The organism is Spirosoma knui (genome assembly GCF_054780635.1).
Genome location: NZ_BAAGVY010000012.1, coordinates 1 through 57,671 on the forward strand (window position 1 = coordinate 1; position 57,671 = coordinate 57,671).

Genomic DNA, 57,671 nt, shown 5'->3' on the forward strand with positions numbered 1-57,671 from the left:
TCGACTTGCATGTATTAGGCCTGCCGCTAGCGTTCATCCTGAGCCAGGATCAAACTCTCCATCGTAAATATTAGTGTGATAAGATAAATCTCATCACTGTCTTGTTCAACCGACACCCGAAGGTGTAAGGCTGAGTCTTTCTGTGCTGACCGTTTGTCAAAGAACTTCGCGCCTGGCCCGTTGGCCGAAGCGTTGTATCAATCTACCCTATGATTTAGTCACAAGTTAAGAACTCGGCTTGAAGGCCTGGCCCACTTTCCTGTCTATTCAGGGGATTGATTTGCTGATTGCAACAAATTGATAACGCCATATTTGGGGCCCGTAGTTCATCCAAAGCGCTTTTTTTTTGCAACTTTTTCTTAACCTACTGACCATCAGCAAATAACCTCCAGGCGGAGCGTTTCGCTCACTTTGGTAGCCTTAGGTTATCAGAGGAGCAACATCCACTCGGTAAGTGGAGTTCCGATTAACTGACTATTTTCCTGCTTTTTTACAGGTTAGGTCAGCCGATATTCATCACAATGAAGTTAACTTATAGACAATCAGTAGATTTCTTTGTTTAGAATAGTTGTGACGCTAAGTAAATCCATTGTTCAGTCGCTATTGAACGAAGAGAGTATGACAGATTGCGTTTTAATTGATACGAGGTGTACGGTTTAGTGGTCACAGCGGAAAACAAAATCAGTAAAGTCAGTTTGATTCTATAATTTTACAATTCTATAAAATCAATAGATTTAAAAGTTTATCAACTGACCTTCCAACATGTGATGAATGTAACCAACAAGCATGTAACACTTAAACGCAATTTTGGTCAGGCTACCTTATTGGTAGTTGAAGATACAGACGACCAATGGGTACTTATCAATAAAGCTGTGCAGCAATGTTTGCCGGAGGTGAAGGTTTCCCGAACGGCTACCGCTGAGCAGACAATATCATTGCTTGAAAAGTGGTATCGTGATGACTTTGAAGTGCCTAAACTTATCCTGCTGGATTTATACTTACCGCAGCGGACTGACGGCTGGGAACTGCTCTTGCAACTTAAAGAACTAGGCCCACCTTTCAATCAAATTCCAATTGTGATGTTTAGTTCGTCAGCTTCGTCTACCGACATCACGGATGCCTATCAACTGGGCATTTCGTCTTTTCTGATAAAACCCATCGATTTTTCGGGCTGGCTTACCTGTTTTTCGCAGATCCGAACGTATTGGTGGGAGACGGTTACGCTTCCATCAGCCAGCCGTAGTCTACTTTAAACACATACTGTTCTCAGCCGCAAGCCATGATGAAACCAACGAAACTATTACAGTCCTGCCGAAGCAAACGGATCAATAACAGAGAAGCCTGGTAAAGAAAGTTTGATTTCAGCAGATCACTTAACGGATGCAAAGACTGACGCCAAAGGTGATGGTGGCGATCAGGCTAACGTACGAGGGGGTGATTCTACGGTTGGGGGCGCTGACCTTTCCCTGGACGATTTATCTGAGGGAGTTGACGAGGGATGATGAATCTAACGTAGTGATCAGGTGAATTATACCGGCCATTACGCTAGATTTTGTTTGGTTTGCTTACTAGTGGATGGGTTTGTCAATAGTTTCCCCAATCACCGTCACCATCCAGATCAGCGCCGGACAATGGCCAGATAAACGTTAAAGAAGCTGATAAAACGTAGTGGTACGTCTGTCAGGCAAGACGGAGCGAATGGCTACACAATTCGTCCGGCCCAGTACGTAGTTGGCAAGATAGTCCTTACGGGGTTGACCCGATTAAGCTATTTTGTTGGCCTGTCGATCGACGCTAAATGCCGTTTTTTGAATTGTGAAGGATTTTCGTTCGTAGCCTTCCTGAAAATTCGATTGAAATACGACAGGCTGTCAAACCCGCTGCTGAAACAGGCTTCGGTTACAGTCCGGTCGAGCAGGAGCTGTTTTTTGGCCTGACTGATTCGGTATTGGTTTACAAAATCAGTAAACGTCAGCCGGGTCATACGTTTGATATATCGGCAGAAAGCCGCTTTCGTCAGATTGGTTAAGTCAGCCACTTCGTCCAGATCGATACGTCGCGCGTAGTTCTCTTCCACAAACTGATAAATACGTCGGATTCGTTGCTGTTCGCTGCGGTTGTAGGCGTGTTCAACCGGCCGGGCATTGAGGAGTACACACTCATCGGTTGTAGCCAGGTCCTGGAAAATAGCTAGCAGGCTGAGCAGTTGCCGAAAAGGGGGTTGTTTCAGAAGCTGCGTCAACTGCACACCGATTCGCTGCTTTGTCTCTCCGTTGAACGAAATACCCCGTCGTGCCCGCTCGAATAATCCGGCTATGTCCGCCAGTTCGGGCATGCCCCCCAGGTCATTTTTGAGGAACTGCTCGCTCAACTGCACGACGACCTCGTGGTACTCCGCTTTAACGCCGTAGTCGAAATTAAGGTGAGGTACGTTGGGACCAATAAACACCAGGTCACTTCCCTCGTACGTAGAGATGTGTTCGCCGACATGACGGGTTCCGCTTACTCCTTCGATATATACGAGTTCGTATTCGGGGTGATAATGCCAGTAGAATAAGTCGTTCAGGTGCGGAGTCAGTAAGATCCGAAACGAACTATTGGTGTCGGGCTGAATCGATTCAAGCTTACTCTTCATTGGCAGCTATTGTTTACTATTCCTATAAGTGTGCGCGAAAGGCGGCTAGTGTGCTTATTTATCTAAGGTTGATTTATTTCCGGACAAACTAATTACTAAAGAGCAATATAGTTCAAATTTCAGTCATTATAGGCGGGGCGAAGCATACCTTCAAAACTGTAATTTTACTATAACTACTATAACAAAATCAACAGCACGTAATGGAAACCCAAATCCCAACCCTGCCAGAACAGTCTGTCACCATGATTCCAGACAATGCGCATAAAGACATTCCCGGTAATCCGTCTACCCCGACCAGTAGTCATCTCAAGCTCAACGACCGCTCGAACGGCAAGCCGCTGCGGGTACTGTCGGAAGAAGATTGGCAGTTCTGGATTGACAACGGGTACGTAATCGTTAAGCAGGCGGTTCCGCGCGAGCAGGCCGAAAGGCTGGCGGCTGTTTTGTGGGAGTTTGACCAGAAAAATTCGAACGATCCAACAACCTGGTACGCTCCACCACGGGCCGAAATGAAAATGAAGGAGCTGACTAACAGCGGTATGGTCGAGATTTATAATCATCCGCTGATGTGGGCAAACCGTCAATACCCGCGCGTCTATGAAGCGTTCGTTGACGTTTGGGGGACCGAAAAACTCTGGGTAACCATCGACCGCGCTAATCTGAACTTCCCTGTTCGGCCTGGTTTTGAGTTCAAAGGCTTCATCCACTGGGATTACGACCCAGAAACCAAACCCCAGAACGTACAGGGCGTACTGGCTCTGGCCGACCAGACCGACGAAAATATGGGAGGCTTTCAGTGCGTACCTGAACTCTACCGTACGTATGATACGTGGAAATTGACGCAGGCCGAGGATCGGAATCATTTTAAGCCCGACGTTACTGGTTTCGAACTCGTGAAGGTAAAGCTCGAAGCAGGGGATCTGTTGATCTTTAACAGTACGCTGGCCCACGGTATCCGGCCCAACTTATCGACCGATAAAGTACGTATTGCCCAATATATTTCCATGATGCCCGCTCAGGAGGACAACGAAGCCCTTCGGCAATGGCGAATCACCTCCTGGCGCGACCGGCAGGCTCCCGAAGGATACGCGTTCCCTGGAGACCCACGCGGTTGGGAGAAAACAAAATATCCAGTCGCTGAGCTATCTCCATTAGGCAAGAAACTACTTGGACTCGACCCGTGGTAAACGGTTTAGGTTTTTAACTAATGATCAGTTCCAACATGGCATTTTGATGCCATAATTGGGTATGGTTTAGTTAACTGCAAGCCAGTGTTTACTGACGCTCAGCCCCGCCGTGGCGGGGCTGAGCGTCAGCTTTTGTACGAATAACCTGTTTAATCAAATTTCACAATTCGTCGGCTGACTTAAACCGATATAGATACGGTGCTTTATGAGGTGTGCCCGATCGCCGTTCAGCCAGGCGCTCCAGTTGATCAGAAGCCATCACTTTTTTGTAAAAATTACGGGCATCCAGCGAACCGCCCAGTATCGTTTCGTGCAGCCGCTGCAATTCGGGTATGGTAAATGGCTCTGGTAACAGATGGCTGATCGGCTGGTCGCTCAGTTGCTTGCGCAGTGCGGTTAACGCTACGTTGATAATGTGATTGTGATCGAACAGTAACGGTGGTATATCGTCCAGAATCCACCAGCGACACTCCTCCGTAAGCATATCAGGTGTTGGCATTACCTTTGAATAATCGACGAGGGCATAATAGCCGATAGAAATGGTTCGCTCGGACCATTGAATGCCGCCCAAGGGCAACCCGGTCCGGCGCCAGGTATCATCCTGGTCGTAGCGATTTGCTTCCCCAAAAACATGAAACTGGTGCAGATACAATTTATCTAAGCCGGTCCGCTCCCGAACGACCCGCTCAGCGGCTGTATCGACGGACTCAGTTTTATAAATAAACCCACCGGGCAAACTCCACTCGTTTGTTCCCTTCCAGCGCAGCAGCAGAACTTTCAACTGGCTTTCGTGAAAGCCAAAAATCACCCCGTCAATTGACAGGTAGTGAATGCATTGTTCTGATACCTGCTGAAAATAGCGAACTCCCGGATGATTATAATCGATCATAAAATCTTACAAGTATCGCTTTATGTATTTTTAACGTAATGAATCTTTACGTAGTTTTGACGTAAAGATAGTATTTACAAAATGTAAGACCTGATTTAGCCTATCTACTCACTGTCTTTCTTGTCTATGCACTTGATTACCCGATCTCTTTTTACGTTAAGCTTAGCAACTCTGCCTCTCACTGGTTTTTGCGCCAAGGCTGATACGCTCGACGTACCCAGTGCTGCGATGAATCGCAAAATGCGCGCGGCTATTGTCTTACCCGAGTCCTACAGCAAAAGCAAACCCGCTTATCCAGTGCTGTATCTGTTGCACGGTGGCGGTGGACAGTTCAGTGACTGGCTTAAGCAAACGCCCGACAAGATGCTGGTTCATAAACTGGCCGACCAGTATAACCTCATCGTTGTCATGCCCGAGGGAGATCGGCTGAGCGGGTATCTGGATAGCCCAGTACAAAAAGACAACCTTTTCGAGACGTATCTTACGAAAGAGGTCATCGAGAAAATCGACAATACGTACCGCACTATCCGCGACCGCAAAGGGCGCGTAATTACGGGACTCTCGATGGGCGGCCATGGGGCATTGTACCTGGCTACTCGACACCCCGATCTGTATTGCGCGGCTGGCAGCATGAGCGGAGCGGTCGATCTGAATGCGGCTAACTGGCGGATTCCTCCCGAGTTTGCCAAACAGATTGAGCCGGGCTTCACCCGTATCCTAGGCCCGATGGGTGCAACGCCGGATCTGTACGCAGCCAATTCGGTGGTGAATATGGTCGACAAGATTAAAGCCAGCGGCCTCCCGCTGATTTTCGATTGTGGGGTAGACGATTTCCTGATCGAACCGAATCGGGAACTGCACCGTCGGTTGGTGTACAGTAAAGTAGCGCATGATTATACTGAACATCCCGGTGGCCACACCTGGGAGTACTGGCAGAATTCGCTGCCCTATCACCTGTTGTTTTTCCAGAAAGTGTTGAAAGCGAACGGTTCTATTTCCCAGTAAATGATGATTAAATTTTCGATTAACCAATCTCTTCTGGCACTTGCCTGTCTGCTATCATTCAATACGCTGGCGGCAAAGGTCGATACGTTGGATGTGCCGAGTACGGTGATGAAAAAGACGATGCGCGCAGCCGTTGTTTTACCCGAATCGTACGCAAAAGGCAAAACGGCTTATCCAGTGCTGTATCTGCTCCACGGCGGCTATGGTCACTTTAACGACTGGATCACGAAAACGCCCGATAAATCATTGTTGCACCGTCTGGCCGATCAATATAATATCATCATCGCCATGCCGGAAGGCGAAGTTTTCAGCTATTACCTGGACAGCCCGGTTGCCAAAGGCAGCCAGTTCGAGAGCTATCTGACCAGGGACGTTGTTGAGAAAATTGATAAGACGTATCGTACGATACGCGACAAAAAAGGCCGTGTCATCACGGGTCTTTCGATGGGCGGTTACGGTGCGCTGTACCTGGCCACTCGCCATCCCGACCTGTACTGCGCGGCTGGCAGCATGAGCGGAGCGCTTAATCCGGACATGAACACGTGGAAACTCCCGCCAGACGCGGCTAAAAACATAAAAGCGGAGTTTGAAAAGATTCTGGGAGCCTTCGACCAATCGCCCGATGGATGGGCAGCGTACTCCGTCGTTGGTATGGCCGATAAGATGAAGGCAAATGGCCTCAAGCTCGTGATTGACTGCGGAGTAGATGATTTCCTAATTGAGCCCAACCGGGAGCTGCACCGCAGGTTAGTATTCAACCAGATGCCACATGACTACTCGGAACGGCCCGGCGGGCATTCGTGGGAGTACTGGCAGAATTCCCTGCCGAATCATGTTTTATTTTTTAGCAACGTATTGAAAGCGAACGGAGCCATCGCCCAATAAAAATAATGGTTAAAACGCCCCTACAAACGGTACTCGTTTTCCTCAGTTGTCTTCTGTCGCTGAATACGTTCGCGGCCAAAGTCGATACGTTGGACGTACCCAGCGCCAGCATGAACCGCACCTTGCGGGCCGCAGTGGTGCTCCCCGAAACGTATCGCAAAGCGAAAAAACAAGTTTATCCTGTTCTGTACCTGCTGCACGGTGGAACGGGCAGTTTTCGCGACTGGCTTACGAAAGTGCCCGACAAAACACTTCTGCACCGGATGGCGGATCAGTATAATCTGATTATTGTTACGCCCGATGGCGACCCGACCAGCTATTATTTCGACAGCCCCCTGGTTAAAACCAGCCAGTTCGAGACGTTTATCGCAAAAGAATTAATCGACAAAATCGACAATACGTACCGTACGGTTCGGGATAAGAAAGGGCGAATCATTGCGGGATTGTCGATGGGTGGGCACGGCGCTATGTTTATTTCGTCGCGGCACCCCGAGCTCTACGCGGCTGCCGGGAGCATGAGTGGCGTCATGAACATCAATACCGCTACGTGGAAGGTGCCTGCTGACTTTGCCAAGTCCCGCGCCGAGAATTTCACGAAGTTGCTGGGCCCGGCCAAAGAAGGGGACGCGCCTTACCCAGGCTACACGATGGTGACGCTGGCCGACAAGCTTAAAGCAAACGGCCTCCCGCTGATCTTCGATATTGGCGTAGACGATTTTCTCATCAACGGCAACCGCGACTTACACCGCCAGTTGATGGACAACAAGACCCCGCACGATTATACGGAACGGCCGGGAGCCCACACCTGGGAGTACTGGGAAAACGCCCTGCCTTACCAAATGCTGTTTTTTAGCAAGATTCTGAAAGCGAATCAAGTGGCTGTTCCTTTTAATTAACAATTGAATAGGCAACTCCTTAACCGATGAAAAAAGCAAGTTTGTCAATAAGTCTGGCGGCAATTGGGCTCGTTGGCTTTATGGCGTTCGCGCCCTTAACCGCCGAACTCGATACGGTAAACGTTACCGGAGGACTGGTTTCGGGAGTCGTTAACAAAGACGGTGATGTGCGGAGCTTTAAAGGCATTCCCTTTGCGGCTCCGCCGGTTGGTGACCTGCGTTGGAAAGCCCCTCAACCGGTCAAACCCTGGTCAGGCGTTCGTGCATGTGATCAGTACGGCGCGAGTCCGATGCAGAACTCACCGAATCCGTTTGGCCCCTGGAGTGCAGAATTTCTAATTCCTAAAGAGCCTATCAGCGAGGATTGCCTGTACCTGAATGTATGGACCGGGTCACGCCTGACCGGCGCTAAGTCCGCCAAGCAACGCCTGCCGGTACTCGTCTGGATTTACGGCGGGGGATTCAACAGCGGAGGCACCGGCTGCGCCATTTACGACGGCGAGGCAACGGCGAAGAAAGGCGTCATTTTTGTCAGCGCGAACTACCGGGTCGGACCGTTTGGGTTCCTGTCCCATCCCGAACTGACGAAAGAGTCGGGGCACAACGCGTCGGGCAATTATGGCCTGCTGGATCAGATTGCGGCCTTGCAGTGGGTGAAACAAAACATTGCGCAGTTCGGCGGTGACCCGAACAACGTAACAATCGCTGGTCAGTCGGCCGGGTCGATGAGCGTTAATGCGTTGGTGGCGTCTCCCCTCGCCAAAAACCTGTTCAACAAAGCCATTGCCGAAAGTGGAGCCGGTTTTTCAAGGCGCTACGCATCGCTGCAACAGGCTGAGGAAATTGGCCTTAAAGCCATGCAAACGTTAGGAGCCGCATCGCTGGCGGAGCTACGTAGCAAACCCGCCGACGAAATCCTGAAGAAAGTGCAGGGGCGCGGGCCAGTTATTGATGGTTACGTTTTACCGCAACCCATCGCCGATATTTTTGCGGCTGGCAAGCAAAACGACGTAACGCTGCTTACCGGCTGGAATCAGGACGAAGGTATGGCCTTCGGTAAGCCCAAATCTGCCGACGAATTTCGGAAGCAGCTCGAACAGCAGTACGGAGCCGACGCGCAGCAACTGCTGCAATACTACCCCGCCAGTACGGATGCGGAAGCGGCCCAGTCGCAGAACTACCTGTCGCGCGATATGACCTTCGGCGCTCAGAACTATACCTGGGCCAATGTCGCCAGCAAACAAAGCAAACCTGTATACGTCTATCGGTTTACGCGCAAATTGCCAGCCACCGGTCAGTACGCCACCTATGGCGCTTTCCACACTGGCGAAGTAGCGTACGCGTATGACAATCTGAAGTTTATCGACCATACCCTCCGGCCACTCGACCCCACTGATACGAAACTGGCCCACCAGATATCGACGTACTGGGCAAACTTCATAAAGACCGGCAATCCGAACGGCAACAGCTTAGTCAAGTGGCCAGCTTATTCAACGAAAGACAAACAGGTTATGGTGCTGGGCGATAAGGTTCAGGCTCAGCCACTAGTCGACGCCCCTTCGCTGGATCTTCTGGTCAGTATACTGAGCAAGCCGCAGGCAACTCGCACCAATTAATTCGTAGTCGAGCCTAACAATCCATTTGCAATAAATCAAACTACATGAAAATTAAACCCATTCTATTGTCCCTTGCCGTGCTTACGCTGCCAGTATTGGCCGTAGGCCAAACCGCCAAAGTTGCGTCAACGCCAGTTGCAGCGGGTAAGGATATTGCCGTTGTTCCGACCGAATCGGGTAAAGTGCGCGGTTACGTCCACAATGGTACGTATACGTTCAAGGGCATTCCGTACGCGAAAGCCGATCGGTTCATGGCCCCCACGAAGCCTAATTCCTGGACGGGCGTGCGCAGTTCAATGACGTATGGCCCCGTTTGCCCAATGGACCCCACCACGACGGTCTACGACGAGATCGAGTTCCCGTTTCAACATAACTGGGGCTATACGAACGAAAATTGCCTGAGCCTGAATGTGTGGTCTCCCCAAGTAACAGCAGCTAAGAAACGGCCCGTTATGGTCTGGTTTCACGGGGGCGGTTTCACCGCCGGTTCTTCGGTTGAGTTGCCTTCTTACGATGGCGAAAACCTGGCCAAGAAAGGTGACGTTGTGGTCGTTACCATCAATCACCGCCTGAACATACTGGGATTCCTGGATTTGTCGGCTTACGGCGAGAAGTACAAGAATTCGGCCAACGCGGGCCTGATGGATTTGGTAGCCTCGCTGGAATGGGTGAAGCAGAACATTGCGCAGTTTGGTGGCGACCCCAGCAACGTAACGATTTTCGGGCAGTCGGGTGGTGGCGGCAAAGTGACCAGCCTGATGAATGCACCTTCGGCCAAAGGTCTGTTCCACAAAGCTATTATTCAAAGCGGAAGCTACGTAACGAACTTTACCGAAAAGGAATTGTCCCAAAAAATTGGCACCGCCCTGCTTGACGAATTAAAATTGCAGCCCAATCAGGTTGATTCGCTCCAGTCGATCTCGTACGAACGGCTGAACGCGGCTGGCAAAAAAGCATTACGTAAAGTAGGCGAGAGTTTGAAAGCCGAAAATCGCCCTGCGTTCGGCTTAGGCTGGGGCCCTGTCCACGATGGCAGCTTTCTCCCCTATCAACCTTCAGAAGCCGCGGCAATGGCCCTTTCGAAAAGCATTCCGCTGCTGGTCGGCTCGACGAAAACCGAGTTTGGTCCGTTCAACCCGACGAACCGCGTCGCGGATATGGATGCAGCCAAAGCCAGTATGCAAAAACGGATTGGTGACAAAACAGATGCGTATCTGGCCGCGGTGAAAAAAGCGTATCCCGAGACTACCCAACCGTCTGATTACGTAAACATTGACATTAATTTCCGGGCGGGCGCTATTCAGCAGGCTAGTGAGAAAGCCGTTGCGGGAGCCGCCCCGGTATATATGTACCTGTTCACCTGGAATTCGCCGGTAAACGATGGCATTTATAAGTCGATGCACTGCATGGAACTGCCATTTGTGTTCGACAACATCAGCCGCTGTGAGGAAATGACGGGGGGCGGAAAAGATGCGCACACCCTCGCTGATAAGATGAGCCGGGCCTGGATTGCCTTCGCGCATACCGGCAACCCAAACCACAAAAGTTTACCGACCTGGCCTGCTTACACGGCCCAGAACGGAGCCAATATGATTTTCGATAATACCTGCCAGGTAAGAAATCACCACGACAAGGAGTTGCTCGAGATTGTAACCGGCAAGCCCATCATAGCTGCGGCCAAATAAGTTTAACTTCCCACACTTCCCCGCCAACGGTTAGCTGAACTATATCAGATCAGCCAATCGTTGGCGGAGAAATTTTGGCAGTAAATCAGTTTCGAGAGTCACTTTAGTAGTAGGTTGCAAGAATTTCAACACTGTACTAGTCAATTTGCCTGGCAACCGATTCTTTTCATGAAAAAGATAACTCGATTTCCGCTTCGACAAACCGTTATTTTCCTGGCGGCTCTTGGACTAACCACCTGGGTGGGTCTTACCAGCTTCATGGAAGACCCGATCAGCAAGCGAATCAAAAAGCTGGCTCCCGAGAAAGCCGCCGAAATGGCGAAGGCCGTCGAAGCCCTGGTTAAACCGCAACTCGCCGAAGGACTTACCCTGAATCTATGGGGTGTCGATTCGCTGGTGTCCGATCCGATTGGAATTGACATCGACGATCTTGGCCGTCTGTATTATACCCGTACGAATCGCCAGAAAAATTCGGAGTTCGACATCCGCGGCCATCAGGACTGGGAAATTGAATCGAACCGGCTCCAGACCGTTGAAGATAAACGGGCGTTTCTGCACCGGGTGCTTTCACCCGCCAACAGCAAGAAAAACGAGTGGCTCAAAGATGTAAACGGCGATGGTTCGCACGACTGGCGCGACATGACCGTGGAAAAGGAGCAGGTCTTCCGGCTGGAAGATACCAACGGCGATGGCGTAGCCGACTTGTCTAAACTCGCCGTCGAAGACTTCAACGACGAAACGACCGACGTAATGGGCGGTGTTCTGTCCGACGGAAATGATCTATACGTCACTGTTGCACCGGACCTCTGGCGGTTACGCGACAAAAACGGCGACGGCATTGCCGACGAGAAAAAATCACTTTCGCACGGCTACGGCGTTCACATCGGCTTTAGCGGACACGGCCTTTCGGGCGTAGAGATGGGACCTGACGGACGTATCTACTGGCAGATTGGCGACATTGGGTTTAACGGAAAAGGCCCCGACGGCAAGAAATGGGAGCACCCAAACAGCGGGGTTATTGTCCGGTCAAACCCCGACGGCAGCGATTTTGAGGTATTTGCTTACGGAGTTCGTAACACTCACGAATTTGTCTTTGACGAGTACGGCAACCTGATCAGTGAGGACAACGACGGCGACCATCCCGGCGAGAAAGAGCGGCTCGTGTACATCATCAACGGCTCGGATACGGGCTGGCGCAGCAACTGGCAGTATGGCAAATACCGCGACCCGCTCAACAATACGTACAAGGTCTGGATGGACGAGCAGATGTTCAAGCCGCGCTTCGAAGGGCAGGCGGCTTATTTCCTGCCTCCGCTGGCTAACTTCGTCAGCGGTCCGGCTGGTATGCTGTATAATCCTGGTACGGCCCTGAGTCCAAAATATAAAAATACCTTTTTCATTGCTGAATTCGTAGGTAATCCGGCGCAGTCGGGTGTTCATGCCTTTACGCTGAAGCCAAAGGGCGCTTCGTTTCAGCTCGATAAGTCCAAGAAGATTTTGGGTGGAGTACTGGCAACCGGTCTGGATTTCGGCCCGGATGGATCTATGTACGTGGCGGACTGGATCAACGGCTGGGATACGAAAGATTACGGTCGCGTCTGGAAGCTCGACGATAAGGACGGCGCGAACTGGGCTGAACGGGCGTTGACCAAGAAATTGCTCGGGCAAAGTTTCGCGAAAACGCCGGTCAGTGACTTGAGCAGCTACCTCAAAAATGCCGACATGCGAGTCCGGCAAAAAGCGCAGTTCGAGTTGGTAAAACGGGGCGAAGCCGGTGCCGTAGCTTTTGGCCAGATGGTTCAACAAACCGATAACCAATTGGCTCGCGTTCACAGCATCTGGGGCTTGAGTCAACTGGCTCGCAAAGATGCGAAATACGCCCAGCGCCTGATGCCGCTGCTCAAGGACAGTGATCCTGAAATCAGAGCTCAGGCGGCTCGTTGGTTAGGCGACATCCGCTACGCAGCGGCTGGATCGGCCCTGGTACCAATGCTGAAGGACGAGAACATTCGGACTCGTTTCTTTGCCGCCGAAGCACTCGGACGTATCGCCTACGCGCCAGCCATTCAGCCGTTGGTGGCTCTGCTTGAAGCCAATAAAGACGAAGATACGTACATCCGGCAGGCTGGCAGTATCGCCCTGTCCCGTATCGGAAAAGCGGAACCGATCGTTGCATTAGCTAATCACCCATCGCGGGCGGTACGTATTGCGGCTGTCGTAGCGCTGCGCCGGATGAGCAACCCCGGCATTGCTACGTTCCTGAAAGACAGTGATGAGTTTATTGTTACCGAAGCCGCTCGCGGCATCAATGATGACCTCTCGATTCCACAGGCCTTACCGGCGCTGGGCAAGGCGCTGGTCGGTACTAAATTCACGAACGAACCGCTCATTCGGCGGGCCATCAACGCGAACCTACGCGTAGGAACGCCCGAAGCGATGCAGAACCTGATCCAGTACGCCGAAGGTACTGGCAACCCGGCCGCCTTACGGGCGGAAGCGATGGACGCGTTGAGCACCTGGGCGAAACCGTCTGTGCTTGACCGGGTCGACGGTCGGTATCGGGGTCCGGTAACGCGTGACCCAGCGGTGGTGAAAACGAAATCGGCGGGCTTATACACGACACTGGCTACAAACTCCGAAGTTTCGATTCGGCGGAGTGCGATCCGGGCCATTAGTAAGATGTCTATAGCGACGGCCAGTCCGGTACTCTTGGATCGGCTCAAAACTGATAAGGATGCTGAGATCCGGGTAGAAGCGTTACGTGCATTGGCCGCCCTGAACGATAAGCAGATCGGGAAAGCCATCGAAACCGCCCTTGCCGACGACGACAAACGGGTTCGGGTAGCTGCACTGGATCTAATCGGTAAAACCAGTATGCCTAAAGCGCAGATGGTCGCTCAGTTATCAGACGTCTTGAAAACCCATTCAACCGAAGAAAAACAAGCTGCTCTGCTCACCCTAGGTAAACTCCCAATTGCGGATACCAAACCCGTTTTTGATCAGCTTCTCGCCGACTTGTCGGCCAATAAAGTACCCACAACCATTAGTCTGGAGCTGGAGGAAGCCATTGCCGAAACGCATTCTGCTGCGCTGATCAACCAGCACAAGGCAATTCTGGCGAAGCAGTCGCCCGATGCGGTGCTGGCTTCGTACCAGGCCGCACTATTTGGGGGCGAGGCCGATAAAGGACGGCGCATTTTCTTCCGCCATCAGACGGCGCAGTGTATTCGTTGCCACTCTTACGATGATCTGGGTGGTAATGCCGGGCCCCGGCTCAATGGTGTAGCCAACCGCCTGACGCGTGAACAGCTGCTCGAAGCGGTAGTCAATCCAAGTGCCCGACTGGCCCCGGGATTCGGAACGGCAACGATTGAACTGAAAGATGGCAAGACGCTCAGCGGCATTGTTCAGAAAGAGACCGATTCGGAACTGGTGCTGAAAAGCGGAGACGAGCCGGACACCAAAATACGGAAGGATCAGATCGCCAAAACGACCTACGCGCCGTCGAGTATGCCCGACATGAAGTATCTGCTCACTAAACGCGAAATTCGCGATGTGGTCAGTTTCTTGTCCACGCTGAAATCCGACTAAATAACTTACCATTCAAGTCGTCCTGCGTTATTTCAATCGCGGGACGACTTTTTTTATTACCCACCCTTCTCTGATTCGATGCTTTCTTTCTTTGGTTTTGCCACCATTGCCCTGTTTCTCATCCTGATCATTACCAAGCGGCTATCCGTCATTACGGCGCTGGTACTGGTACCGTTAGCAATGGGATTGCTGGCGGGATTCAATCCAAAGGAGTTGGGCGAAATGATTCTGGCCGGGCTTAAGCAAGTCGCCCCGACGGGCATCCTGCTCATGTTTGCCGTTCTGTATTTCGCGACGATGCTTGACGCCGGTTTGTTCGACCCGGTTATTGGTGCCATCCTCCGGTACGTAAAGGGCGATCCGTTGAAGGTTATTCTCGGTACGGCCATCCTGACAATGGTCGTCCACCTCGACGGCGACGGGACCGCTACGTTTATGATTGTCATGTCGGCCTTTCTGCCGATTTACCGGCAACTGAATATCAATAAGCTTATTCTGCCGGGTATCGTAGCGCTGAGCGTTGGTCCCCTGCATCTGGTACCCTGGTCGGGTACTTCCGCCCGGGCCATATCGACGCTTAAAACGGATGCGACTCAGCTCTTTAACCCAAATATCCTGGCTATTCTGGCGGGCATTGGCTGGGTGCTGGCTGTAGCATACTGGTTCGGACTAAAGGAACGAAAACGGCTAGGCGTAGCCGATTTACGCTACGTACATGACGAAAGCTTAACCGATGAGCAGCGTCAGCTCCGGCAGCCTAAACTTTTCTGGATCAATGCAATCCTGACGGTGGCACTCATCATAACGCTTATGAAAGGCTGGTTTCCGGCCCCTGCCCTGTTTGTGGTGGCAGCTGCGGTGGCGCTGGTGATCAATTACCCGAAACTGCCCGATCAGCAAAAAGTGCTACGGAGCCACGGGAACAACATCTTCATGGTGTCGAGCATGATCTTCGCAGCAGGTGTGTTTTCGGGTATCCTGACGGGTTCCAAGATGATTGATGCCATGGCTACGTCGCTGGTATCGCTAATTCCGGAACAGCACGCATCCTGGCTACCCACCCTCACGGCCCTGACCAGTATGCCCGCCAGTCTGCTGTTTACGCCCGATGCGTATTACTTCGGCGTGGTTCCCATTCTCAGCAATACGGCCACCCAATTCGGCATCGATCCCCTGGAGATTGGCCGGGCGGCTTTGCTGGGCCAGATGACGGTTGGCTTTCCGGTTAGTCCCTTGACGGCATCGACCTTTCTGCTGGTTGGACTGGCCGAGGTCGACCTGGGTGATCACCAGCGATTTATTCTGAAATGGGCGTTTGGCACAACGGTCATTATGACCCTAACCGCCCTGTTAACGGGTTCAATCAGCATTTAGTCGAGCTTAGAATAGAGCGACTCGTTTGCTTATTCTCTCATTTTCTTTTCTTGTTTGATGAAATCAACAATTCGCATCGGCTGTGGGGCCGGATTCTCCGGTGATCGGCTCGAACCCGCCGTGATTCTGGTAAAAGAGGGCCAGTTGGATTACCTCGTACTCGAATGTCTGGCCGAACGAACCATTGCCCTTGCTCAGAAGCGCAGGCGTCAGGATTCAGCGCTGGGCTACGACCCGCTGTTGGAACGACGCATCGAAAGCCTGTTGCCCCATTTGCTGGCCCAAAAGGTCAGATTGATTACGAACATGGGAGCCGCCAACCCCTTAGCAGCGGCTGAGAAAATCCGTGAGATCGCAACCCGATTAAACCTATCCGCAACCATCGCCGTCGTTACGGGCGACGACATATTCGATCAGCTCTTGGGCAACGAACTGGCATTGGAAACGGGTAAACCGCTGAGCGAATCAGGGTCTTTACTATCCGCAAATGCCTATCTCGGAACGGACGCGATTCTGCCAGCGCTGGCTACGGGGGCGGATATTATCATCACGGGGCGGGTGGCCGACCCTTCGCTGTTTGTGGCCCCGCTTGTTCATGAATTTGGCTGGTCGCTGGATGACGCAAACCTGATTGGACAGGGTACGGTCATCGGGCACTTGCTGGAGTGCGCCGGTCAGTTGACGGGCGGTTATTTTGCCGACCCCGGCCGGGCCGAAAAAGACGTACCGGATATGGCCTACCTAGGTCATCCATTTGCCGATGTTTCTGCCGATGGCACGGCCCTGTTCGGCAAAGTGGCGGGTACGGGCGGTATGCTGAACGTAGCAACGGCGAAAGAACAACTGTTGTACGAAGTCATGGACCCCGGTCGTTACGTTACGCCCGATGTGATCGCCAACTTCACGCAGGTTCGGCTGGAACAAACTGGCCCGGATCAGGTTAGAGCCACCGGGGGGCTCGGCCAGACACGGCCTGATACGTTAAAAGTTAGCGTAGGTTACGACGCTGGTTACATTGGCGAAGGCGAAATTTCGTATGCCGGGCCCAATGCCCTCGGACGCGCCAAACTCGCGGGAGCCATCATTCAGGAGCGGCTGCGGGACCGCTTTGCTGACCTTCGGGTCGATTACATTGGCAGCACATCAGTCCACAGAACCGCGTTGGGAACTTATCCCGATCCGTACGAAATCAGGCTGCGCGTTGCGGGAAGAGCCGCCACCGCGAAACAGGCCGCTTTAGTAGGCGAAGAGGTAGAAGCCCTGTATACAAACGGACCGGCCGGGGGCGGTGGTGCCCGAAAATACATTCACGACGTAGTGGGCATTGTCTCAACGCTCATCGACCGAACGCAGATCAAGACCAACGTAACCGTCTTTCAGGCATGAAACTAAAACTGTATGAGCTCGCTCACAGCCGGGCGGGCGACAAAGGCAATACATTAACGCTCTCGCTGATTCCGTACAAAGCGGAAGATTACCAACGGCTCCGCGCGGTCGTAACCGCCGAGGCCGTAAAGAACCATTTAACGGGTATCGTAGCCGGAACGATTACCCGGTACGAATTGCCTGACCTGCCCGCTTTACAGTTCGTGTGTGAGCAGGCGCTACTGGGTGGGGTTACTACGTCTCTGGCTATGGATACACACGGCAAAACGCTGAGCTACGCCTTACTGGCAATGGACATCGACGTCTAGTAGCTCCGGAAACGCTCGTAGTGGGTAATGAACGGGTACGTTTAAACGTACCCGTCTGTTTACAGCACCTGCTCTTTTTGATACAAGCCGACGAGCGTATCGACGGCATAATCAATTTCGTCGGGTGTGTTATACTTACCGAACGAAAACCGTACGTAGCCCCGCTCCTGGTCCAGGCCCGGCAAGGCCGTCAGTACGTGCGAACCGATATTCGAGCCGCTCGAACAGGCCGAACCACCCGAAGCGGATATGCGGGCAATATCGAGATTGAACAGCAGCATATCACTCAACTCTGAAGCCGGTAAGCTAACGTTCAGCACTGTGTACAGACTAGCGTCCAGGTCCGCCGAATCGCCGTTGAACTGAACCTCCGGCAGTTTGGCCCGAAGCTGGTCGATCATCCGGCGTTTTAACGTAGTGATATGCTGACGATGCGCGTCCATATCCCGATAGGCAATCTCCAGCGCTTTGGCCAGGCCAACAATACCATATACGTTTTCGGTGCCCCCGCGCATGTTACGTTCCTGCGCGCCACCGTACATGAACGGATGAATCTTGGCCCGTTCGGCATTCACATACAGAAATCCGACCCCCTTAGGCCCGTGAAACTTGTGGCCCGCCCCAACAATAAAATCAACGGGAAGTTGCTGTAGATCATGCCGGAAGTGTCCCATCGTCTGCACCGTATCGGAATGGAAAATCGCGTCGTGAGCGCGGCAGATCTCCCCTACCCGGTTCAAGTCTAAAAGATTACCGATTTCGTTATTCCCGTGCATCAATGAAACCAGCGAACGGGGCGACCTTTGCAGCAACTCGTCAAGCTGCGCCAGATCGATACGTCCATTTGCGTCAACGTCAACCAAACTCAACTGGACGCGTCCCTGCTTCTGCACATGTTCCAGCGTATGCAGCACGGCATGGTGTTCTAACGGCGACGTAATGGCGTGGATGAGGCCGTAGGTCTCGATGCTGCTCCGAATGGCTGTGTTATCGGCTTCGGTTCCGCCCGACGTAAAGAAGATTTCGGCGGGCGAGGTATTCAGCAGAGAAGCAACCGTTTTGCGCGCTTTCTCGATGGCCGCCCGCACCGCCCGACCGTGGCTATGAATCGACGATGGATTGCCAAACTGCTCAGTCATAAGGGGCAGCATAGCGTCCAGAACTTCAGGATCGAGCCGGGTTGTAGCGGCATTATCGAGGTAAACGGGAGCAACAGATTTCATTGTCAGCGTATTGGATTGGCCTTGTTAGCCCTGGCAAAGGTACGGCGAAGTCTTTTTCTACCCAACTCTTGATCTGCCAGGTCTAATTTATAGCAAACACTATCCAAACCTGAGACGTTCTCTTAGCACCACCAACCGTACACCAATGAACCTACCACAAGCCGCAGGCCTTATATACGCCGAACTTTCCGCCTGGATTCACACGGCCATCCGATACATACCCAAAATAGCCATTGCCATACTGATTCTGGTCGTGTTTACCTTTCTTTCCCGATGGGTCAGCCGATGGTTGATACGTGGATTCGACCGATTTAGTAACAATTACTCGCTCATCAATCTGTCGGGAGCGGTGGCTCGGGTGGCCGTTATGGCCATTGGCCTGTTTGTAGCCTTGGGCGTACTGGGTTTAGACAAAACCGTTACTTCGTTACTGGCGGGTGCTGGTGTTATTGCCTTAGCGGTTGGCTTCGCCTTTCAGGATCTGACCACAAATTTTATATCCGGCACCATGATCGCCATCGCCCGACCTGTGCAGGTTGGCGACGTTGTGGAAACGAATGGATATACCGGTAAGGTACTTGACATTAAGCTGCGGTCTATTCTGCTCGACAACTTTCAGGGCCAGACTATTGAAATTCCGAGTAAAGACGTATTTCAGAAGCCCATTATGAATTATTCGCGCACCGGTCAACGGCGGCTCGAACTGGCATACGGCATTTCATACCTCGACGATTTGGCGAAAGCGCAGCAGGTGGCTCGCGCGGCTATTATGGACTTGCCCTTTGTGCGTACCGACAAACCCGTTGAGATGTATTACCGCAGTTTCACGATCGATAATGTTCAGGGGTTTATCTTGTTCTGGATCGATCAGTCGAAGGCAGATACCTCACTGGCGATGAGCGAAGCTATTAAAGCCCTGAAAACAGCGTTCGACCAACATAGTATTCTCATGATGTTTCCTCCGCATACGTTCGATTTGAAGAAGCGAAGGTTTGAGGGGTCCGACAATTCATAACGGGTTATCTATACGCTCTTGATTAAGACCGCGTAAGATCAGTTATTATCGTCGTAATCGACCTGATTTTTATCTGAACATTCCGTTATTCAGACAAGTTAGCCCCTCATTACTCCAGCTCCTCAAACTATGCTCAATCGCTTTACTCTGGTATCCGTCTGTCTACTTCCGCTTACTGGTATGGCACAAACGTACCACGACGAAGTACGTCATCGAGCTGTATTTTGGTCGGAGGTTAACCTGGTGTACAAAACGGCGGGTAGGTGGAGTTTCCAGCTTGATAGCCAGTACCGGCGGCAGGCTGAGGATAACAACGGACGGGATCTAAATCTATTTCGTTACCCATTGCTACAGGTCTTTCGTCCCTGGATTAGCTATCAGGTTTCCAAGCCGGTCCGCTTGTCGCTATCGCCGATTGGTCTGTGGTGGAATTGGGGGCGTGTCAGCGAATACCAGCCCGTCACCTTCTTCCAGGAAGTTCGGATCATTCCACAGCTACAAATCACCAGTAAGTTAGGCGATGGCGAACTCATTAAGCGCATCCGCACGGAACTGCGCTGGTCGTCCGCAACAGATACGCTGGCGAATGCCTACGTGTTTTTATCTGATGGTGAACCGCAGGAGGTGCTGGCCGACCGCTTCAACGTTCGGCTCCGAACCATGGCCCGCTGGATCAATCCTATATTCCGCCAGCAAACCAATTCATCTTCCTGGTATACGCACTTCAGCGTTGAACCAATGGCAGTGCTGTCGAAATCGGGCGTCCGTTTCGATCAGAACCGAACGTACATAGGCTTAGGCCGAAAACTTCGCGACAACATACGGATAGAACTAGGCTATCTCAACCAATTTTCGGTCCAGCACAGCCCTGCAACGTCGCTACGTACCTTCCGATTGAATCATGCGATTCAGATTTATCTTTATCTGGAAAATAACCGCGATTCGAAAGCAGGCTCTGATTCGGGACCCGAATAACACGAACTTCATGCCGTACTAACCAGCTTTCAACATGTCCTCATATCGTTGTTAACAAAAAAGCTCCTTGTCGACAAGGAGCTTTTTTGTTAAGTTATGTCTGAAATTTAGCCTAATCGCTGCCTTCCAGTTTTACTACTTTGTTATACAGGCCCAAAATCAGAATGGGAGCTGCCCATTGGCCTATTAAAAGCGCTTCGTGCCGTTTGCCTTGCGCAAAGCAGATGGCTGCTGTTGCGAGCGAGCCTAAACCACCCCACAAAAACAGATCGGATGGCAGTTTAGCGGTTTGCTGTTCAATTGCCTCGGCAACTGGCCCCTCATCATGCGTCGGATTCAAATTTTTCTTAGCCATAACGTTGGTCAATAAATGATTAATGAACAATGAAACAACTTAAAACCCGAAACAATGTTTACCGAGCCGAATTGGGCAATTAGCGAATGGCAAACTTATTGGTTTGGCTGGGGCGTTGTGCGCAAATAAGGCTTCACGAACGTAACGCCTTTCGGGAATTTAGATTCCAGTTGGTCGTTCGGTACGGCGGGCGTCACAATCACATCGTCACCCTGCTGCCAGTCGGCGGGCGTAGCTACCTGGTAATCGGCTGTAAGCTGAAGCGAGTCGATCACCCGAAGTAACTCATTGAAGTTACGTCCCGTTGACGCCGGATAGGTCAGTGTCAGCTTGATTTTCTTGTCGGGGCCGATCACGAATACCGAGCGAACGGTTGATTTCTCACTGGCGTTGGGATGAATCATATCATACAACGTAGCAACGGTACGGTCGGCATCGGCAATGATTGGGAAGTTCACTTCCGAACCCGTTACGTCCTTAATATCAGGGGTCCAGCGGTTATGCGAATCAAGATCATCGACCGACACCGCAATAACCTTTACGTTCCGTTTGCCAAACTCATCCTTCAGCAAAGCCGTTCTGCCTAACTCGGTGGTGCAGACAGGCGTGAAATCAGCCGGGTGCGAGAATAACATTCCCCAGGAAGTACCCAGCCATTCGTGAAACCGGATGTGGCCCTGCGTGGTATCAGCCTCAAAATCAGGGGCGATGTCTCCTAAGCGAAGTGACATAAGTTTACGCGTTTTAGTTATTTAATTCTATCTAGTTAATGTAGTAAACAAAAAATGGAAAAACCGGCGATGGCCGGCTTCCTTAACAAACGTATAGAAGAGTAAACAAAGTTTCAAATCAATTTATCTTCCACCGCCATGCGTACCAGTTCAGCCGCGTTACGTACCTGCAACCGTCGCATCATATTTGCCCGATGGTTGTCGACAGTTCGGACACTAAGTTGAAGCTTCTCCGCAATTTCCCGGCTGCTCATACCATCGACCAGGAACTGAAGAATCTCCTTTTCCTTGTTAGACAGCTTGGACTGCCGTTCGGTACGTCCGTGTTTATCGCCCCGTTTCAATTGCTGCATATAGCCGCTCAGGATAATGGAAGCGACCGGCGAGCTGTAGTACTTTTCTCCGGAAGCAATAGTCCGGATTGCCTTAATCATTTCATCCGATGAGGAGTCCTTCAGAATGTAGCCATAAGCACCCGCTTCAACGGACTTAAGAATATAATCTTCGTTGTTATGCATAGACAACATCAGCACGCGAACGTTTTTGTACAATCGGCTCACAATCTGAGTAGTTTGTATACCCGACATGCCCGGCAGCGAAATGTCCATCAAAATCAGATCCGGCCGATCGGCATCCGATGGCATAGCTTTTAGTTTATCAAGGGCTTCCTCGCCGTCATTGGCTTCGTCAACAATGTCCAGACCATCGGCCTGTTCCAGCAACAGCCGGATACCGTCCCGAACGATCGAATGATCGTCCACAAGCATTATTTTAGTAGGTGTCATAATGAGCGGGGTACGTTTGGTAAGGGATGCTAACCTGCACTCTGGTCCCCTTTCCTAATGTAGAATAAATTTTAAATTTACCATTGAGCAGTTTAGCGCGCTCCTGCATGTTGTGAATGCCCTGCGAAGAGGTATGGACCTGGCCATCTTGTTTCCCGCCTGTTTCTTCGTATCTGCTGAGGGTACCAGCATCCGAAGCAGGCGTATCTGTCGACTCGTTACGTGGGATGCGAAACCCACGCCCATCATCGGTAACGATCAGATGAAGCGCATTGGTTCGCTCAACCAGCTCAATATGGATATGAGAAGGATTTGCGTGTCGAACCGCGTTGCTGACAGCCTCTTGGGTCACCCGATAAAGCATAATTTCTATGTTCTTATCCAGTCGGGGCGTGTCAGACGTCAGGTTGGTTTCAAACGTAACGTCAACCTTCTCGTTACGATCGTGCTCAGCCAGCATTTTTATGGCAGGTACTACGCCAAAATCGCTTAAAACGCTCGGCATTAAGTTATTTGAAATCGTTCGGGTTTCCTGAATGGTCTGGGTAATGAGCGTTTTGAGGGTCTTGAGGGTTTTTGTCTGCGTTGCGCTGCCAACTTGTCCTGTCCCGTTCGCTTTTGCCAGATTAGCTTCTAGCCCTTCAATCTGCAGTTTTATCGCAGTAAGCATCTGCCCCAACCCATCATGCAGCTCCCGCGACAAACGTTTACGTTCTTCTTCCTGCCCGGCAATCAGGTAAGAGGTGCGCAGCTTTTGCTCATCAATCTGCTGCTGATACTGCTGTTTGGTTGCTTCGAACAACTTTTGCCGTGTTTCCCGCAGCGATTTGTTTGCGCTCAACAGTTTCTTATTCGCGGCTGTTGTCCGGCTTTCCGCTTCTACCAGTTGCGCAATGGTCTGTTTCAATTTCTTGGCGGCTGGCTGGAAAATCAATAGGCCAATCCCCACCAATACCAGAATAATGACCAGATATAGGTAGAACTCTATCGTTTGCAGGAGGTTGATTTTTGCCCTGAGTTCGGTGGTGTACTCGCGCACAATCGCGTCTATTTCCTCCAGAAAGGGCTTCTCGTTTCGTAACAGCAGCTGCAAACTAGCCTGGACATCGGGCTGTTTTACTTCTTCGTAGTGCTGCAAACGCATGAGCCGGCGGGCGGCCTGCCGAAACGCTTCGAACTCGGGCCGAATGCCTTTATAGAGCTGCAAAACCGTGTCGGAATTCGATATATAGATATTCCGATCATACACTTTCCCTTCCTTACCCTGCAGGTGGTAGCGCTCGAAGAGCGGAAAAACCTGCCGTAGTTCGCCGATATTTTCTTCGAACTTGGCCTGTTCGTTCACGTCCATCAGTTGCAGTGCTTGCTTCACAATCTGCTGGCTCTGATGGCGTTGAAGGGCCGTAACCCGAATAATCCATAACTCATCCTGGAAAGTGCGGAGCCGCCACTGGGTAAGAACCTGGCCTGCTGTCAGCAGAGCCGTTAAGATAATAAGCAATGTCATGTACAGTCGAGTGAACCGTACGGGAATTGCAAAGCCGTCTTCTGTGTTATCGTTAAACGTATCGGACACCGTCAAGCGTGGTCGAAACAAATTGGTTTAGTAAAAGTAATCTTTTTTGTAATTTTACCCTTGTTTCTCCCTTATAAGTACCAACGCCATGGCCCGTTTACTGATTGTCTTGCTGCTTGTCTCACTCATTGCTCCGGCATTTAAGTCGGCCACTCCCCTAGCCAGCACCACTGGGCCGGCTAACGTACCGGCTACGGCCGAACCCGTTAAACTCTCGTGGGAGGTTCTGCGCGACGTAACGTTCAAGAAGAAATGGTATGCCGAAGAATCAGTCTACATGCTTTATCCAACGTTTGGGCAGGGCATCCAGAAGTTAAATGGTAAAGCGGTTGAATTGACGGGCTACGTACTGCCTGTTGACCTGGAGTCAAATCTGTACGTGCTATCGGCCTTCCCATACAGCGCGTGTTTCTTCTGCGGGGGTGCCGGTCCGGAATCGGTGGTGTCGCTCAAATTCAAAAAACCAGGGAAGAAATTCAAAACCGATGAGCGCCGTACGTTCCGGGGAACGCTCAAGCTCAACGCCGACAATATCTATGAGCTGAACTACATTATAGCTGATGCTGAGATGGTTGAGCAATAATTAGCGAACTTATTTATAAAAAAGCCCAAGTGATTTAACAACCATACTTGGGCTTTTTTATGCAAAAGCGGCTTATCGAGTCCACTTAGTTTACACCTTCTATCTGAACGATTTTTCATTCACTACCTGTCTTACTTCTTCTCTATGGGGACTTTAGTAAAAGTTACCACCGTTGTCCTACTCATAGCCTCGTTACTGGGCTGCACGACCAAAGAAACCTCTAATGAACCGCAATTTGTTGTTAACAGCGACATCGAGAAAACCCCGGGACAGGAATGGGTATTTAATTATCACAACGGAGATAACCGCAACCCGAATGGTTACCTCTTTGAACATTCAACTGAAGCCGCCACTTCAGGCACACACTCCTTGAAGCTCAGTTGTAAAACCATCCGGGACTCATCGGCCAGTTGTTTCGTTTACCAAAGTTTCGCGTCTACCCAGATCCCCGCCAGTAGTACCATTACGTTGAAAGCAAAGATCAGAACCGTTAACCTGAAAGGCAGAGGGGTTTCGATTACATTGCGGGGCGACAAAATTGTTAATGGGAAAGGCAATCCCGTCTTCTATACCAGTACTGATGGTGTAGTTACCATCAATGGCACTACAGATTTCAAAGAATATTTTGCTAGCCGAGATGGTTACGGCGGTAACACCGACTATTTGGCGGTGATTCTAGCTTACTTACCGGGCACAACAGGTACTGTGTATTTCGACGATGTTACCGTCACCTACGAAGTCCCCAAACCGGTTCAGTAACCGCAAGCATGATTTCGATTTATATTGAAACGTAATAACCCGTTCGCTGGCCAGTGAACGGGTTATTACGTTTCAACAACTAGGTGAAGATAGGTCAGACAGAAATTTTAGAGTATGCGACGCTATGGATTACTGTCCGAGAATGCTTGTTACTGTAATTCTTCATTGTGTGTTTAGACAACGTCTAAAAGAGGCCACGCAATTCGGCTTACTTTATAGATAACGCGGATTCTGTTCGCTTTACATTTAGTAAACGAAACACCCAGTCAGCAACCACCGGTTAGGTATCGAGTAATGCCAAATATCTCCCTAGAAAGTTACCTTCTCATTAATTGTCAGCAAGTTTTACCAATTACCTGTTCTATTCAGGCCGCCGTTGATCCGTTTTATTTCCAGTCCAAGATTATACTGATTGGCTATCTTATTCAACTCTTGGCTGTCTCAGCATTACGAAGATGTGTATGCAAACGGCATTAATGATTTCTTCCATTTGCTTTAATTGACTCTTTGGGGCCTCAGTCGAGCCGGTGAGTATTGGGCAATTTGTTTGCGTTCCCGCTTACCTTTGCGCTTTCTTTAGCTTATGCGCAGAGTGTTGTTTTGGCTATTACTGGCTGGTCTGGCGTTTGGCCTGGTTATAGTGGTGTCGCTTTGGCTTGGCCCACTAACCATGCGGGGCATCCGGGATCGGGCGCACGGGCTTGGCATTCACGTTAATGGCCACGTTAACAACCGTTCGGGCAAGCCGCTTTGGGTCATCTCCAGTTCGAATAACCACCTGTACGCCTATATACTTCGCCCTGGCTACCGCAGTCCCGACAGTCTGGATGCGGACGCGGTAAAGTCTATGGACGGCTCGCCGATCAATGGAGACACAACCTGGCACAAAGTGGTTGACGGCGGAGTGGCCGACGTAATACAATTGCCGGGCGGCCTTAGTCTGAGTTGTTTACTGTGTTATACGGTTCATGAACAGGAGTTTCATCAGCTTATTTATAAGCCTGATCAAGCTTGGGGTGAATAGGTTAGATATGATGCCAGCGTAGACAAAAAGGGGAATATTTAGGTTAGGTAAGCGCCCTTTTGATTACAATTATCACAAAAACGGTTACATTAAAATCCGCTCGTGGAATGAATTACGTATATTGGGTATGCTATATACATATACTCTTGTGCGTCGACGCCGACGGATTAACTGGCTTAATTTGATTACCTGGTCTACCGTGCTACTGATTGCAGCTTTACTGGCCTGTAGCTTGATACAGCTCATTTTTTAAGCATTAGTAAAACGAGCTGGTTGACCGATTGCCTAGTGATAAGTATGTACCGCTGCCCACAATACCCCGCACATGGGGTAACTGGTGATCGAAAAGTGCGATAGACGTATCGGTTACACTGTCAATGAGTAGCTCGTAAACAACTCCGCCCCGGCCGACAGATAAATGTGATCCGCTTCGACAGTGGTCACCTGTTCGATAATCTCGGCCCCTGATCGTTTGGTCAAGGTCGTCCTGGCTCGGTATGTTGATCCTACCAGCACCTGCCAGGAAGGGTAAGCGTCACGTTTTGGTATTGAACTTCTTGGTCAAATCGGTGCCCAGTTTACGTTTGATTTGAAGCATAACGGGAAGATTGGCGAGTTTAATACGTTATGGAATTGCAGTAGGTAAGGCTTCAGAATTGGATGCTGTAAATCGATAGTCTCCAGTCCAGGTGAATGTCTCGGGCGTTTGCAATAAAGGGGTTGTAAAGCGGAATCTCAGGTGTTGCGGCTGTATCTGCACACCAGTCGGTACGTTTGGAATCTGCCACGCGTCGAGATACGTGGTGCGGCCGGTAATTGTAAAATAGGTCGAGCCACTTTTCCACGCACCTGTATCTACCCATACATCAACCCGAACGTTGTCTTCCGGATCGAGCATTGGCCAGGCGGCAGCAATCAACACGTTATTACCTGTCTCGGAAATTCTGCCACGTATGACAGGTTCCTTCCATTTGTCGGCAGCAATTCCTATACCCCGTTGCGCCCGTATCCAATACCAATTGCCCCAGTTGCGGCCGTCAAACTCGCTTACACGGTGCAGACCCTTGACAATGTATTCGTACTGGCCGAGGTTCGTTTTATAGCCACCCTGGCCGCCCTGCACACCCGGAAACTGTATGGCCCCATTTGCGTGCGTCGTTGGTCCTCTCTGCAAATACTCTCCATGCCAGAGAAAATTCACATCAAACATGAGGGAGCGAAAGACGGCACCCATCTCCAGCGATTGTGGATTCAACGGCCGCGAATCACCCTGACCAGGCGCGTTGGCCTCCTCTGTATTGGTACGGTACCAGTCGCCATAGTGAACGCCTGCGAAGTCAGCACTACGATCGTTACGACGAAGGGCGTACTTTTGACCGTTCATCCAATAGCGGTTAGCCTCCTCCGACGCGACATCCTCATACAGCCAGCTTGTCCAGAAGTCGTACTCATTATTACCATGGAAAGTCTGATCGTTCCCGTAGATCTTGACCGTCTGCCCAAACAACGTAACGGTGCTATTGTCGGTACGTAGCACCCGACGACCGTTCGAATAGATGTACTTACCAGCTGCATCCTTCTGATAGATGGTACCCGTGCCGATCGTACTTCTCCAGTAATGATCACCGGCCGCAACCCCGCCCCCGTTTGCTTTGAGCGCCTGAGCAAGTGGGCCATTAACATCGATTGGATCAGTAGTGCTATTTTTCTTCCACCAAAAATTAGGGGCATAAAGTGGGTGTTCCGTGAAATGGTACTTATCAATTTGTCTTCCTTTATCCGCATAGCCATAATACCAGGGAGCTGTGACAATTTTGGGCCCGTAGGTGTATACCTTCGAGCCCTGACAGACTTCTTGAATCCCTAAATACAGATAACCTACAAACACACGAAGCGCACTCTCTCCCATAGGATGCTCCCAATAGTGCGCAGATTCCTCATCGATCGTAACGTATTTAGGATTCTTGCCTCCACACTGCTGTTTGATCACAGCACCCATCCACCGACCCATAAGCCGGGCGGCTGCTTCGTCAGTGACTGGAATCAGCCGGTTTACGTATTGTGTAATCTGGGCTTTGCGCGGGTCTGAGTTAGGCAGGGCATTATAATTCGCCTTTAAGTAATCCGGCATCTGCCCCGGATCACCAGGCATCAGGATGAAACCCATCAGCTGCTCGGCCGGTAGCTTCAGATCAATCGCGTTCTCCTCAAGGCCGGTGTCTGTATAATTTCGCTGCGGGATGGCCACGCGAAAACCGTGACCCATAAAATCGTCGTCCCAGTCCGAACGCTGACGAAACCGAGGCCCCCAGTACAACCATTCGGTTGTGTTCAGCGAGAAGCGAGGAAAGCGCTTCCAGCTAACGACAGCCTTCGCTGTCTGTGGGCTAAAGGAATAATCGTTCCCCTCCGGGCGTAGCTTGGTTTGATACGTCTGAGCGGTTACGATCTGGCTCAGCAAAAGCAGAAAGATCAGAATACGTTTCATCTTATTTATCAGTCAGAACTGGTTCCGGTTCGTTATTAACCAGATTTCCTTCGTCATCGGTTTCGGCTGGTGTTTATGGCCAGTTTGGGCTGAATTGGCACAGTTACCAGATCGCCACTGGATTTTCACCCTCCATTGATCACGTCAGGCGCTGGCTCAACGACATCAGGAGTGGGTTTGACAGATTCTGTCGCCGACTGTTTAATTGGTCATGTCTGTCTGCTTGCGGTAGCGGATTTTATAGTTAATGTCCTCTGCAGATGAATTGCAGTCCAGAATATCCTTCTCGTCACTCGTCTTCTCCAGCCTCTACGCTTTCAGACTTGCATACATCATATCTTCTGGCAAGGAACTATCCGGCTAAATTTCGTTTGGGAAGGCAGGCCATTGCGGTGAAAGCTTGGATAGAGCGGTCGAATGAACCCGATCGCGTGCGTAGCGCCATAATTACAGAAAGGAAGCGTGTGCACCTTAAGTATCTCCCCCCTCGCCAGAATGACAGCTAAAATTAATGCTTAAGCAGGATGCGAGAACCTTACTTTTCATAGCGAATAGCGTCTAGTCAATATAGAAGCCAGCCACAGCCGTCGATACGTAGCCGGGTCTTTGATGAATTAAATAGCCAGCTTGCAAAGCAGACCAGCGATAAAGACGAGTAAGGGGTTTCCGTAAGGAGCGAGGAAGTAATAAATTCTAGAGCTTAGTAATTTTGTGAGTCTGTCTCCATCCGGATCGCTCATTGAGCACGCTAAGCACACTCGTCCAAACTTCAAGGTTTACTTAGGCCGGCGCTTAAAAGGTACAGCTTGTGCAAGATAGATTAGCTGCTTGTTACTGCCCACCGAGTAGGCATCGGAAAGGTGTAGTAGTCCTGACCCGGCACCCTATCCACCACCCGCCAGAGCTGAGCGTTCCATCTCGGTAGAGAGGTAGATAAGGGGGCCAGTCATTAGGACATCTAATTCGTAGATAGTCATCGGGGGCGCTGGCGAAGCAGCCTACGGCGAACTTTAGTCGCTTCAGCTAGCATCTTTAAATCAATACCAGACTGCCGACGAAGATTGGGATTGCGTTCATAGTGCTCAATGGCTTGTTGGAGCAACTGAGCGGCCAAAACGGGGCCATTCACAGACATTGGTTTCATTAAGCAGGCTGCAGACTTCGAGTATGTTCTTCTTTTAAGACAATAATATCATTAACTGAATTGCCCTTGTTGATCTTGATCACTAGCGCATCCAGTAGGCGTTCAGCCCAGTTGGGAATAAACTTGTCCCCTGTTTGCAGCATTACCTTCGGATAACGGTACAGGTCACGACCTAAGCCAAACTGCACCGCGCACCGCTTCATGGCATCACTAATGCCACCCTTCAGCGGCTCCACGTTGGTCCGACTGGCCGCATCGGCTTTGCTTACCCGGCGTCCATCAGGTAGTGTCACTGTGATTGTACAGATAAAGCCGTCGCCAACCTCCTCAAAGCTGTTCTCCCAGTTACTCCAGCCGAACTGCGCATCGAAACGCTCCATGACACAGCGATTGGTGATATAAGGCACAACGATTAACTTCTGACCGTCCTTAGTCTGGTTCTGCACACGCCACTCAATTTCCTCAGGACGAATAGGAGACAAAAGCATACTGAGGGTTGCGCTGGGCTTATCTGGTTCAACGGTTTGTTGGCTGTTCATTGTGCTTGTTGTTAATTGATTTCCAGATCAAATATAATCAATTTGCCTCAATTTTACAATGTTTTGAAAAGGCTTTTAATTACCATTTACAAAAATGTTTATTTACTTTCGATGTATGGAAGGAAATGAACCCAAAACCAGAGGTAGAAAGAAAAAACCTGAAACGGCCAAAAAGAAACCTCACCAGGTTTATGCGACCGATTCAGAATGGAGTGAGATTATTAGAAAAGCAGCGCAAGCAGGCAAGGAGGTATCGCCCTATATTATCGAGAAAGCGCTTAAATAAAGGCCGACTTTGCAACCGAAAAACAAAAATGCCGACAAATTACTGCTTTTCAGTAACTTATCGGCAACGTCTGTGGAGAATATCGGATTCGAACCGATGGCCTCTACAATGCCATTGTAGCGCTCTAGCCAACTGAGCTAATCCCCCATAAAAACCGCGTTATGTGGTTTCGTGGGGCAAATATGAGCAAAAATTCAACGTGTCCCAAATGCAGTCAGCATTTTTTTTCGGTAACCAGAGTTGCACAAATTGCCGCCCGGACAGAGTTTGTTTTATACGAACAAATGCGTAGCTTTGGTAATAGTCCAGACATGTATGCATACCGTCTATATCATCTATAGCCCTACTACTGACCAGTACTTTATTGGTCAGACCAAAGATTTACGAATCAGCCTGTGGCAGCACAATGCCAAAACCAATCCCTCCACTGCTAACGGAAAACCGTGGGAGGTGAAGTTCACCAAGCAGTTCGCCACCCGGAATGAAGCGCTTAGCCTGGAAATGAAATTAAAAAACAAAGACCGAATTTATTGGGAAGAGTTAATCAATAATTCTCAGTTGACAGCATAAAAAAACAAAGGCCGCTTCGAAGCGGCCTTTGTTTTTCTTCAGAATGGACGTAATGCCTTCACAAACCGCCCTTTGAAATAATCCGTGTAGAGATTGTCTTCGCGAACTCCTCTCGATGAGGAGGCATGAATAAAGCGAATATCCTGGTTTCCTTTCACTTCGGTTACAATACCGGTATGGGAAACGTACCCAGCCTGTCCTTTATCGGGCACAAAGAAAATCAGATCGCCCGGTAGAATTTCCTTTACCTCAACTTCACGACCCACCTCCGACTGTTGCCACGAGACTCTGGGCATCCGTAAGCCGACAGTGTTGAACACCGCATATACCAGGCCCGAACAGTCAATGCCCTGGGAGGTATTGCCACCAGACCGGTACGGCGTTCCTGTATATGTACGGGCGATCTTAACAACTTCGGGAACGTACTGATTTTCGTACGTCCTTGAATCGACAACTTTGCCGGTGGGTTTAGTCGGAATAGCTGGCGGACGAGCCGGTGTTCGGCCAGTGGGTGTACGACGGGCCACCGGTCGCGTAGCTGATGAGCGACGACTGACGGACGGCCCGGAAGAACGAAGAGCTTCACACGCGGTGAGCACTGAAAGCAGGCAAGCACTTAGCAGAACGGGATAAACGCCCCGGAACCAGCGTTGTTGCATACGGATGGGATTAGGGTCAAGCTCAGGCTACCGATTGATGAGATCCGTAGCCTAAGCGATAGGTGCAACCTATTAAATTTTCATAGATAACGCAATCCGTTTCCGGCTGGTATCTATTTCCAGAACCTTAACTTTTACTTTCTGGTACACTTTCACAACCGTTTTCGGATCGGAAACGTAATGATGGGCCAGTTGAGACACATGCACGAGTCCGTCCTGCTTCACACCGATGTCGACGAATGCGCCAAAGGCTGTGATGTTCGTGACTACGCCGGGCAGTACCATACCTTCGTGCAGATCCTCGACCGACTTTATACGCTCGTCGTACTCGAATACAGACAGTTGTTCGCGCGGATCGCGGCCGGGCTTTTCCAACTCAGCCAGTATGTCTCGTAACGTAGGCAGGCCTACCGTTGCTGATACGTACCGCTCCGGGCGAATCTGCTTTCGTAAGTCCGGCTTCTTGACCAGATCAATAACCGAGCTACCCGTATCAGCCGCCATCTGTTCAACAACGGCGTAGCGTTCCGGATGGACAGCACTGTTGTCGAGCGGATTTTTAGCGCCTTCGATGCGCAGAAAACCGGCGCACTGCTCAAATGCCTTGGGGCCTAACCGTGGTACTTTTTTGAGTTGCTCACGCGACGTAAACGCGCCATGTTCGGCCCGATACGTAACGATATTACCGGCTAGCTGCGGACCCAACCCAGATACGTAGCGCAGCAGATAAGCGCTAGCCGTATTGAGCGACACCCCTACCTGGTTTACACAACTTTCAACAATCGTATCCAGGCTGCTTTTCAGGTCCGTTTGATCGACATCGTGCTGATACTGTCCCACGCCAATCGACTTAGGGTCAATCTTAACCAGTTCAGCCAGTGGGTCCATGAGCCGTCGGCCAATACTCACCGCTCCACGTACCGTTACATCATGATTGGGGAATTCTTCGCGGGCCACTTCAGACGCCGAATACACCGACGCGCCCTGTTCACTCACCATAAAGATGGGCTTGCCGAGTTCCAGATTCCGAATAAACACTTCAGTCTCTCGACCTGCGGTTCCGTTACCAATCGCTATTGCGTCAATACGGTATTGGGCAACGAGTTTTTGCACGTTCTGAGCAGCCTGCTGTTTTTGGGACTCCGACTGAACAAGGTATAACACCGTATCGGCTAGCAAATTGCCCTGGGCATCCAGACATACGGCTTTGCAGCCCGTTCGATAGCCCGGATCAATAGCCAATACCCGTTGCTGACCCAGCGGGGGGCTTAACAGCAGCTGACGTAAATTATCGGCGAAAATTTGAATGGCTTCGGCATCCGCTTTGGTCTTGGACCGGTTGTCGAACTCGGTCTCCAGCGACGGTTTTAACAGGCGCTTGTACCCATCGCGAACGGCAAGCATAAGCTGCTCTCTACAGCTTCGCGACGAGTTCTTATTAATGAACTGCCGTTCGAGTCGTTCGATGGCTACTTCTTCGTCGGGGCTAATACTAACATTCAAAAATCCTTCGGCTTCTCCCCTTCGCAACGCTAACAACCGGTGCGAGGGAACACGCCGGAGCGGCTCAGCGAAATCAAAGTAATCTTTATACTTTACGCCCTCTGCTTCCTTGCCTTTTTTAACAACAGAGCGGATAATAGCCTCCTGCTCGAATAGGTTTCGAATACGCTGACGAGCATCGGCATCCTCACTGATCCGCTCGGCTACTATATCTCGAGCCCCTTGCAGCGCATCGGCTAGGGTCGGTACAGCTTCTGTAACGTAACGTTGGGCGATCCGCTCAAGGTCAGCTTCCCGCTGCATCACAATCACATTGGCCAGGGGTTCCAGTCCGCGCTCGATCGCAGCAGAGGCCCGCGTTTTCCGCTTCTGCTTATAAGGCAGATACAAATCTTCAAGATCGGTTAAGGAATCGGTGGTTTCCAGTTTACGACGCAGATCGGGTGTGAGCTTCCCCTGTTCGTCGATTGCTTTTAGAATGGCATCCCGGCGCTTATCCAGATCCTGAAGCTTCTGATACGTGTCTTTGATCGACTGAATCTCTACTTCATCCAACGGACCACGGTCTGTGGCTGCGGTTGCTTCTTTACGATAACGAGCTATAAAGGGAACGGTAGCTCCTCCGTTCAAAAGGTCAATGGCTGCGGTTACGGAGCGAACAGGCAGCCCAAGCTGGCTTGCCGTACGTTCTGGAAGCCGACGCTGTTCCGGAGATTGGGACATGTACTAAGTAAGGTAATAATGCGCAAAAATGGGCGTAGGAACCGATAGAGCAAAAAAAAACATGCCAGCTGGCATGTTTTTTACAACGGTTGTCTTCGGTATATCTTACGATTAAGCCATTTCGACGTTCACGGCGTTTAAGCCTTTCTTACCGCGCTCGACATTGAACTTAACTTTGTCGTTTTCACGGATTTGATCGATGAGACCGGAAGCATGTACAAAAATGTCTTCGCCACCGTCATCTGGTTTAATGAACCCAAACCCTTTGGTTTCATTAAAGAATTTTACTGTTCCTGTTTGCATTGTATGTTTAAATTTAAGCGAAGGACGTCACAATAAATATGATTTCCAAATATCAGACGAAAATTTCCCTCTATAACGCATAATATCCTTCTAAATAGGCCAAAACAAGCCAAATTTAGCTTTAAACAGACCGCCCCGTCCTGCACAGGACGGGGCGATAATCTAAATACAGGACCCTTATACACTACGTTGGCAGAAATTAAGCCAGATAAGGCAGATAGGGGTCCAGTTTGTCTGTATCGCGAAAAGCCGTTACCTGGTTAAGCTGGCTGTTATACGCGTCATAGCACAGCTCTACGTAGAAATCACGCAGGTTGTATAACAGAAAGATGGTATCCCCTTCATAACGGTTTGCCAGAATATCGCCAGCAAAGTAAAGCGTGTCGAGTTGCTGTTGGGCGGGTAATTGCGTAAAGTCGGCGGGTTGCATAATGGACTAGGTTGTCAAGCGAAATAAATCAAATCGAAGGGCTCAGCCAAACTCCAACCCCAACTTTATATACCAGACTAAAAACACCCCTATCGTACAACTAAAATACCCTATACGGTAATACCCTACAAGCCAGACAACTTATGTCTTTTTTGTGAATCACTCCCTCGAATTGCTTCTCAGGCAATCTTCACCTCGCGTCCGCTTCGGGCGGCCTGGTAGATAGCTTCTACTATTTTTATATCACGCAGCCCCTCTTCACCCGGTACGAGCATCGGCTTGTTCTTCATAATAGACTTCGCATCATCGTCCATTTGCATAGCCTGCTGCATGGGCATTTCGTATGGATGGTTAATAACATGGCCATTCCATTGGCCTTTTACACCGTTATAAGCTGAGTATGGCTCCACGTGCAAGGTGCCTTTGCTGCCCGTTACGTGCAGGTAGTTCATATTCATTCCATAGCTCGACTCCACCGAAGCGCGGGCTCCGCTCGGAAAAACAAGCTGCGCCATCGATGTCTCGTCCAGTCCATTTTTATAAACATCAGGACGTGACGTGTATTGCTGAGCTGTAACGGCAATGGGTTCTTCGCCGGTTGCTAATCGCGCGCCCTGCAATACGTACACGCCCATATCGTACATAACGCCCCCTCCCATTTCCTTCTTCTGTTTCCAGTGGTCGGTTCGTGCGTCGTAGTAGCCAGCGGCACAGCTCACCATCTGAATTTTCCCGAGCTGGCCGTCACGCAGCATTTTAACGTATTCCTGTGTATTGGGATCGTGATGCAGCCGGTAACCAACCGCCAGTGATCGTTTATTCTTATTGCAGGCGTCAATCATATTCTGGCACTCCTTCGCCGTTACGGCCATCGGCTTTTCTACCCAGACATGCTTACCTGCTTTGGCGGCACGAATAACGTACTCTTCGTGCATGGAAGGAGGCAACACTACATATACGACGTCAATATCCGGGTTATTGGCGATCTGATCGAACGTCTGGTACGAATAGATGTTTTTGTCAGGAATGTTATACTGCTTTTTCCACTTCTCGGCTTTAGCAGGGGTGCCCGTTACAATGCCGGCCAGGTAACAATTCTTGGTTTTTTGAAGCGCAGGGGCTAACAGGTCGGTGCTATAGTAACCGAGTCCAACCAGAGCTACCCCTAAGCGGTCTTTTGCCGGACGCGTTGCGGCTAGTAATACGTTCGGCGATAACGTAGCGGCCGCACTCGTCAGAGCGGCTGTGTGCAGGAAGGTTCTGCGAGTAGTCATAGGATTAAGGGTCTGTCGTCTAAGGACGCAAGTTTATCAAGAATAGAGATTGTTAATACAAACGAACACATACGGCCACAATCTAAGCACAAAAAAGCCTCGGTCGAACCCAGCTACTAAGACTTTTGTTGAGAATAGGCATTGTCAGTAGAGAACGGCCTATTTTTGTTGCATGTCTAAGAACGTATCGATTGGTTTAGTGCAGATGAGTTGCTCGGCCGATGTCGAGTCGAACATCCAAAAAGCGATAGCGGGTATCCGCGAAGCCGCTCAGAAAGGGGCTCAGATTGTTTGTTTGCAGGAACTGTTCACATCGCTGTACTTCTGCGATGTTGAAGATCATCATAATTTCAGCTTAGCCGAAGCCATTCCGGGACCAACTACCGAACGGCTAGGACAGGTAGCGGGCGAATTGGGCGTCGTTATTATTGCGTCGCTGTTCGAGAAACGGGCGCAGGGATTATACCATAATACAACCGCTGTTTTAGACGCGGACGGTACGTATCTGGGCAAGTACCGTAAGATGCACATTCCGGACGATCCGGGCTATTACGAAAAATTCTATTTCACCCCCGGCGATTTAGGCTATAAGGTGTTTGACACCAAATTTGCCCGGATCGGTGTGCTTATCTGCTGGGATCAATGGTATCCTGAAGCGGCCCGTATTACGTCGTTGATGGGTGCCGAGATTCTCTTCTACCCAACGGCCATTGGCTGGGATACCAACGAGCCCGACCCGAAACAAAACGAGGAGCAGTACAACGCTTGGCAGACCATACAGCGCAGTCACGCCATCGCGAACGGCGTACACGTCGTAGCGGTAAACCGAGTTGGACGCGAGGCTGATCAGCAGTTCTGGGGCGGCTCGTTCGTGGCGAATCCGTTTGGTTCCTTATTATACCTGGCTCCGCACGACCAGGAGCTGGTGCATGTGCAGGAAGTTGATCTGGGCTTATCGGAAAAATACCGGACGACCTGGCCGTATTTCCGGGATCGGCGCATCGATTCCTACCAGCCGATTACGAAGCGGTACATCGATGAATAACGTAATGTTTTAGTTGTTGATCAGCCGTTGAGATTTGCTGACTAACGATTTCTTATACCCTTTGTTCGGCAAGTAACTTGACTCGTTTCATGAAAGTAATCGTATCTGTGCTCGCAGCCGGGCTGGCGGGTTTAGGGTTTTGGTTCACCCACCAGGCTGGTCCGCCCGTTCCGGAAGGTGTACAACTACAGGAGCCGTTACCGGCACCCACCGCGCTTACTCCAACACCCCGCGCCCGGTTTATTCCCACGACACGTAAAGGATATTATAACCTTGATGTGGTCGGTGATTTTAGCCTGCCAGCCACCAAGACCGTCACTTTCTGCGGAGCTGGTCGTAACTTACACCTCCCGCAAGACCCCGGAAAGCTCTTCCGACGGGGGTTTTCGTCCGTCGAGCAAACCCGGATGATTCCCCGTGTTGAAATCTGGACCGATGGTTTTCCGCCGAACGGATGGCGCAGCAGCCTTAAGCAAAGCCAGCGGGCGCTGATTCTGTATCAGGATTATTTCGCTAACTCGTTCGGGCTCGGTTGGGCACGTAGCAGCCAATACGCGAAAGATGTGCTTTACAAGAGCGCACCCGGTGCCCGGGCCACCCGCAACACCCTTTTTCAAGCTTCTATGGAACTACAGGGTGGTTGCGTCGGCTTCGGCGACTGCCCACCGGGCGGTATGAAAAGTAGCTTCAGCAAAATATTTCTGGACATCGAAAACGAAGGAGCCAGCCGAGAAAATCAGCAGGAACAGGTTAATCTCTACACCTTCATGATGAAAACGCTGAAGGAAAATGTGAGTCCGCAAACCGAGATTGGCTCCATCGCCCCGGTGCCGCATAACAGCTACGGCTACTCGCGGGCGGAAGATTATACAGCGGCTGCGGACTGGTTGTGGAGCACACCGGCTCGACACACCGCCACCAGTCGACAACGCGGTATGCCCGATAACATTGTCGGAAAAACGTATGCGGATTACGCCGATTTTCAGATGCCCGGTACGTATTATCTATACCCAGAATTTGATTACACCGCCCGGCACACCAACGACGCTGACCGCCACTGGTTAGGGGCCCTGCTGGGTGAACAGGAAGTAAATCGAAAGCTGTCGCCCAAAAAACGGATTGCCTGGCATTGGGTATTTAATACGCAAAACAGCGAGTTTCCGAACAGTGGGAAGGCTGAGCATCCGGCTCCGCCAGCCGTTGCCGAAGGCATGGCCACCTTTTACTGGTTCACCGGAGCGTACGGTGTTCTGTTCTGGGACGACCAGCAAGATCTTACCCCCGATCAGCCCTCTCCTACTGATCCTGCGTTGAAGGGGCTCGCCAACGACCGGAACTATGCGTGTTATGAGCACTATATTCATGGACTTTGGCGGCTTTTCAAGCACCACGGCGATTTGTTCAATGGCAGGGAAACGTACCTGAACGAAAACACGGACTGTTCGTACGACGGTGGAAAAACCTGGATTAAGTATAACGCCAATCAGATCAAAACGCGTGATTTGCCTTTCGTGCGGGCCATTGTCAACGGTGATCAGATTTTGGTAGCCGCCACGAAAGCCTATGCCCAGCCGACGCAAACGACCCAGGTGATGCTACGGTATATTCAAAATGGCTACAACTTTTACACAAAGGTTTCCCTAAAAGGCGATGAGATTTATCTGGGTCGTGCCACAATGAGCCGTCGGAAATAATTTGCGGTTGGTGCTACCACAACGGGCAGCATTAATCTGATCAGCTATGAATCTTGGTATTGAAATAGGCGGCACGAAGCTGCAATTGGTAACTGACGATGAGCAGGGTAATCTTGCTCAGCGATTCCGCTTTGAGGTAGACCCAGCACAGGGCGCGGATGGTATTTTAACCCATATTTCGGACGTACTGGATGATTTGCCGGAGGCTCCTCGCGCTATTGGTGTCGGCTTCGGTGGGCCGGTCGACTGGACAAGCGGACGTATCGCGACCTCGCATCAGGTAGGCGGCTGGTCAGGCTTCGATATGACGGGCTGGCTTCAGGAACGCGTTCCCAACGTAACGGTACGGGTAGAGAACGATGCCAACGTAGCGGCCCTGGCCGAAGCCCGACACGGGGTTGCTACCGGATTTCGTCACGTATTTTACAGTACGTTAGGCAGCGGAGTCGGTGGAGGAATGGTCGTTGACAAGCAAATTTACCACGGTGCCACGCCTGGTGAAGCCGAGATCGGTCACTTGTGGCTCGTTCCGCCGAGCGAATCCTCGCCCGGTCAAACCATTGAACAAACCGTATCGGGCTGGGCGGTTGATAAACAGATTCGGGAGCTGCTTCCGCAACTACCCGACGACTCTGCCTTAAAACAGCTTATTCTGGATGCTCATGCCGCTGGAGATAGAGGCAAAGAAGCCCGATTTTTGCACCCGGCTTACGAAGCCAGTGACCCGGTAGCTCGGATGCTTATCGAGCAAATCGGTTCGGTGCTGGCATTAGGCGTATCGCACGTCGTTCACCTGTTTCATCCCGACGCGATTGTCTTGGGTGGTGGGCTTTCGTTGATTGGAGAGCCGTTGCGGGCAGCCGTTCGGCAAGCCTTACCCCGATTCGTGATGACCGCTTTTCAACCAGCTCCAATCGTCCTCTTGGCGAAACTGCGGGAAGACGCTGTACCGATCGGGGCTTTGTCGTTAGTTCGCTGAATACTGGTCTCTGTTTGAATCATACGATACGTATAGAAAATGAACACCAACTACTTCCAGGCTTATATTGATCGCCAGAAAGCGGCTTACGATGCGATTCCGCTGGACCGCGTTGAACACCTCATCTCACTCATTAAAAAGTGCTGGGAGGAAGATCGGCAGTTGTTTGCGTTTGGCAACGGCGGTAGTGCATCGAACGTATCCCACTTCATTACGGACCTCGGCAAAAGCGCATCCGACAAGATGGGCAAGCGTTTTCATTGTCTCTCCCTCAACGAAAACTTATCGTGGATTACCGCCTTGGGAAATGACTACTCGTACGAAGATGTGTACGCCCAGCAGCTTCAGAACTACGCCCGGCCCGGCGATCTGGTGCTAACACTAAGTGTAAGTGGTAATTCCCCGAACCTGGTTAAAGCGGTCGAATGGGCGAACAACCACGGCCTGACTACGATTGCGTTGGTCGGGGGTAAACGGGGAAAACTGGCGGATCTCGCCCACGAATCCATCGTTATCCAGGATGAGCATTACGGACGCGTTGAAGATGCTCAAATGACCATCTGCCACATGCTCTGCTACGGATTTATCGAAAGCTAAAAGGGAAGAGAGGGACAAGGAAGCATGTACATCTCCCTTGTCCCTCTCTTCCCTTTTTGGTTCGTTCTCCTTCAAGAATACCGGTCGTTACGCCACGGATAGGCTGTGTTTGAATAGCCGCGTTCTTCCCAGAACCCTAACTGATTTTTGGCCAGAAACTCGATACGCTTTATCCATTTCGCCCCCTTCCAGGCATACAATTGGGGTGTAATCATCCGCAATGGTCCACCATGTTCTTTGGGTAATGGCTGACCGTCGGCGGTGTGCACTAGTAAAACGTCGGGCTTGAGCGCTTCCTCCAGCGATACGTTGGTTGAGTATCCATCGTAGCCGTAACACATGATGTGGGTAGCGGTGCCTTTGGGATCGACTAAAGCCGCTAGATCCATAAAGCGGACACCCACCCAGGGCACGTCTAACCGCGACCAGGTGGTCACGCAGTGAAAATCGCTTACGTCTTCAACCTGCGGCAGTGCCATCAGGTCTTCCCACTTCAACCGTACCGGACTGTTTACTTCGCCATCAATATTGAGTTGCCACTTATCGAGAGGAATACTGGGCTGATACCCTAAATCCAGTACCGGCCACTTCGTGGTGACGGTCTGGCCAATGGGCACCGTTGGCATACCATGACGGTTCGGTGGCCCTGACCCGCGTGGTTTTTCGTCCGTCATTGATGGTGTCTGCGCCATCTTCTCCTCAAACCGGCGTTTGAGTTTCATCCGAGCCTCGACAATCTTATCTGTTTTCTCGTTGGCTTCCATACGCGCCTGTGTTTTCTCTTCTTACTGTTAGTAAACAGTAAACGGGATTCAGTAGTTTTGCTGACCCAAAAACTCAACCTCATGCGTTCTCTATTTGCCCTCCTGTTTCTTACCCTTATTTCTGTTCACGTATCCGCTCAAAGCGCCCCTACTAAGCAGGATGATATTCGTCAGCTTATGACCATGATGGGCACAACTTCGCTAATGGAACAGTCGATGAGTCGGTTTGTCGAAACGTTCAAGAAAGCGAATACCGGCCTTCCCGAGAGCTTCTGGACCAGTGTTGAGAAGGAAGCGAACTACCAGGACCTGATCAACAGGCTGATTCCTGTGTACGAGAAGCATTACACCCACGACGAAATCAAGGAACTGTTAGCTTTCTATAAATCGCCACTTGGTCAGAAATCCATCCGCGAACTTCCAGCCATCATGCAGGAATCATCCAGCATCGGTCGGGAATGGGGTGAGCAACTAGGCCGACGAATTGCCGAGCGCATTCAAGCCGAAAAAACACCCCCGAAAAACTAACCGTACTAGGCTATACGTACGTAGCTGCCCAACAATTTGACCTCAGCCGCGTGGTGATTTAAGATATCCTGCAAGGCAGGCTCGTTCGCATGACCCTCACATTCAATCAAAAACCAGTATCGGAACGTAGCACCTTCGCGTAGGGGACGGCTTTCGATTTTGGTTAAGTTGATGCCACGGGCATTGAACTCCTGTAGAAATTCGGCCAGTACCCCCGGTTTTTCCGTATTCGGCAGCCGGGCAATGATAGTCGTTTTATCGTGCCCACTGGGCTGGTTGACAAAGTCCTTCGCCAGAATCAGAAACCGCGTCCGGTTCAGGTCGCTATCTCCAATATTGTCGAATAACACCGGTACATCGAACAACTTGGCTGCGATGTTCGAACAGAGGGCAGCAGCGGTGGGTTGCTGCGCGGCTAGCTTGGCCGCCTTTGAAGTCGATTCAACGGGCACCAGTTCGGCCTGTAATCCGTCGAACGTATCGTTCAAGAACTTGCTGCATTGCCGAAACGCGATGTCTTTAGAGTAGATGTGCGTGATCTCGGCCAGATTTTCGGTTTTCGTAGCAAACGTAAAATGTACGGGAATCTGAGCCTCGGCGGCAATGGTCAGGTCCTTTTCGAGGAGTAGATCGATGGTCTCCAGCACAATGCCTTCCTGATTGTTCTCGATGGGCACCACTCCGAACCGAACTCGCCCGGTTTCGACGCTTTCGAATACCGAACGGATTGTGGGGAGGGTCATATAGGCGCTCATTGCCCCAAACCGGCTTTCGGCGGCCTGATGCGTAAAACTTCCTTCGGGGCCCAGATAGGCCACTCGCTCCGGCAGTTCGAGGTTACGCGATACGGCGAATATTTCCAGAAAAATGGCTTCAATGGCCGAGCGATTCAGCAGCCCATCATTCTGGGTATGCAGCCGATCGAGGATTTGTTTTTCGCGCTCGGGGCGATAAATAACCGTGTTGGTAGACCGTTTCAGTTCACCCACTTTCCGGACCAGTTCCATGCGCTTGTTCAGCAGCAGCAGCAGTTGGTCATCCAGGGCGTCAATGTCGTTACGGATCGATTCGAGAGTCATCAGTCAAAAAGTGCAGCCTTAACCGCAATAAAATAGGCAGTGTACCACAAAAGTACACTGCCTGATGCCTACTGCAAACAATTGACTAAACTAATGCCGCTTCGTCAATATCTTTCTCAATCCGCAGATTATCGATAATAAAGCGCTGACGGTCGGGGGTATTTTTGCCCATGTAGTAGCTCAACAGCTTGGGCACCGACGTTTCTTTCTCCATAATAACAGGTTCAAGCCGCATATTCTCGCCGATGAACAAACCGAATTCTTCGGGTGAAATCTCGCCCAAGCCTTTGAAGCGCGTAATCTCTACTTTCTTCCCACCTTTCATCAGCTTATCAATAGCCGTCTGCTTTTCCTCTTCGGAATAGCAGTACGTGGTTTCTTTGTGGTTCTTCGGATTTCGCACGCGGAACAGGGGCGTTTCCAGAATATAGAGGTGTCCGTTACGTACCAGGTCCGGAAAGAATTGAAGGAAAAACGTCAGCATTAGCAGCCGGATGTGCATTCCATCGACGTCCGCATCAGTCGCAATGACAATGCGGTTATAGCGTAGCCCTTCTAATCCCTCTTCAATGTCCAGCGCGTGTTGAAGCAGGTTAAACTCTTCGTTTTCGTACACGACCTTTTTGGTAAGGCCATAGCAGTTTAGCGGTTTGCCCCGCAGGCTGAACACCGCCTGCGACTGCACATTTCTGGATTTTGTGATGGAACCGCTGGCCGAATCACCTTCGGTAATAAATAGGGTCGACTGATACCGATCATCCGCTTTTACGTCGGGCAGGTGATTCCGGCAGTCGCGAAGCTTTTTGTTGTGCAGACTTGCCTTCTTGGCACGATCGTTGGCCAGTTTCTTAATACCGGCGAGTTCTTTACGTTCCCGCTCCGACTGCTCGATCCGCTTTTTCAGTGCATCGCGAACGGTCGGGTTCATGTGCAGAAAATCGTCTAACCGTTCTTTAACGAAATCCTTAACGAATGAATTTACCGACTGCGCATTGGCTTCCGGCGACATGTTTACCGAACCCAGCTTTGTTTTGGTCTGCGACTCAAATACCGGCTCCTGCACGCGAATGCTTATGGCCGCAATAATACTGGCCCGGATGTCAGTGGTTTCGTAATTCTTGTCAAAGTGTTTACGCACCGTTTCAACCACAGCCTCTTTGAGTGAGTTGAGGTGCGTACCGCCCTGCGTTGTGTACTGCCCGTTCACGAATGAGTAGTACTCTTCCCCGTATTGATTGCCGTGCGTTAGGGCAATCTCCAGGTCATTGCCTTTCAAGTGAATGATTGGGTAACGTAGCGAATCTTCATCCGTCTTATTACGGAGCAGATCCAGCAGTCCATTCTGTGATATGTATTTCTGTTTGTTGAAGGCAATCGTCAGCCCGGCATTCAGGTAGCAGTAGTTCCAGATCATGTTCTCCAGATACTGCGGTATATAATGAAAATGCTTAAAGACTGTATCGTCGGGTTCGAAGCAGATCAGCGTACCGTTCCGTTCGTTGGTGGCTTCTTCGCCCTGCTGTTTAAGTTCGCCCCGCTCAAACTCAGCCCATACGGTACGTCCGTCCCGAAACGACTGAACCCGAAAATAGGTCGACAGTGCATTGACGGCTTTCGTACCGACGCCGTTCAGGCCTACCGATTTCTGAAAGGCCCCTGAGTCGTATTTACCACCGGTATTAATCTTGGAAACGACCTCAACGACTTTGCCTAATGGAATACCCCGGCCATAGTCACGAACTTCGACGCGGTGATCCGTTACGCGAATATCAATGATCTTACCGAAGCCCATGACGTGCTCATCAATGCAGTTGTCGATGGTTTCTTTAAGCAGAACATAGATTCCATCATCAGCCGCTGAACCATCGCCAAGTTTACCGATATACATGCCCGGCCGGAGACGAATGTGTTCCCGCCAATCGAGTGAGCGGATACTATCTTCATTGTATTGAACGGGTTGATTTGTCAATTCTGCCATACAGGAATAGTGAATAATAGACTTTATGAAAGCGGCTGGCTTAACGTATGTATTTAACGGACATTGGAAAAATCATACCCTGCTCAGGCAAGGCAATAAATGTTTCCGCTGAATAGAAAACTGTTCGCAATCCGACAAAAGTTCGTTTACTTTGCCAGCTGAACTGTGCTTTGTACTATAAGACCTAAAATGTCGTTAGATACAAGTCTTCGCCTTTATTGCCGCAGAAGCTGTTCGACATCTTAAAAATATGCAAAATTTGCGAATTATTCACGACTTTCCCCTAAATTCTTTTCATACCGCAAGGGCTCTTTTTCAACGTCGACTTTGTACAGGCATTACGGCATTGCTGCTATCCGTAACGGGCTTCATCACGCAAGCCCAGATTGCCCCTGCCCCCGCTGGTACCGGCACAGCCTCGCCTGGTGCTGTTCGATCCGGTTCATCACCAGCCACCTCAACCCAGCCTGGCCGAAGCGCTACGTTGCCGGGTGGCGTTAACACCAGTAATCTACCGGCCAACATTCAGCAGCAGATCAACCAGGCGGGTGGGCAAATTCCAGGACGTAACGTACGTACCGGTCGTACGACGTCTCAACCGACAAATAATCCGCTCCGAACCAATCCGACGACCGGGCGGAATCAAGCCGCAGTCGATCCGGCCGATACAACCGATCAGGGTCCACAGACGGAGAAAGAAGTCATTGAAGACGGCTACGAACGGGCGCGTCGGCAGGAACGCGAAGAAACGCGTCGGAAGCTCTTCGGTTTTTCGATTTTCAACGATCCAACGAATGCCGCGACATTCGAACCGAATATAAATATTGCTACCCCCCGCAATTACATTGTCGGCCCCGGCGATCAGTTAAACATACGAGTCTATGGTTACTCGGAAGTTGATTACTCGCAAACGGTTTCGCCGGAAGGAGCGGTTTACTTCGCCAACCAATCGGGGATCGGTCCGGTATCGGTGCTGGGCTTATCGGTTGAGCAGGCAAAAGCCCGCATCGAAAGCCGCCTGGCTACCAAATACGTTGGGTTACGGAGTTCCTCATACGGCCCCAAAAATACGTTTCTGGAAGTTTCGCTGGGCGCTATTCGCAGCATTCGCGTAACCGTAACGGGTGACGCTGTCAGACCCGGTACATATACACTTTCTTCCCTGTCGACGGCTATGAACGCCATTTACCAGGCGGGCGGCCCTAACGAACTGGGCTCGTTCCGGCGAGTGCAACTGATCCGTAATAACCGGGCCATTGCTACGCTTGATCTGTATGATTATCTGCTGAACGGCACACAGCGGAACGACTTCCGGTTACAGGACAACGACAACATTCGGTTTACTACGTACCTAACGCGGGTTGAAATCACCGGTACCGTAAAACGGAACAACATTTTTGAGATGATGCCGAACGAAACGCTCGATCGGCTGCTCTTCTACGCGGGGGACTTCGCGGCTAACGCTTACAAAAGCCGGGTTAAAGTGACGCGTCTGACGGATCGGGAACGTAAGGTTCTCGATGTAACAGCTCCCGAGTTTAAAACTTTTAAGATGCAGGATGGCGACCTGGTTACAGTCGAGCAACTTCTGGATCGTTTCGAAAACCAGATTACCATCGAAGGCGCAGTTTACCGGCCGGGTCAGTATTCACTTGACAATAACCAGACCCTGAAGAAACTAATTAGCACCGCCGAGGGCCTCAAAGGTGACGCCTTTACGGGCCGGGTTAACATTGTCCGGACCCGCGAAGACTTGGCCATCGAGAACATAACCGTCAACTTAGCCAACATTCTGGCCGGTACGGAACCCGACGTAACGCTTCAGCGCGAAGACCAAATTATTATTCCATCGCGTTTTGATCTGACGGAGCAGGCTAAAGTTTCGGTGATGGGCGAAGTCAATTATCCCGACGAAAACATTCAGTACATGGCGAATATGTCGCTGAACGATGCCTTACTCCGCGCGGGCGGATTAAAAGAATCAGCAGCCGCTTCGTTGGTTGAAGTCGTTCGTCGGAAGAAAGATGTCGATCCACGCTCCGCTTCGGCACAGGTAGCCGAAATTCATCGGTTCAATGTTAACCGCGATCTATCGATTAATTCAGATGAGAACCGGTTTATCCTGGAGCCTTTTGACCAGGTCATCGTTCGTCGGTCGCCAAATTATTTGGTTCAGACGTACGCCAATATCGAAGGAGAAGTTATCGTCCCTGGTTCGTACGCGATCCGCAGTAAAGACCAGAAGATATCTGATCTGGTCACTTTAGCCGGGGGCCTTACTCCACAAGCCTATGTGGAAGGGGCAACACTGGTTCGGCGCGTAAGACTCAGTGCCGACGAAGTTGCCCGTCGGAAACAGTCGCTGGCAGATGTGGCTGATGCAGCCAGTATTGGTCAGGTTACCGTAGAAACGGACAGCGTGTCTTCGGACAAGCCAGAGTCGATCGGAATCAACCTGAAAAAGATTTTGGCTAAGCCAGGTTCTTCTGAGGATATTCTGGTGCAGGAAGGCGATCTGTTACGTATTCCCAAGCTGCTCGAAACGGTGCGGATCCAGGGTGAAGTGCTCTTACCAACGACCGTTAAATACCGCCCAAACCAAACCTTCCAGGATTATATTTCGCAGTCGGGTGGGTTTACCGCGAAATCACAGCGCAGGAAATCATTCGTGATTTATGCAAACGGTTCTGTTGACCGTACGCGTAAATTCATGTTCTTCAATGTATATCCCCGCGTCGAGCCAGGTGCTGAGGTCGTAATTCCAAAGAAGACCTCCGTACCACTCACGCCACAGCAAATTCTTAGCTCAACAGCTGGTACTATTTCGTCGCTCTTATCAGTAATTGGCCTGGTCATCGCCTTAAGTCGGGTAGGACGATAATCTAATATTGCTATGACTCCAACAAATCCGATAAACAGTAACGCTGATGTCTTGGCAACGGGTCGGCCTTTGCCTCCCGATCAAATTTCGCCGAAGTCGGTTGTATTACGTATTCTTAAACTAAAGGATGTCGCGCGCCGGAACTGGAAGCTCTTGCTCATACTAACGGCGATTGGCGGCACCATTGGTCTTATCTACGATCTAACCCATAAAAAGGCACCTATCTATAGCGCCACAATGCTCTTTAACCTCGGTGGTGGTGGTTCGGCAGGGAGTAGTTTCGGCGAGTTAGGTGCGTTAGCCAGCGCTTTCGGTCTCAGTCAGGGTGCCGCCGATGCGAACATCTTTGTGGGGGACAACTTCCTGATCTACGCCAAATCGAGACCCGTTGTCGAAAAAACGTTGATGAAACGGGATACGATCAACGGCAAAGACACGCTGCTGGTGAACTACTACATCCGGCACAGTGGAATTCGGGATGAAGAGTGGGAAGAAGATGATACCCTTCGCGCCTTTTACTTCAAAAAAAGTAAAGAGCCAAGTGAATACACCAAGCTTGAACAGCGGGTGATGTCAGACATTTATACCCGGATTAAAACGGAAATGGGCGTAACCCAACCTGAACGAAAATCCTCGTTTATGGAGCTTCGCTGCGGTATGCAGGACGAAATGCTGGCTGCCCACTTCATTACCAAACACCTCACGACGATTGAGGAAGATTACCGGCGGAAGCAAACCAAGAAGACGCGCGAGATGTTCGATCTGCTTAACTCGCGGGCCGACTCGATCGCCCGTATCCTGAGCGGAACCGAAAATCGCCTGGCTCAGTACATGGACCAGAATCAGCAGGTAGTCGTTGCACAGGGCCGGATTATGGAGAACCGATTGACCCGCAATTCTACGTTCCTGACAACGCTGTATTACCAGGCGCTGCAAAGTGCGGATAATATGCGGCTGTCGCTGATTCGTGAAGCGCCTTTATTTACCATCCTTGAACCCGTAGCCTTTCCCCTGTATAAGGAAGTCAAGACGCAGGTTGGTATGCAGGCTGGTATTGCGTTAGGGCTCATTCTGTCGATTGTTATTGTCTTTCTGCGCGAAACGTATCGTTCGATCATGCAGGAAGGGTAACCGACCCATCAGCTACTACCAGACCAAATTGCAGAACAGACCATAAACGAACGGCAACACCCACTGCCATGAAAACGCACGAAGTAATTATTGAACCCGGTCGCGCTGAGCGGCATTATTGGCGAGATTTATGGCGCAACCGCGAGTTGATGTATATCTTGTCCATGCGCGACGTGTCGGTACGGTACAAACAGACCGCCCTTGGCACGGCCTGGGGTCTGATTCGCCCATTGACGACGATGCTGATCATGGTGTTCGTATTCAGCAAAATTGCCAAGCTGCCCGCCGACCCCGGTGTTCCCTACCCGCTTATGGTATTGGGCGGTATTACCGTCTGGACGTTTTTTTCGACCGCGTTTACCCAGATCAGTAACAGCGTTACGTTGAACTCAAATCTGGTTACGAAAGTCTATTTTCCGCGTTTGATCATGCCCATTAGTTCGATCGCGGTTAGCTTCATTGATTTTTTGGTTTCGCTGGGCCTTTTCATTTTACTGGCCGCCTGGTACCGATTCGTGCCGGACTGGCACATTCTATTTGCACCTGTATTCATGTTGCTGGCGGTATTAGCCTCGTTTGCGTTTGGACTATTTTTTGCTGTCATCAACGTACGATTCCGTGATGTTGGGCAATTGATTCCATTTTTGGTGCAGGTCGGATTCTACGCCTGCCCGATTGCCTACAGTAGTCGACTCGTAGCTAATGAATCCTGGTATTCGCTGTATATCCTGAATCCATTGGTTGGCATTATCGACGGGTTCCGTTGGTCTTTGTTAGGAGAAAATGCGTACTTTAACCCCCGGAGCCTGCTGACTTCCGTTGCAATTGTTGGAGTTTGTCTGGCTATATCCATTTATTTCTTTCGCAAACGCGAAAACACATTTGTCGATGATATTTAACGATTTATGATCGGTATGACCAGAATTTTGATCTCCTGTGCGGGTTCATTATCGATCATACCTGGTTAATCGTAAATCATAAATCACTATGTCTGTCATTACCGTCGAAAATATAAGTAAGCAATACATCATTGACCACCAGAAAGGCAAGGGCTCGAACACGCTCCGGGATGTGATTTCCGAAAATTTCCGGCAGTTGTTCGGAAAAGGAAAACAGCAGACTGAAACAACTCGTGAAGAGTTCTGGGCCTTACGTGACGTAAGTTTTTCTATTGAGCAGGGGGATCGCGTCGGCATTATCGGCCACAACGGCGCTGGAAAATCAACCATGCTCAAAATCTTGAGTAAAATCATTGAACCAACCACCGGTAGCGTCCGCATTCGGGGACGGGTAGCCAGCTTACTCGAGGTTGGTACCGGCTTTCACCCTGAATTGACGGGCCGAGAAAACATCTACCTCAATGGGTCGCTACTCGGGATGACCCGGAGTGAGATTCGTAAACAGTTTGACGAGATTGTGGCCTTTGCCGGTGTTGAAAAGTTTCTCGACACCCCCGTTAAACGGTATTCGTCGGGTATGTACGTGCGGCTGGGCTTCGCGATTTCGGCCCATCTCGACCCCGAAATCATGATCGTCGATGAGGTACTGGCCGTGGGTGATGCGGAGTTCCAGAAAAAGAGCCTCGGCAAAATGCGCGACAACTCGGCGAGCGGCCGGACCGTTATTTTCGTTAGTCATAATCTGACGGCGGTACAGGCACTCTGTAACAAAACCTTGTATTTTGAGCGGGGGCAGTTGATTGAGCAGGGTGAGACCAATCAGGTCATTGCCTCGTACCTCAGCAAAGTGTCGAAGACGCGCCTGACCCGCCACTGGGATAATCCCGAAGATGCCCCTGGCAACGATCTTGTCCGCGTCCGTCGGATTGAGTTGATTCCGGAATACCAGGATGACTTAACGACCATCGATGTTCGGACGCCGATGAAAGTGCGATTCGAGTTCTGGAATATGATGGAACGCGCTAACTTAAACTTAAGCCTGCACCTAAATTCGTTAACGGGCGAATGCATTTTTAACGTTGGTACCCAGTCGCAGCCCTACGGAAAAGGGTTGATTGTCGGTGAATGCACCATTCCCGGCTATTTCCTGAACGACGGTACGTATACGATTTCCGTAATGATTGTGAAGGATACCGTTACTCCGCTTTATGTTATGGAGGAGGGTATTACCTTTGATGTTGAGGACTACCGGGAAGGCATTGCCTGGTACGGAAAATGGCCGGGCTACGTACGTCCCCAGTTCCCGTTCCAGATGGAGATGCTGGAGGAGGTTCCTGTAAAATGAGTGTATAGTTCAACTGATTTCAGCGGCCATTCCCCTGACTCCTGAAAACAGGATGAGCGTTCCCGTGAAGACAATCTATGATTAACGTCACCAAATCATACCTGCCGGACTTAGACGAATATACCAAATACCTTTCGGGTATCTGGGAGCGTGTCCACCTGACGAATGATGGTCCTCTGCTCCGCCAGCTCGAAGATCAGTTGAAGGAGTATTTGGGTGTGAAACACCTGAAGTTCTGCTCGAATGGAACGATCGTTCTTCAGATGGCACTGAAAGCGCTCGACATTACCAAAGAAGTAATCACTACGCCTTTTTCGTATGTGGCCACCACGAATGCCTTGCTGTGGGAAGGCTGTACGCCCGTATTTGCTGACATTCGTCCGGATGATTTCTGCATTGACCCGGATAAAATTGAACCGCTGATTACTGAAAACACGCAGGCCATCATGGCTACCCACGTGTATGGTAACGCCTGCCGGATTGAGCAGATTCAGGCCATTGCTGAACGCTTCAAGCTCAAAGTTATTTACGACGCAGCCCACACGTTTGGCGCTAGTTATCAGGGGCAGTCGATCTTAAGCTACGGTGATGTCAGTACGTGTAGTTTTCACGCTACAAAGGTTTTTCATACCGTTGAGGGCGGCTGCCTGGTCACAGATAATGATGAGTTAGCGAATAAGCTACACTTCTACCGTTCCTTTGGCCACCGCAACGATGATTACTATAGCATTGGCATAAACGCGAAAAACTCCGAGTTTCACGCGGCTATGGGCTTGTGTGTTTTACCGAAAGTACCGGATCTGATTGCCGCCCGCAAGCAGGTATTTGGCTACTATGATGACCGGCTCGACTTCACCCGGATCAGCCGTCCAACGCTAGCTCCGGGCGTTGACTACAATTACGCTTACTACCCCGTTGTCTTCGACTCAGAAGAGTCGTTACTGCGTGTTGTCGATGCCCTAAGAGCTCAGGACATTGTGCCCCGGCGCTATTTTTATCCGTCGCTCAACACGTTACCGTTTGTAAGTCAGCTTCGGTCAGGAGCGGTTGAGTCTTGTCCTTTATCCGAAGATATTTCGCTACGCGTGTTGTGTCTTCCGCTTTATCCGGATTTAGCCGAAGCGGATGTCGACCGGATTGCAACACTAGTCAATGAAGCCGTTGCGGTAGACCACGTTGATCATTAATTAGCCAACCGGCCGTTAAACTCACCCCCTTGAGCTGTATGCTTCAGTAATTCGACCGAATGACGCTGCTGTACCTTATTTCTGGTTTTCTGTTTATTGCCTATCTCGGATGGTTAGCCGCTCGAATATGCCGTCCGTCCCTTGCCGAGTGGCTCCTGACCATTTTTCTATTAGGAGCCGGTAGTGTAATCCTAACGGGCTTCGTGTTATCGGCGCTGTACCAAACGGCTAGCGCTCCTGTCTGGGCCGTTTCGGTCTTCGTTACGGCTACCGTACTGAGCGCGATCCTGAACCGGCTGACAACTGAGCGAACGCGTTTTTCCATACCAGAATTGGTACGTACCAGCCGCAGCACCTTCGAAAACTGGTTTCGCGGCTTATCGACATATTCAAAATTTATATTCGGCAGTTTGCTGGTTACGTTAGGTATAATTGCCTTCACCAATTTATTGCTGGTGCTGTTCACCGTTCCGAACGAATGGGATAGCATGACGGGCCACCTGAACCGGGTGATGCAGTACCTACAGCGTGGCAGCATGAGGCACTTCGGTGGTACGAACTGGAACATCGATACGTATCCGAAGAGCGTCTGTACGCTCCAGATTTATTCGTTTCTGATGACGGGCCACTTTGAAAACGGCTTCAAGTTTATTCATCACCTCAGTTACTGGACCGCTGTTGTTGCGGTTTTCGGTATCGTACAACGTATCGGCAAAAATCTGTCGGCTAGTTTTTTCTGTGCATTGGCATACGCTCTGCTACCTGACTTTCTGATGCAGGCCATCACTACTGAAACGGATATTGTTTTAACAGCCTACCTGAGCGTGTTGCTCTACATGCTGTTTACGTATCAGCAAACCAAGGACAACCGGTATTTGTATCTAGCGGGAATGGCGTTCGGCATTGCCTTTGGTCATAAAATTACCTTTGCGCTGCTGCTGCCTTCGGTGTTTGTCATCATGGTCTATACGGTCTTTTTGTCGCCATCGTGGAGTATTACCTTTACCAGAACCTGGCGGTTAGCTGCGGCCATTCTGGTAGGTATCTGCCTGTGGACTTTGCCGACCGGCTATCTTAAAAACATCGAAGTCTTTGGTCATCCCATAGGCCCACCAACTGCCTTAAAGCATCAATCTGTTGAGCGGGCTGGCTCATTAAGGAACCTACTGGAACAGGGCAGCCGGAATGTCGTCCGGTATGGCTACGATCACGTGAACCTGGATGGTATACGTAACACGACGCTTGGAGCCTCCATAAATCATACCATGCGTAAACCGCTGGTTGCTCTGGAAGATAAACTCCACATGCGGTTAGACGAAGAAACCGACTTTTCGATTCAGCCGTTTGCTTTCGACCGCCGGTTTGTTTTTTACAACGCCAATCCTTACTGGGGTGTCTTTGGCTTTGGCTTAATTTTTCCGCTGCTCTTTCTGGTTTTGATCGGATACGTTCGGTCAACTCCGCACATCTTTCTGGGCTTAGCTCTGCTGCTTCATTTCGCGGCCCTCTCCTACTCAGCTCCGTACGACCCGTTCAAAGGGCGCTACTTCATCGAAACCGGCTTGTTCGGCGTTACGTTTCTAGCCCTGTTATTTCTGCATCCGCGCACCTCTGTGGCCGTTCCCAACCGAACGATCTGGAAAAGTTACGTAGCGCTGATAACCGTGCTGGGCTGTATATCAGCGCTGATGAGCGTTTTCATGAACATCCGCGCTTTACCGTTTGGCTGGACGGCTCCCGACGGACATACGTACACGTCGGCGTTCCAGTCTGATCGCATTCGGCAGATGACGCTTGGCCGCCCGGATATTTACGTGCCGTACAAACGCTTCGACGAACTCGTTCCGGATACGGCGACTGTAGCCCTGGGTACTATTAACGACGACTACGAGTATCCGCTCTACGGACCACGACTGTCGCGTCGACTGATCGCCATCAATCCGTTCGAACAGGGGCTGCGGCCTATCCCAAAAAATGCGGATTACCTGTTTTTCGCGAAAAGTGTCATTCGCCCTCAACCCGGCGATGTACGCCTGGGCACCGACACCACGATGCGTACTGCCGTGATCGTGCCGGGTGAAGATTATTACCTGCGTAAGTTGAAGTAGCGTTGGGAAACCATTCGACATCTAACTTCACGCTCAAACCTGAATTCGTATGACGCTTGCCATCATGCAGCCCTACTTTTTGCCTTATATCGGCTACATGCAGTTGATGAACGCCGTAGATACGTTCGTGTTGTACGACGACGTAGCGTTTATTAACCGAGGTTGGGTAAACCGGAATCGCCTGCTGATCAACGGGCAGGAATATCTGTTTACGGTGCCGTTGAAAGATGCAAGCCAGAATAAGCGAATCAATGAAGTTTATCTCGCTGACGATCCGAAGTGGCGCAGCAAACTGCTGAAAACGATTGAACAAGGGTATCGGAAGGCTCCCCATTACGGCGTGGTCATGCCCGTAACCGAAAAAATTATCAACTTCGCGACGGACTCGATTGCCGAACTGATCCGGAATAGTCTCGTTGAACTGAACAACTTCTTAGGGTTAACTACCCGCCTGGTCGCTTCTTCTACAGTATACAACAACGGTCATCTTAAAGCGCAGGAGCGGATTCTGGATATTTGTCGGCAGGAACAGGCGACCCGGTACATCAACCCGATTGGCGGCATAGAACTGTACGATAAACCAACATTTACGCAGTCGGACATTGAGTTGTGTTTCATTCAATCCAAGCGAGTTGAATACCCTCAGTTCAAGCGGCCTGACGGTAGCCATACGTTCGTTCCCTGGTTGTCTATTTTAGATATCCTTATGTTTAACGACATTGCTACCGTAAAAACAATGCTGGAAGCCTACGAACTGGTGTAGCGTTTATCGATCAGGATCGATAAAGCGCACATTATTTGAACCAGCTTAACCGCCCAACCTCTTCATTCACTAACAGTATGGCAAAAATTGTTATTTTCGGTGTGATGGATACCGCCGAACTCGCTCACTTCTACCTGACTCATGATTCGGAACATGAAGTAGCCGCCTTTACGGTGAACCGGGAGTATCTGAATGGAACGGAGTTTCGGGGCCTGCCCCTGGTTGCCTTCGAAGACGTAGAGACATTGTTCCCACCCCAGGAATATAAGTTTTTCGCGCCTATGACCGGGCGCGGAATGAACCGTAACCGCGAACGTATCTATCTTGATGCCAAAGCGAAAGGCTACGAATTCATCTCCTACATCAGTTCAAAAGCAACGACCTTCGGTAACGAAATCGGCGAGAACTGCTTTATCCTCGAAGACAACACCATCCAGCCTTTTACCAAAATTGGTAATAATGTGGTGCTTTGGAGCGGTAACCACATCGGCCATCATGGTGAGATAAAAGATCACGTTTTCTTTACCTCACACGTGGTAATGTCGGGACATTGCGTCATTGAGCCCTACTGCTTTTTTGGGGTGAACAGCACCATTCGTGATTTTTTGCACATTGCTACGGGTACGTTGCTGGGTATGGCTTCGGCTATTTATAAAGATACAGATGACTGGGGCGTTTACATTGGCAATCCAGCCCGCAAGCTTCCAAAACCCAGCCACGAAACGTACTAGATTTGGCTATTTATTGCCATTGGTAAAGTCTAAGCTATCGCTAGCTCTCTAAAGGCAATCCACGGCTCTGCCCCACTTCGAATGACCATTCTTCTCATTGGCCACGATGCAAACCGCGCAGGCGCACAGCTCGTTCTGCTCAATCTGATGCGCCTGCTGAAAGCGCAGGGTATTCAGCTGCACCTGCTCTTAGGCGAAGGAGGCCCGCTCCTGACCGATTATCAGGCGATTTGCCCCGTTACGCTCTGGCCAGCTCCTAACCGTTACGTGGTTGGTCCAGTTACGGACAAGGTTCTGGGTAAGGTTGGTCTGTGGAAGCGGTTTAATCACCAGCAAACCACAAAGCAGCAGCAGACGGTCAGCGCTGAACTGGCGATCGATCAGGTTGATTTAGTTCTGGTCAATACGGTTACGAGTAGTCGCTGGTTTGGTCAGTTGCCCATTCCTGCGCAAATACCCGTCGTAACGTTTGTGCATGAGCTGGCTATGTCAGTACGTATATACACCCGGCCCGATGAGCTGGCATTTTTGCTTCAGCGAACGAATCGGCTACTGGCCGTATCGAGGGCAACGGCTCGGTATTATGAACAGCAGCATGGATTTGATCCGGCACGTATCATGCTCTATACGCTCATCGATACGCCGATGATGGAGCGCAATGTTCAACTGGCCCGACAGCAGCCGACTATTTATTCTCCGCTGGGCCTACCGGAAGATGCGCTCATTGTGGGGGGTTGCGGCAACGCGGAATGGCGAAAAGGCAATGACCTATTCATCGCCATTGCTCGTCAGGTCATTGGTCGACAGGCCGATAAGCCCATTCATTTTGTGTGGGTAGGCGTGCCGCCGGGACCACTGCACGACGACCTGGTACTTGATATTCAAAAGGCCGGTCTGTCCGATCGGGTTCACTTGATTCCGCCTACGCCGGACGTGTTACGGTACGTTAGCCGGTTTGATGTATTCGTCTTATGTTCACGGGAAGACCCCTACCCGCTGGTTGTTTTTGAAGCTGGCCTGTGCGAAGTTCCGGTCGTGTGTTTCGACGGCGCTGGCGGAGCGCCCGAGCTGGTCGAAGCGGATGGTGGGTTTGTGGTGCCTTACCTGGATCTGGATGCCATGAGTAGTCGCATCCTGACGCTGCTCGACCAGCCCGCCACTCGTCAGTCGATGGGTAAACGACTTAACCAGAAAATTCTGGAGCGCCACCCGGCCAAACAAAGTGTAGAGACGCTCATTCGCCTGTTTAACCAGCTCACCAATGCTTAAACTACCTTCGGGCTACATGCCACAGTTAGACTCGCTCAGGACGTTTGCCGTGCTGTTAGTGGTTGTTTATCATTGGTTTCCTACCGGCGAAGGTATCAACTGGCTCCCCAACGGCACCATTGGGGTCATGATCTTTTTTGTTATTAGCGGCTTTCTCATCACCCGGATATTACTCGAAAACCGTTCACGAATCGATCAGGGAAAAGCCACCTTAGGCGCTACGTATCGTAACTTTTTCATCCGGCGGGCGCTGCGCATCTTTCCACTGTATTACTTGGTGATTACAGGTGT

The 57,671-nt window shown here is 50.7% G+C and carries 52 protein-coding genes, 1 tRNA gene and 1 rRNA gene (1 of these 54 running past the window's edge); 34 read left to right on the plus strand and 20 right to left on the minus strand.

The window, feature by feature from the left end; genetic code table 11:
• Positions 1-65, minus strand: a 16S ribosomal RNA gene (locus ACYVIY_RS21780); the annotation flags it as partial.
• Positions 66-767: 702 nt separating this feature from the next.
• Here ACYVIY_RS21780 and ACYVIY_RS21785 point away from each other — a divergent pair.
• Both ACYVIY_RS21785 and ACYVIY_RS21790 read left to right on the plus strand, forming a co-directional pair.
• Positions 768-1,253: a response regulator gene (locus ACYVIY_RS21785; protein ID WP_460978514.1), complete on the plus strand. Its 486-nt coding sequence runs from the start codon at positions 768-770 to the stop codon at positions 1,251-1,253.
• A 102-nt stretch (positions 1,254-1,355) separates the two neighbouring features.
• Complete coding sequence (locus tag ACYVIY_RS21790) at positions 1,356-1,502, plus strand: hypothetical protein (protein WP_460978515.1); 147 nt, start codon at positions 1,356-1,358, stop codon at positions 1,500-1,502.
• A gap of 266 nt (positions 1,503-1,768) precedes the next feature.
• Here ACYVIY_RS21790 and ACYVIY_RS21795 read toward each other — a convergent pair whose 3' ends face one another.
• On the minus strand, positions 1,769-2,635 hold the full coding sequence (locus ACYVIY_RS21795; RefSeq protein WP_460978516.1) for an AraC family transcriptional regulator: 867 nt from the start codon (positions 2,633-2,635) through the stop codon (positions 1,769-1,771).
• A 200-nt stretch (positions 2,636-2,835) separates the two neighbouring features.
• On the opposite strand from ACYVIY_RS21795, the gene ACYVIY_RS21800 reads away from it, so the two are divergent.
• The gene (locus tag ACYVIY_RS21800) at positions 2,836-3,822 is read left to right on the plus strand and encodes a phytanoyl-CoA dioxygenase family protein (RefSeq protein WP_460978517.1); all 987 of its coding nucleotides are present in this window, start codon (positions 2,836-2,838) and stop codon (positions 3,820-3,822) included.
• A 160-nt stretch (positions 3,823-3,982) separates the two neighbouring features.
• Here ACYVIY_RS21800 and ACYVIY_RS21805 read toward each other — a convergent pair whose 3' ends face one another.
• The gene (locus tag ACYVIY_RS21805; RefSeq protein ID WP_460978518.1) at positions 3,983-4,711 is read right to left on the minus strand and encodes an NUDIX hydrolase; all 729 of its coding nucleotides are present in this window, start codon (positions 4,709-4,711) and stop codon (positions 3,983-3,985) included.
• A 126-nt stretch (positions 4,712-4,837) separates the two neighbouring features.
• Here ACYVIY_RS21805 and ACYVIY_RS21810 point away from each other — a divergent pair, with 126 nt between their 5' ends.
• The 9 genes from ACYVIY_RS21810 (at position 4,838) to ACYVIY_RS21850 (ending at position 17,457) form a co-directional block, all read left to right on the plus strand.
• Positions 4,838-5,716 carry an alpha/beta hydrolase gene (locus ACYVIY_RS21810; RefSeq protein WP_460978519.1) on the plus strand — a complete coding sequence of 293 codons (879 nt, stop codon included), beginning with the start codon at positions 4,838-4,840 and terminating at the stop codon, positions 5,714-5,716.
• On the plus strand, positions 5,717-6,601 hold the full coding sequence (locus ACYVIY_RS21815; RefSeq protein ID WP_460978520.1) for an alpha/beta hydrolase: 885 nt from the start codon (positions 5,717-5,719) through the stop codon (positions 6,599-6,601). It abuts the gene before it with no gap.
• A gap of 5 nt (positions 6,602-6,606) precedes the next feature.
• A complete protein-coding gene (locus ACYVIY_RS21820) occupies positions 6,607-7,497 on the plus strand; it encodes an alpha/beta hydrolase (RefSeq protein ID WP_460978521.1) in 891 nt (296 codons plus the stop codon).
• Between the two features lie 26 nt (positions 7,498-7,523).
• A complete protein-coding gene (locus ACYVIY_RS21825) occupies positions 7,524-9,113 on the plus strand; it encodes a carboxylesterase/lipase family protein (RefSeq protein ID WP_460978522.1) in 1,590 nt (529 codons plus the stop codon).
• A gap of 44 nt (positions 9,114-9,157) precedes the next feature.
• A complete protein-coding gene (locus tag ACYVIY_RS21830) occupies positions 9,158-10,798 on the plus strand; it encodes a carboxylesterase/lipase family protein (protein WP_460978523.1) in 1,641 nt (546 codons plus the stop codon).
• Positions 10,799-10,966: 168 nt separating this feature from the next.
• Positions 10,967-14,389 (plus strand): HEAT repeat domain-containing protein, encoded by a 3,423-nt coding sequence (locus ACYVIY_RS21835; protein WP_460978524.1) that lies wholly within the window; start codon positions 10,967-10,969, stop codon positions 14,387-14,389.
• Between the two features lie 78 nt (positions 14,390-14,467).
• A complete protein-coding gene (locus ACYVIY_RS21840; protein ID WP_460978525.1) occupies positions 14,468-15,763 on the plus strand; it encodes a CitMHS family transporter in 1,296 nt (431 codons plus the stop codon).
• 57 nt (positions 15,764-15,820) lie between these two features.
• Positions 15,821-17,149: an acyclic terpene utilization AtuA family protein gene (locus ACYVIY_RS21845; RefSeq protein WP_460978526.1), complete on the plus strand. Its 1,329-nt coding sequence runs from the start codon at positions 15,821-15,823 to the stop codon at positions 17,147-17,149.
• Positions 17,146-17,457 carry an AtuA-related protein gene (locus ACYVIY_RS21850; RefSeq protein ID WP_460978527.1) on the plus strand — a complete coding sequence of 104 codons (312 nt, stop codon included), beginning with the start codon at positions 17,146-17,148 and terminating at the stop codon, positions 17,455-17,457. Before ACYVIY_RS21845 ends, ACYVIY_RS21850 begins: the two co-directional genes overlap by 4 nt.
• 59 nt (positions 17,458-17,516) lie before the next feature.
• Here the strand turns inward: ACYVIY_RS21850 and ACYVIY_RS21855 are convergent, their stop codons facing one another.
• Entirely contained in the window at positions 17,517-18,680 is a 1,164-nt protein-coding gene (locus ACYVIY_RS21855) for a cysteine desulfurase family protein (RefSeq protein ID WP_460978528.1), read from the minus strand.
• A gap of 145 nt (positions 18,681-18,825) precedes the next feature.
• On the opposite strand from ACYVIY_RS21855, the gene ACYVIY_RS21860 reads away from it, so the two are divergent.
• Together ACYVIY_RS21860 and ACYVIY_RS21865 are read left to right on the plus strand one after the other, a co-directional pair.
• Positions 18,826-19,695 (plus strand): mechanosensitive ion channel family protein, encoded by an 870-nt coding sequence (locus tag ACYVIY_RS21860; RefSeq protein ID WP_460978529.1) that lies wholly within the window; start codon positions 18,826-18,828, stop codon positions 19,693-19,695.
• Between the two features lie 180 nt (positions 19,696-19,875).
• Positions 19,876-20,670 carry a DUF2490 domain-containing protein gene (locus tag ACYVIY_RS21865; RefSeq protein WP_460978530.1) on the plus strand — a complete coding sequence of 265 codons (795 nt, stop codon included), beginning with the start codon at positions 19,876-19,878 and terminating at the stop codon, positions 20,668-20,670.
• Between the two features lie 112 nt (positions 20,671-20,782).
• Here the strand turns inward: ACYVIY_RS21865 and ACYVIY_RS21870 are convergent, their stop codons facing one another.
• The 4 genes from ACYVIY_RS21870 to ACYVIY_RS21885 form a co-directional block, all read right to left on the minus strand.
• Positions 20,783-21,025: a hypothetical protein gene (locus ACYVIY_RS21870; RefSeq protein WP_460978531.1), complete on the minus strand. Its 243-nt coding sequence runs from the start codon at positions 21,023-21,025 to the stop codon at positions 20,783-20,785.
• Between the two features lie 95 nt (positions 21,026-21,120).
• Positions 21,121-21,756, minus strand: coding sequence for a peroxiredoxin (locus ACYVIY_RS21875; RefSeq protein ID WP_460978532.1), 636 nt, complete (start codon positions 21,754-21,756; stop codon positions 21,121-21,123).
• A gap of 113 nt (positions 21,757-21,869) precedes the next feature.
• Entirely contained in the window at positions 21,870-22,523 is a 654-nt protein-coding gene (locus ACYVIY_RS21880) for a response regulator transcription factor (RefSeq protein ID WP_460978756.1), read from the minus strand.
• Positions 22,524-22,527: 4 nt separating this feature from the next.
• Positions 22,528-24,048, minus strand: coding sequence for a sensor histidine kinase (locus ACYVIY_RS21885; RefSeq protein ID WP_460978533.1), 1,521 nt, complete (start codon positions 24,046-24,048; stop codon positions 22,528-22,530).
• A 157-nt stretch (positions 24,049-24,205) separates the two neighbouring features.
• On the opposite strand from ACYVIY_RS21885, the gene ACYVIY_RS21890 reads away from it, so the two are divergent.
• The 3 genes from ACYVIY_RS21890 (at position 24,206) to ACYVIY_RS21900 (ending at position 26,483) form a co-directional block, all read left to right on the plus strand.
• Positions 24,206-24,700 carry a DUF3299 domain-containing protein gene (locus ACYVIY_RS21890; protein WP_460978534.1) on the plus strand — a complete coding sequence of 165 codons (495 nt, stop codon included), beginning with the start codon at positions 24,206-24,208 and terminating at the stop codon, positions 24,698-24,700.
• Positions 24,701-24,844: 144 nt separating this feature from the next.
• The gene (locus tag ACYVIY_RS21895; protein ID WP_460978535.1) at positions 24,845-25,459 is read left to right on the plus strand and encodes a hypothetical protein; all 615 of its coding nucleotides are present in this window, start codon (positions 24,845-24,847) and stop codon (positions 25,457-25,459) included.
• A gap of 583 nt (positions 25,460-26,042) precedes the next feature.
• Positions 26,043-26,483 (plus strand): hypothetical protein, encoded by a 441-nt coding sequence (locus tag ACYVIY_RS21900; protein WP_460978536.1) that lies wholly within the window; start codon positions 26,043-26,045, stop codon positions 26,481-26,483.
• A gap of 625 nt (positions 26,484-27,108) precedes the next feature.
• Here ACYVIY_RS21900 and ACYVIY_RS21905 read toward each other — a convergent pair.
• The 3 genes from ACYVIY_RS21905 to ACYVIY_RS21915 form a co-directional block, all read right to left on the minus strand.
• Positions 27,109-28,971 carry a hypothetical protein gene (locus ACYVIY_RS21905; RefSeq protein WP_460978537.1) on the minus strand — a complete coding sequence of 621 codons (1,863 nt, stop codon included), beginning with the start codon at positions 28,969-28,971 and terminating at the stop codon, positions 27,109-27,111.
• A gap of 973 nt (positions 28,972-29,944) precedes the next feature.
• Complete coding sequence (locus ACYVIY_RS21910; RefSeq protein WP_460978538.1) at positions 29,945-30,115, minus strand: hypothetical protein; 171 nt, start codon at positions 30,113-30,115, stop codon at positions 29,945-29,947.
• A complete protein-coding gene (locus ACYVIY_RS21915; RefSeq protein WP_460978539.1) occupies positions 30,115-30,654 on the minus strand; it encodes a Rad52/Rad22 family DNA repair protein in 540 nt (179 codons plus the stop codon). The genes ACYVIY_RS21910 and ACYVIY_RS21915 overlap by 1 nt, the downstream gene beginning before the upstream one ends.
• Positions 30,655-30,769: 115 nt before the next feature.
• Here ACYVIY_RS21915 and ACYVIY_RS21920 point away from each other — a divergent pair, with 115 nt between their 5' ends.
• Complete coding sequence (locus ACYVIY_RS21920; protein ID WP_460978540.1) at positions 30,770-30,940, plus strand: hypothetical protein; 171 nt, start codon at positions 30,770-30,772, stop codon at positions 30,938-30,940.
• A gap of 73 nt (positions 30,941-31,013) precedes the next feature.
• On the opposite strand, the gene ACYVIY_RS21925 is transcribed toward ACYVIY_RS21920, so the two are convergent.
• Positions 31,014-31,087, minus strand: a tRNA-Ala gene (locus ACYVIY_RS21925).
• 168 nt (positions 31,088-31,255) lie between these two features.
• On the opposite strand from ACYVIY_RS21925, the gene ACYVIY_RS21930 reads away from it, so the two are divergent.
• On the plus strand, positions 31,256-31,510 hold the full coding sequence (locus tag ACYVIY_RS21930; RefSeq protein WP_460978541.1) for a GIY-YIG nuclease family protein: 255 nt from the start codon (positions 31,256-31,258) through the stop codon (positions 31,508-31,510).
• A gap of 38 nt (positions 31,511-31,548) precedes the next feature.
• On the opposite strand, the gene ACYVIY_RS21935 is transcribed toward ACYVIY_RS21930, so the two are convergent.
• The 5 genes from ACYVIY_RS21935 to ACYVIY_RS21955 form a co-directional block, all read right to left on the minus strand.
• A complete protein-coding gene (locus ACYVIY_RS21935) occupies positions 31,549-32,169 on the minus strand; it encodes a C40 family peptidase (RefSeq protein WP_460978542.1) in 621 nt (206 codons plus the stop codon).
• Positions 32,170-32,241: 72 nt separating this feature from the next.
• The gene (locus ACYVIY_RS21940; RefSeq protein WP_460978543.1) at positions 32,242-34,395 is read right to left on the minus strand and encodes a Tex family protein; all 2,154 of its coding nucleotides are present in this window, start codon (positions 34,393-34,395) and stop codon (positions 32,242-32,244) included.
• 111 nt (positions 34,396-34,506) lie between these two features.
• Positions 34,507-34,698, minus strand: a complete 192-nt coding sequence (locus ACYVIY_RS21945) for a cold-shock protein (protein ID WP_012925283.1) — start codon at positions 34,696-34,698, stop codon at positions 34,507-34,509.
• Positions 34,699-34,897: 199 nt separating this feature from the next.
• Positions 34,898-35,128, minus strand: a complete 231-nt coding sequence (locus ACYVIY_RS21950; protein ID WP_460978544.1) for a hypothetical protein — start codon at positions 35,126-35,128, stop codon at positions 34,898-34,900.
• Positions 35,129-35,307: 179 nt separating this feature from the next.
• Positions 35,308-36,402, minus strand: coding sequence for a Gfo/Idh/MocA family protein (locus ACYVIY_RS21955; RefSeq protein ID WP_460978545.1), 1,095 nt, complete (start codon positions 36,400-36,402; stop codon positions 35,308-35,310).
• A 172-nt stretch (positions 36,403-36,574) separates the two neighbouring features.
• On the opposite strand from ACYVIY_RS21955, the gene ACYVIY_RS21960 reads away from it, so the two are divergent.
• From ACYVIY_RS21960 to ACYVIY_RS21975, 4 genes are all read left to right on the plus strand, one after another.
• Positions 36,575-37,447, plus strand: a complete 873-nt coding sequence (locus ACYVIY_RS21960) for a carbon-nitrogen hydrolase (protein WP_460978546.1) — start codon at positions 36,575-36,577, stop codon at positions 37,445-37,447.
• 89 nt (positions 37,448-37,536) lie between these two features.
• On the plus strand, positions 37,537-39,141 hold the full coding sequence (locus ACYVIY_RS21965) for a hypothetical protein (protein WP_460978547.1): 1,605 nt from the start codon (positions 37,537-37,539) through the stop codon (positions 39,139-39,141).
• 46 nt (positions 39,142-39,187) lie between these two features.
• Positions 39,188-40,120: an ROK family protein gene (locus ACYVIY_RS21970; protein WP_460978548.1), complete on the plus strand. Its 933-nt coding sequence runs from the start codon at positions 39,188-39,190 to the stop codon at positions 40,118-40,120.
• 39 nt (positions 40,121-40,159) lie between these two features.
• Entirely contained in the window at positions 40,160-40,717 is a 558-nt protein-coding gene (locus ACYVIY_RS21975; protein ID WP_460978549.1) for a D-sedoheptulose-7-phosphate isomerase, read from the plus strand.
• A 71-nt stretch (positions 40,718-40,788) separates the two neighbouring features.
• On the opposite strand, the gene ACYVIY_RS21980 is transcribed toward ACYVIY_RS21975, so the two are convergent.
• A complete protein-coding gene (locus ACYVIY_RS21980; RefSeq protein ID WP_460978550.1) occupies positions 40,789-41,481 on the minus strand; it encodes a sulfite oxidase-like oxidoreductase in 693 nt (230 codons plus the stop codon).
• A gap of 81 nt (positions 41,482-41,562) precedes the next feature.
• Here ACYVIY_RS21980 and ACYVIY_RS21985 point away from each other — a divergent pair, with 81 nt between their 5' ends.
• A complete protein-coding gene (locus ACYVIY_RS21985; protein WP_460978551.1) occupies positions 41,563-42,009 on the plus strand; it encodes a DUF2059 domain-containing protein in 447 nt (148 codons plus the stop codon).
• Between the two features lie 5 nt (positions 42,010-42,014).
• On the opposite strand, the gene pheA is transcribed toward ACYVIY_RS21985, so the two are convergent.
• Both pheA and ACYVIY_RS21995 read right to left on the minus strand, forming a co-directional pair.
• A complete protein-coding gene (pheA, locus tag ACYVIY_RS21990) occupies positions 42,015-43,088 on the minus strand; it encodes a prephenate dehydratase (protein ID WP_460978552.1) in 1,074 nt (357 codons plus the stop codon).
• 85 nt (positions 43,089-43,173) lie between these two features.
• Entirely contained in the window at positions 43,174-45,066 is a 1,893-nt protein-coding gene (locus tag ACYVIY_RS21995; RefSeq protein WP_460978553.1) for a DNA topoisomerase IV subunit B, read from the minus strand.
• 250 nt (positions 45,067-45,316) lie between these two features.
• Between ACYVIY_RS21995 and ACYVIY_RS22000 the strand changes: the two genes are divergently transcribed.
• The 10 genes from ACYVIY_RS22000 to ACYVIY_RS22045 all read left to right on the plus strand — a co-directional run.
• Positions 45,317-47,947, plus strand: a complete 2,631-nt coding sequence (locus ACYVIY_RS22000) for a polysaccharide biosynthesis/export family protein (protein WP_460978554.1) — start codon at positions 45,317-45,319, stop codon at positions 47,945-47,947.
• Between the two features lie 12 nt (positions 47,948-47,959).
• Entirely contained in the window at positions 47,960-49,078 is a 1,119-nt protein-coding gene (locus tag ACYVIY_RS22005) for a hypothetical protein (RefSeq protein ID WP_460978555.1), read from the plus strand.
• A gap of 68 nt (positions 49,079-49,146) precedes the next feature.
• Entirely contained in the window at positions 49,147-49,977 is an 831-nt protein-coding gene (locus tag ACYVIY_RS22010; protein WP_460978556.1) for an ABC transporter permease, read from the plus strand.
• An 88-nt stretch (positions 49,978-50,065) separates the two neighbouring features.
• Positions 50,066-51,322, plus strand: a complete 1,257-nt coding sequence (locus ACYVIY_RS22015; protein ID WP_460978557.1) for an ABC transporter ATP-binding protein — start codon at positions 50,066-50,068, stop codon at positions 51,320-51,322.
• A gap of 77 nt (positions 51,323-51,399) precedes the next feature.
• Positions 51,400-52,509, plus strand: a complete 1,110-nt coding sequence (locus ACYVIY_RS22020; protein WP_460978558.1) for a DegT/DnrJ/EryC1/StrS family aminotransferase — start codon at positions 51,400-51,402, stop codon at positions 52,507-52,509.
• A gap of 59 nt (positions 52,510-52,568) precedes the next feature.
• On the plus strand, positions 52,569-54,617 hold the full coding sequence (locus ACYVIY_RS22025) for an ArnT family glycosyltransferase (protein WP_460978559.1): 2,049 nt from the start codon (positions 52,569-52,571) through the stop codon (positions 54,615-54,617).
• A 49-nt stretch (positions 54,618-54,666) separates the two neighbouring features.
• On the plus strand, positions 54,667-55,380 hold the full coding sequence (locus ACYVIY_RS22030) for a WbqC family protein (protein ID WP_460978560.1): 714 nt from the start codon (positions 54,667-54,669) through the stop codon (positions 55,378-55,380).
• A 77-nt stretch (positions 55,381-55,457) separates the two neighbouring features.
• Positions 55,458-56,111: an acetyltransferase gene (locus tag ACYVIY_RS22035; protein WP_460978561.1), complete on the plus strand. Its 654-nt coding sequence runs from the start codon at positions 55,458-55,460 to the stop codon at positions 56,109-56,111.
• A gap of 81 nt (positions 56,112-56,192) precedes the next feature.
• On the plus strand, positions 56,193-57,380 hold the full coding sequence (locus ACYVIY_RS22040) for a glycosyltransferase family 4 protein (protein ID WP_460978562.1): 1,188 nt from the start codon (positions 56,193-56,195) through the stop codon (positions 57,378-57,380).
• A protein-coding gene (locus ACYVIY_RS22045; protein WP_460978563.1) for an acyltransferase family protein crosses the window boundary here: on the plus strand, positions 57,373-57,671 show its 5' end (the start). 811 nt of this gene lie beyond the right edge of the window; only the first 299 of its 1,110 coding nucleotides appear in the window; its start codon is at positions 57,373-57,375; the stop codon falls past the right edge of the window. Before ACYVIY_RS22040 ends, ACYVIY_RS22045 begins: the two co-directional genes overlap by 8 nt.

Excerpts from the sequence above, each read along its gene's own strand:
- ACYVIY_RS21830 (WP_460978523.1), top strand. The coding sequence starts at position 9,158 with ATGAAAATTAAACCCATTCTATTGTCCCTTGCCGTGCTTACGCTGCCA.
- ACYVIY_RS21885 (WP_460978533.1), bottom strand. The coding sequence starts at position 24,048 with ATGACATTGCTTATTATCTTAACGGCTCTGCTGACAGCAGGCCAGGTT.
- ACYVIY_RS21810 (WP_460978519.1), top strand. The coding sequence starts at position 4,838 with ATGCACTTGATTACCCGATCTCTTTTTACGTTAAGCTTAGCAACTCTG.
- ACYVIY_RS21805 (WP_460978518.1), bottom strand. The coding sequence starts at position 4,711 with ATGATCGATTATAATCATCCGGGAGTTCGCTATTTTCAGCAGGTATCA.
- ACYVIY_RS21975 (WP_460978549.1), top strand. The coding sequence starts at position 40,160 with ATGAACACCAACTACTTCCAGGCTTATATTGATCGCCAGAAAGCGGCT.
- ACYVIY_RS22000 (WP_460978554.1), top strand. The coding sequence starts at position 45,317 with ATGCAAAATTTGCGAATTATTCACGACTTTCCCCTAAATTCTTTTCAT.
- ACYVIY_RS21915 (WP_460978539.1), bottom strand. The coding sequence starts at position 30,654 with ATGAACAGCCAACAAACCGTTGAACCAGATAAGCCCAGCGCAACCCTC.
- ACYVIY_RS21965 (WP_460978547.1), top strand. The coding sequence starts at position 37,537 with ATGAAAGTAATCGTATCTGTGCTCGCAGCCGGGCTGGCGGGTTTAGGG.
- ACYVIY_RS21910 (WP_460978538.1), bottom strand. The coding sequence starts at position 30,115 with ATGAAACCAATGTCTGTGAATGGCCCCGTTTTGGCCGCTCAGTTGCTC.
- ACYVIY_RS21980 (WP_460978550.1), bottom strand. The coding sequence starts at position 41,481 with ATGGAAGCCAACGAGAAAACAGATAAGATTGTCGAGGCTCGGATGAAA.
- ACYVIY_RS21845 (WP_460978526.1), top strand. The coding sequence starts at position 15,821 with ATGAAATCAACAATTCGCATCGGCTGTGGGGCCGGATTCTCCGGTGAT.
- ACYVIY_RS21945 (WP_012925283.1), bottom strand. The coding sequence starts at position 34,698 with ATGCAAACAGGAACAGTAAAATTCTTTAATGAAACCAAAGGGTTTGGG.
- ACYVIY_RS21940 (WP_460978543.1), bottom strand. The coding sequence starts at position 34,395 with ATGTCCCAATCTCCGGAACAGCGTCGGCTTCCAGAACGTACGGCAAGC.
- ACYVIY_RS21825 (WP_460978522.1), top strand. The coding sequence starts at position 7,524 with ATGAAAAAAGCAAGTTTGTCAATAAGTCTGGCGGCAATTGGGCTCGTT.
- ACYVIY_RS21970 (WP_460978548.1), top strand. The coding sequence starts at position 39,188 with ATGAATCTTGGTATTGAAATAGGCGGCACGAAGCTGCAATTGGTAACT.
- ACYVIY_RS21865 (WP_460978530.1), top strand. The coding sequence starts at position 19,876 with ATGGCACAAACGTACCACGACGAAGTACGTCATCGAGCTGTATTTTGG.
- ACYVIY_RS22005 (WP_460978555.1), top strand. The coding sequence starts at position 47,960 with ATGACTCCAACAAATCCGATAAACAGTAACGCTGATGTCTTGGCAACG.
- ACYVIY_RS21895 (WP_460978535.1), top strand. The coding sequence starts at position 24,845 with ATGGGGACTTTAGTAAAAGTTACCACCGTTGTCCTACTCATAGCCTCG.
- ACYVIY_RS21835 (WP_460978524.1), top strand. The coding sequence starts at position 10,967 with ATGAAAAAGATAACTCGATTTCCGCTTCGACAAACCGTTATTTTCCTG.
- ACYVIY_RS21840 (WP_460978525.1), top strand. The coding sequence starts at position 14,468 with ATGCTTTCTTTCTTTGGTTTTGCCACCATTGCCCTGTTTCTCATCCTG.
- ACYVIY_RS21800 (WP_460978517.1), top strand. The coding sequence starts at position 2,836 with ATGGAAACCCAAATCCCAACCCTGCCAGAACAGTCTGTCACCATGATT.
- ACYVIY_RS21900 (WP_460978536.1), top strand. The coding sequence starts at position 26,043 with ATGCGCAGAGTGTTGTTTTGGCTATTACTGGCTGGTCTGGCGTTTGGC.
- ACYVIY_RS21920 (WP_460978540.1), top strand. The coding sequence starts at position 30,770 with ATGGAAGGAAATGAACCCAAAACCAGAGGTAGAAAGAAAAAACCTGAA.
- ACYVIY_RS22010 (WP_460978556.1), top strand. The coding sequence starts at position 49,147 with ATGAAAACGCACGAAGTAATTATTGAACCCGGTCGCGCTGAGCGGCAT.
- pheA (WP_460978552.1), bottom strand. The coding sequence starts at position 43,088 with ATGACTCTCGAATCGATCCGTAACGACATTGACGCCCTGGATGACCAA.
- ACYVIY_RS21955 (WP_460978545.1), bottom strand. The coding sequence starts at position 36,402 with ATGACTACTCGCAGAACCTTCCTGCACACAGCCGCTCTGACGAGTGCG.
- ACYVIY_RS21960 (WP_460978546.1), top strand. The coding sequence starts at position 36,575 with ATGTCTAAGAACGTATCGATTGGTTTAGTGCAGATGAGTTGCTCGGCC.
- ACYVIY_RS21995 (WP_460978553.1), bottom strand. The coding sequence starts at position 45,066 with ATGGCAGAATTGACAAATCAACCCGTTCAATACAATGAAGATAGTATC.
- ACYVIY_RS22015 (WP_460978557.1), top strand. The coding sequence starts at position 50,066 with ATGTCTGTCATTACCGTCGAAAATATAAGTAAGCAATACATCATTGAC.
- ACYVIY_RS21875 (WP_460978532.1), bottom strand. The coding sequence starts at position 21,756 with ATGTCACTTCGCTTAGGAGACATCGCCCCTGATTTTGAGGCTGATACC.
- ACYVIY_RS22035 (WP_460978561.1), top strand. The coding sequence starts at position 55,458 with ATGGCAAAAATTGTTATTTTCGGTGTGATGGATACCGCCGAACTCGCT.
- ACYVIY_RS22020 (WP_460978558.1), top strand. The coding sequence starts at position 51,400 with ATGATTAACGTCACCAAATCATACCTGCCGGACTTAGACGAATATACC.
- ACYVIY_RS21820 (WP_460978521.1), top strand. The coding sequence starts at position 6,607 with ATGGTTAAAACGCCCCTACAAACGGTACTCGTTTTCCTCAGTTGTCTT.
- ACYVIY_RS21870 (WP_460978531.1), bottom strand. The coding sequence starts at position 21,025 with ATGGCTAAGAAAAATTTGAATCCGACGCATGATGAGGGGCCAGTTGCC.
- ACYVIY_RS21935 (WP_460978542.1), bottom strand. The coding sequence starts at position 32,169 with ATGCAACAACGCTGGTTCCGGGGCGTTTATCCCGTTCTGCTAAGTGCT.
- ACYVIY_RS22030 (WP_460978560.1), top strand. The coding sequence starts at position 54,667 with ATGACGCTTGCCATCATGCAGCCCTACTTTTTGCCTTATATCGGCTAC.
- ACYVIY_RS22025 (WP_460978559.1), top strand. The coding sequence starts at position 52,569 with ATGACGCTGCTGTACCTTATTTCTGGTTTTCTGTTTATTGCCTATCTC.
- ACYVIY_RS21930 (WP_460978541.1), top strand. The coding sequence starts at position 31,256 with ATGCATACCGTCTATATCATCTATAGCCCTACTACTGACCAGTACTTT.
- ACYVIY_RS21985 (WP_460978551.1), top strand. The coding sequence starts at position 41,563 with ATGCGTTCTCTATTTGCCCTCCTGTTTCTTACCCTTATTTCTGTTCAC.
- ACYVIY_RS21795 (WP_460978516.1), bottom strand. The coding sequence starts at position 2,635 with ATGAAGAGTAAGCTTGAATCGATTCAGCCCGACACCAATAGTTCGTTT.
- ACYVIY_RS21880 (WP_460978756.1), bottom strand. The coding sequence starts at position 22,523 with ATGCTTGTGGACGATCATTCGATCGTTCGGGACGGTATCCGGCTGTTG.
- ACYVIY_RS21855 (WP_460978528.1), bottom strand. The coding sequence starts at position 18,680 with ATGAAATCTGTTGCTCCCGTTTACCTCGATAATGCCGCTACAACCCGG.
- ACYVIY_RS21860 (WP_460978529.1), top strand. The coding sequence starts at position 18,826 with ATGAACCTACCACAAGCCGCAGGCCTTATATACGCCGAACTTTCCGCC.
- ACYVIY_RS21815 (WP_460978520.1), top strand. The coding sequence starts at position 5,717 with ATGATGATTAAATTTTCGATTAACCAATCTCTTCTGGCACTTGCCTGT.
- ACYVIY_RS21890 (WP_460978534.1), top strand. The coding sequence starts at position 24,206 with ATGGCCCGTTTACTGATTGTCTTGCTGCTTGTCTCACTCATTGCTCCG.
- ACYVIY_RS21850 (WP_460978527.1), top strand. The coding sequence starts at position 17,146 with ATGAAACTAAAACTGTATGAGCTCGCTCACAGCCGGGCGGGCGACAAA.
- ACYVIY_RS21950 (WP_460978544.1), bottom strand. The coding sequence starts at position 35,128 with ATGCAACCCGCCGACTTTACGCAATTACCCGCCCAACAGCAACTCGAC.
- ACYVIY_RS22040 (WP_460978562.1), top strand. The coding sequence starts at position 56,193 with ATGACCATTCTTCTCATTGGCCACGATGCAAACCGCGCAGGCGCACAG.
- ACYVIY_RS21905 (WP_460978537.1), bottom strand. The coding sequence starts at position 28,971 with ATGAAACGTATTCTGATCTTTCTGCTTTTGCTGAGCCAGATCGTAACC.
- ACYVIY_RS21785 (WP_460978514.1), top strand. The coding sequence starts at position 768 with ATGAATGTAACCAACAAGCATGTAACACTTAAACGCAATTTTGGTCAG.